A 57,671-nucleotide genomic window follows, 5' to 3' on the forward strand; every position below is an offset into this window, starting at 1 on the left:
GGCGAACGCCAGCACTTTTTATCTTTTGTACGGTGTAGAAGGTTTATTAGGTTGATTCGGTTGATTCGGTTTCTGAGGGACTTCAGCTTTTTTCCAGCTTACCGCTAGATCCGGGCTTGTTTTCTCTTCACTACGCTCTAATAAAACTACTGCGTCTTGAATCGTTTCTGTTCCCTTATGTTCAATACCTTGTAATTTCGTTAAATTACCAGATACTTTAAAGCTAAATTCACCAGAAGGCGTTTCTTTCGGAATTAACACGCGGAATTTTTCTCCTACATTAAATTCTGTTTTTGTTTCGCCTTTTTCATTCACAAACTTAACTCCTTGTGGCGCACCAGTTGCTTGCACTTTGTATGTTCCACTCTTTGCATTTGTTTCCACTGTATATAAACCTGTTTCGAAAAACTCATCTTTTAATACTGCTTCTTGTTTTTCCGACGGCGTAACGCTCATCGTGATTTCTTGTACTTCTTCACTGCTAGCCGCTTTCGCAACAATGTCTTTCGTTAATTTCTCTACATTTTTATTACGAAAATCTAAATCATCGATACTCACTTGTCCAAGCGCATTCCATACAGCAAGTTGCGTCGCATAATGCGCCTCTCTCCAATCAGATACACCTAATTCTTGCGGACTTTTTTGTGGATAACCATTTAACAACACACGGTACACACCAATATCCACCTTACCTATTTCAGGTAAATCTTGACCACTTGGTGATTTCAAAAAAACATCTAAGCAGTACGCTATTTTTCCATCTGCGGTTTTAATGAGTTCCGTTCGGATTGGTTTCTTTAATGATTTACTATAACTCCAATCCATTTGATACTTTGTATGATCCATAACTTCTGCGGATGCTTTTTGGAGCGGAAATAATAAGTTCGCAAATACAAATAAAACACTCAAAAAAGCAACCAATAACTTATACGATTGTTTAATATTCATGTTTACAACCCCTTATAAAATAACAAATTTACTACTGTATATTATTTAGTTAGAAAATTTTTTTATGCATTTTCACTTAGATTCCTGCAAAATAAAAAAAGCACAGGCTATCCTATGCTTTTTTATTTCAAAATTATTTAACTTTCTTGAAGGAGTAATTTCGAACGTACTAATGCTCCTCGCACTTTTATTCCAATCCATGCAGCTAACGCAGCTTTTATTACACCTACAATCAGGAAAGGAACAAAACCGCCCAGGAAAGTTGCTTGCCACCCTAGTGATGCCACATACTTTAAAAATACAGTTCCAATCGTTAATGTCACAAGCATCCCTAAAATATTTGCCATTAATGAATTCCAAAATGTTAGTTTTGTTTTTTCAGTTAACAAACCAATTAAAAAAGCCGTCGGGATAAAGGCTAATAGGAAACCGCCTGTAGGACCGAATAAAACAGATAAACCACCACTAAATCCAGCATAAACAGGAATTCCAGTTGCACCAATTAAAACATATAATAATACAGATAAAGTGCCATAACGTGAACCTAAAATTGTAGCAGTAAGACCAATTGCTAGCGTCTGTCCTGTTATCGGAACGAGCGGCAAAGGAATTGTAACTTGGGCCAAAATACCAATAATAGCAGCAAATAGTGCAGTAACAATTAACATTCGAAAATGATTTGTACGATGATTACTCATAAGCGCCTCCCTAGAAAAGTTTCACATTATAAATTTAAGATATCCTATTCAATATAAGGAGTAAACACTTTTTGTTTGAATATTTAGTTTTCTAAGAACATAAAAGAAGAGCGCAAATCTTTTTTGCACTCTTCTTTTCTATTTTCTATTAAAAATCAAAGTTATCCGGATCTGGACCAACGCGATGATTTTCGTTTAATGCATCAATTTGTTCCATATCTTCTTTTGTTAATTCAAAATTGAAAATGTCCGCATTTTTGGTAATACGGTGCTCTTTTGTTGATTTTGGAATTGTTACAACTTCATTTTGCAGGTCCCAGCGCAAGATAATTTGCGCAGTTGTTTTTCCATATTTATCTGCAATTTCTTGTAATGTAGGGTTATCTAGTAACTGCCCTTGCATAAGAGGTGACCATGCCTCCATTTGAATACCTTGTTCACGACAGAAGCCCTGCAATGCTTTTTGCGTTAAACGAGGATGGTATTCGACTTGGTTAATCATCGGTTTCACTTCTGCCCCTTCCATTACATCTTTCAAATGATGAATTTGGAAGTTACTCACACCAATTGCACGTACGCGCCCTTCTTTATATAGCTTTTCTAATGCTCTCCATGTATCTTTATATTTTCCCTCTACAGGCCAATGAACAAGATATAAATCTAAATAATCAAGTTCTAACTTCTTTAGACTTTCTTCATATGCAGCTAATGTTGTCTCAAACCCTTGATCACTATTCCAAACTTTTGAAGTAATGAATAAATCTTCTCTAGAAATTCCCGCTTCTTTTATCCCCGCACGAATACCTTCTCCTACAGCTTTTTCATTTCCATAAATCGCAGCTGTATCAATGCTGCGGTACCCTTCCTTAATTGCTGTTTTTACAGCCTCTACAAGTTCTGGTCCATCCTCTACTTTAAATACACCTAAACCAAACCAAGGCATCTCTACACCGTTATGCAATGTTGTTGTACTTTGTAAATTGTTCATTATACTCTTCTCTCCTCTACACGTTTCATTTGATCTCTCTTTTCTAAACTCATACTCCATGCCGTTAAAATAACTGCACCGACTACCATAATTGCACCTACCCACGCTGTATGAATTAACCCTAATGAATTTGTTACAATACCGCCTAAGTACGCCCCAAGAGCGATTCCCGCATTAAAGGCCGCAATATTCATAGCAGATGCAATATCTACAGCACTCGGCACAAAGCGCTCAGCTAATATCACGACATATACTTGTAACCCCGGAACATTCATAAATGCAAATAACCCCATTAAAATAATTGTAATTAACCCTGCCACCTTAAATGGCGCTGTAAATGTGAGCACAGATAACACAATTGCCTGAATGAAAAACATAAAAAACAATGCGCGAATTGGGTTGCGATTAGATAGCTTACCGCCAATCATATTCCCAATTGCAATCGCAATCCCATACACTAACAAAATGACTGTAACTGTACTTGCTTTAAAGCCTGTTACTTCTTGCAATAATGGGGACAAATACGTAAACGTCACAAATGTCCCGCCATATCCTAATGCAGTAATAACGAAAACAAGTAACAGTCTTCCATTTGTTACAAGCTTGAATTGATCGCGAAAAGATACCGATGCACCTTTTCGTAAATTCGGTGGAATGAGCATACCGTTAGCTACTAAAGCAACAACTCCAATTGCCACAATAACCATAAACGAAGCTCTCCAGCCAAACTGTTGACCAATAAATGTTCCAATCGGTACACCTGTAATGGTTGCAACGGTTAAACCCGTGAACATAAAAGCAATCGCACTAGCACGTTTATCTTCCGGTACAAGAGCTGCCGCAATCGTTGAACCGATCGACATAAATACACCGTGAGCAAATGCAGATATAACCCTCGCAACAAGAAGTACACCAAAACTTGTTGCCATTCCTGCAATACTATTACCAATAATGAAGATAATCATAATCCACATTAATAACGTTTTCCGTGACATACTAGCTGTTAACGACGTTAAGACAGGAGCGCCGAATGCTACTCCTAGCGCATATAAAGAAACGGTTAAACCAGCCGTTGTAACAGAAACATGCGAATCTTTCGAAATAGATGGTAATAAACCGACGCTAATAAATTCAGTTGTACCAATGCCAAACGAACTAATCGCTAATGCTAATAAAGCAAACATACTTCCTCTAGTCGTTTGAACACCAGAAGAAGGTACTGTATATGAACTCAATTGAACTCCTCCTTAATACGAGAAATCCAATCATAATAGTATGATAAAAAGGCCTTTTTATCTTCTAATAAAAACAGTTTTACTGCTCATAACTGCTATTATGAATGGTTTCATTCTTTTTTGAAAGAACGCACTTGAAAGTACGATAGGTATCTAAAAGTAACATAGGCACCTTTTAGTAACGTACTACTCATTTGCCTCTTACGTATGCTATTATGAAACATGTTCAACATAAAAAACAGTACGTACTTTTAAGTACTATAGGCACTAAAAAGTAACATATAACTATAAAAGACTCGTTAAAGGGGTTGTAATATATGAAGAAATACAATATTCCTGTAGAAGCAACCTTAGAAGTAATCGGCGGAAAATGGAAGGTCGTTATTCTTTGTCACTTAACAAAAGGGACAAAACGAACAAGTGAATTAAAACGTTTAATGCCTGGCATTACACAAAAGATGCTCACGCAACAATTGCGTGAATTAGAAGAAGATGGAGTTATTCAAAGGAAGGTATATAACCAAGTACCACCAAAAGTTGAGTACTCGCTTACCGACTATGGTTGGTCCTTAGAAGCAATTCTCGATTCCCTTTGCACATGGGGAGAGTGCCATCTTGAAAAGAACGGTAACACATCGATGCTAATTACAGAGGATGAACAATAAGAAAAAGGAAAAAATGAACATAAATTTGTCCATTTTTTCCTTTTTCTCTTTATATATATGTACATTTCTTATCTAAACAAAATAATTTATGCGCTTTCATTCCTTGTCAGTACTAGGTTATACGCTCAATATCAAATAATTAGGAATCATTTTTATGTTAACATAGGTGTATATAGTATATAATATAGGATATATATTATATACACTTTCCGATAAGGGAACTTTCCATTATGCGGACAAGCCATGTATCGGACAGTTCATAAATAATAGGTAAGACATTGTGGTTTTAGATTTATGTTTTCAGCTTACTTGCTGTCATAAATTTAAAGGCATTTTATTGTGTTTTGTGAAACTTTGTATAAAGTTTCGCAAACGTTTACTATCTTACTTATCAAAAATAAGAGTATTGCTATCGTAAAGGAGAATTGGAGATGCCAGAAACTATGACCCAAACAAAGCCAGAACAAGAAACTGTACAAATTTCTGCTAGCCAAGGACAACTTGATGTACTTGATCAGTTGTTAAAACCTGAGGTACAAGAATCATTAACAACACTAGTGGAACAGCTTCCAAAATTAACTGAGCTTGTTAACATTTTAACTAAGTCTTATGACTTCGCTCAAACTGTTGCTACTGATGAAGTATTAAAAAGCGACACTGTTGGTGCAATCCAAGAGCTTGTAGAACCTGTAAAAGATACAGTGAAAAGCATGGCTGCAACTGCAATCGAAGCGAAAGATCGTGCTGACGAAAGCAACGAAGTTATCGGCCTATTCGGTCTATTAAAATTACTAAAAGACCCACAAGCACAAAAAATGTTCCGCTTTGTAAATGCTTATCTTCAAATTAGTGCAGAACGTAACAATAAATAATTTAACTTATAACAACAATTAGTAAAGACGGGGGATATCATACTATGTCAAAACAAATTGTCATCTTAGGCGCTGGTTATGGCGGCCTTCTTGCCGCTTTAAACGTACGTAAATATTACAGCAAATCAGAAGCACAAGTTACAGTGATTAACCAATACCCAACACACCAAATCATCACTGAACTACACCGCCTTGCAGCTGGTAACGTGTCTGAGCAAGCAATTGCAATGCCACTTACAAAGCTTTTCAAAGGTAAAGATATCGATCTTAAAATCGCAACAGTTGAGTCATTCTCAGTTGATAGCAAAGAAATCAAACTAGCTGGCGGCACTACTTTATCTTACGATGCACTTGTAGTTGCTTTAGGAAGTAAAACTGCTTACTTCGGTATTCCAGGACTAGAAGAAAACAGCATGGTATTAAAATCTGCTGCTGATGCAAACAAAATCTACAAACACGTTGAAGACCGTATTCGTGAATACGCTAAAACGAAAAACGAAGCTGATGCTACAATCGTAATCGGTGGTGGCGGATTAACTGGCGTTGAGCTAGTTGGTGAGCTTGCTGACATTATGCCTAAACTTGCAAAAAGCCACGGCGTAAATCCAAAAGAAGTTAAACTTCTTCTTGTTGAGGCAGGTCCAAAAATCCTTCCAGTATTGCCAGACCACTTAATCGAACGTGCAACTACTAGCTTAGAAGCACGCGGCGTTACATTCTTAACAGGTCTTCCTGTAACAAACGTTGCTGGCAATGAAATCGACTTAAAAGACGGTCAAAAACTTGTTGCTAACACATTCGTTTGGACAGGCGGCGTACAAGGTAACCCATTAATCGGCGAATCAGGTCTTGAAGTAAACCGTGGTCGTGCAACAGTTGATGCATACCTACAATCTACTTCTCACAAAGACGTATTCGTTGCTGGAGACAGCGCTGTTGTCTTCGCTCCAGACGGACGTCCATACCCACCAACTGCACAAATCGCTTGGCAAATGGGTGAGTTAATTGGATACAACTTATACGCAGCACTAGAAGGCAAAGCATTCGAAGAGTTCGCACCAGTAAACTCTGGAACACTTGCAAGTCTAGGACGCAAAGATGCTGTTGCTACAATCGGAGCAAGCAATACTCCACTTAAAGGCCTACCAGCATCATTAATGAAAGAAGCAAGTAACGTTCGTTACTTATCACACATTAAAGGATTATTCAGCTTAGCTTACTAATCCGATTACTGGCCCGAATCATGATTCGGGCTTTTTTAAATCCAAAACCATTTCTTTTTGGGTGGAAGAGAGTATCCGCCCTTGCGTAGTAGCGGTCAGAGCCTTTTTTTGCCCCATGCCATGTTTCAAACAAAAAGAGATAATGAGTACAAGGCTCTTTTTTTCTTCGTGGCAACGATTTATCTAAAAAAAACAAAGACATTTATATAGATCACTATGAGTATTATTTATAAGCACAAATTGAACATCCGACATACAAACTTTCTTTTTAGATGAAAGAGAGTCCGCCCATGCATAGTAACGGTCAGGGCTTTTTTTGTCCGTAATTATCTATATTATTTTTATTCGGCAAAAAGAATAGATACACCTTTTAAAATAATCTTAATTTACTGATTTTTTATGGCGAAATTGTGTATAAATAAGTAGAAGCGAGGCTCTCTCCTCACTTCTACCCTATCACAAAACTTTATTCTCCTAATTTCACCAAGCTGTAATTCTTTTTACCTTTACGAATAATAATAAATCTTCCATCGAATGAATTTTCCGCTGTAACATCTGTATTCACATTCGTTACTTTATCTCCATTCATCAAGATGGCTCCATTATTAATATCTTCACGCGCTTGACGTCTAGAAGGTTCAATTCCTAAATCAACTAACCACTCGACGATATTTTTTGTTTCTTTCGAAGCGTGGAAAGTTGGCATATCTTTAAAACCTTGTTCAATTTCATCCGCAGTTAACGATTTAATATCCCCACTAAATAACGCTGCTGTAATTTTTACTGCTTGCAGTAACGCTTCTTCACCATGAACAAATTTGGTCATTTCCTCCGCTAACACTTTTTGTGCTTCACGTTTATGTGGCTCTGTTTGAACTTTAACTGCTAATTCATCAATTCTCTCTTTCGTTAAGAACGTAAAGTATTTCAAGTACTTAACCACATCACGATCATCTGTATTCACCCAGAATTGGTAGAATTCAAATGGCGTCGTTTTTTCAGGATCTAACCATACGGCTCCACCTGCTGATTTACCAAACTTCGTACCGTCTGATTTTAATAATAATGGAATTGTTAAGCCAAATACTTTTGCTTCATGCCCCTCTAGTTTACGAATTAAATCTAAACCACTCGTAATATTCCCCCACTGATCACTACCACCAATCTGTAATTGGACACCTTCTTCTTTGTATAAGTGATGAAAATCCATTGCTTGTAAAATTTGGTATGTGAATTCCGTAAATGAAATACCCGTATCTAGACGACTTGCTACGATATCTTTCGCTAACATACTGTTTATACTAAAGTTTTTACCGTAGTCGCGTAAAAACTCAATAATATTGATTTGATGTGTCCATTCGTAGTTATTTACCATTTTCACTTCACTATTGCCACCAAAGTCGAATAGCTTTTTCATTTGCGCTGTTAATGCATCCACATTATGTTGTACTTGTTCCAACGTTTGCAATTGACGCTCTGTTTGTCGCCCGCTTGGATCACCAATTGTTCCTGTTGCCCCTCCAATTAGAATGACTGGATGATGTCCAGCTAACTGAAAACGTTTCATCATCATAAACGGAATTAAATGTCCAATATGCATACTGTCACCAGTTGGATCTACGCCGCAGTACAAGGAGATCTTTTTCTCTTCTACTAACTTGCGTAACCCCTCTTCATCTGTTTGTTGATTCACAGCACCGCGCCATTCTAATTCATCAATAATATTCATTTCTTCCCATCCCCTTAAAAATTTTTAAACAAAAAGTCCCTATGTCTACAATAGACATAGGGACGATTATTCACCGTGTTACCACCCAGATTGCACAAATAGCACAATAGCTATTCATACCACTCTTAGCAATCATATCGTTTGCTACTCCGCTTAGCATTACCTAAGATACTCCAGAGTGTAATTCACAAGTTTGTTTGTGCTAGGTTCCATCAACCCCTAGCTTTCTCGATAACAGTGACAAACTGCTACTGGGCTCTTTCAACGTATTTCATATGTTAAATTATTAGCCATTATATTGAATTTAAAATTCATTGTCAATAATAACCAATCATTATTTTGAAATAATTCACATTTTTATACGCCTTAATTTCAAAGATTATTGTATATCCTCTCCAATAATCCTTACTTCTCTTTCTAACTTCACACCGAATTTTTCTTCAACTGTTTTTTGCACGAAATGAATTAAATCGATATAATCTTGCGCCGTCCCATCATCAACGTTTACCATAAATCCAGCATGTTTTACTGAGACTTCTACGCCGCCAATTCGCTTTCCTTGCAGTCCTGATTCTTGAATAAGCTTACCAGCAAAGTTATTTGGCGGGCGCTTAAATACACTACCACATGAAGGGTACTCTAAAGGCTGTTTTGATTCACGTTTAAATGTTAAATCATCCATCTTTTCTTTAATCTCTTCACGTACACCTTCTGCAAGTTCAAATTTCGCTTCAAGTATAATGTAATGATTTTTAGCAAACGTACTTTTACGATAACCAAACTCAAAGTCATCTTTCGTTAAAGTACGTAACTCTCCATCACCTGTCATTACGGTAGCTTCCGTTAACACATATGCAACCTCACCGCCGTATGCACCGGCATTCATGTATAACGCTCCGCCAACTGAACCAGGTATACCACAAGCAAATTCAAGTCCTGTTAAACAGTGATCTAACGCAATTCGTGATACATCAATAATCGCCGCACCACATTGCGCTACAATCGTTGTTCCTGTCACAGTCACATCTGTAATATGAATTAAACTTACTGTAATCCCGCGAATACCACCGTCTTTTATAATAACATTAGAACCATTTCCTAAAAACGTAATCGGAACATTATATTGGTTTGCATACTTTACAACTTTTTGAATTTCATCATAAGTAGTAGGGGCAACAAATACATCTGCTTTTCCTCCTACTTTTATATGCGTATGATTCTTTAACATCTCATCTTGTTTTACATGTTCTTTTGGTAAAATTGTATTTAAATATTCATATACTTTCTGCATATCCATTCTATGATTCCTCTATTTCTATTAATAATTAATGGCCTACCTTCTCGATAGTTCTGGCATTTTCAAACTACTCTTCTTATTTTCTTCCATTTCGCTTACAATTTTATTTACTTCTCTACATGTAATGCCATGCTGAAAATAAGTAGGTAATCGGCCACCACATAGATTACCTAAATAGTTTAGTAAGATAGCTTCCGTCTCTATCTTATCAAAAAATCGAGAAGAAAACTTTACCTTCAAAAATTTTCCGATATAACCAAGTTTAAGGTAGAAAAATTTTAAATCTAATCTCTTCCTTTACAAAACTCTATTATATCGCATGTCAATGTGAAAAAATATGGTTAAAGAAGGAACTTTTCAAACTGATAAAAATGTCTATATTTTGTCACATCAACAATAGATATTGCAAAAGTGTAAGGCTCTTGTAATATAAAAGGATGCCTCTTTATATGTTAAAGGCATCCTTTTTTTCATATTATTTTAATTGAATTTTGACTAATTTGATTTCATTCATCGTATCCCTCCTTTCACTTATTAGATAGATAAACGGACGATTTGGTTTCAAAAAAATTGATTTTTATTCCATACAAAAGAGCACATCCAATCGAATGTGCCCTTTTTGCGCTTGATTACTTATCATTTTCCTCTTTTTCTCTATCAAACCATAACAACTCATCATCATCAACGTCACCATTATAGTTGATTAGAATCTCTTCCCCTGCTTTTATATCCTTGTAAGCAAAGAATTTAAACGTATGATTCTCAAAAACGATCTCATACGTCGCATTAGGCGTATAAGAATGATTAAATAACATACCGTAACCTAAAAGAATTGCCGTATGATTCACTCCATACTCAAATGCGTAGTCAGCAAGTAACGTTTTCTCTATAAACTCATGCTGTTCATTCGGATAAGAGATCACTGGCGCTTCATGTAAAAGCTCGCCTTTTTTTATATCACGTGTTGCGAATACCCCTCTATTAAATTCTCCATCGCTAAGTGTGGAAGTCTTGATTTCGATCATATTCTTCACCTATACATTTCTTTCTCTGAAGTATTTTATCTTCTTAAGCTTGGCAGATAATGAGGAGAAAATCAATTGGTTTTATTTTTCTTATTTGATAAAACAATATTAGATAAGGAATCTTCGTTCTAAGATCCTTCCGCACCATAGTCTTGGATTGTTATCTTTACGTTATATTTGATTGGAACCTTACTAAATGTTTTATCCCAATCTTTTTCAACCTTTTTCCATACTTTTGGATACTCAATTTCTAATTTGTTACCAAATCCAGCTACATCGGCCTTATATTCTTTTTGAATTTTTTTTAACACCTGTTTCACCAGTCGCTTTACTTCTTGTTCCGTAGCTTTTTCTATACTTTTTAGAAATTTATTTTCAAAAGGGTCTCCCGAAACAGTCCGCTTTTCAGATAGCCGTCCCTCTGATTGGATGTCTACATTAAAAGAGATATTATCCCCTTTAACGTGAGGCTGAATTTTACTTTTCATAGCTTTCACTTCATACATGATAGGCTTTCCTGTCTCTTCATCAAAACTTCTTACCAAACCGCTTTTCCCTTTCCCGGTTATCCACATTAAGCCTTCTAATTCATTTTCATTCAAAAAACCACGTAGCTTTTTTGTCTTTCCTTTGATTACGGCAGCTCCCGCAAATTTCACTTCTCCATTTATCGAAATGACATTTTGCAAAAGAAAACTAGCTCCTGACTCTATCTTTCCTGGCAATTTAGCAAGCGGCATAGGAGGTAAAATCCGCGATGATCTATATTGATTATCTGTAATTCCACTTAAACGGAACGCTGGAATTTCTCCTTCTTCTTTCGATTTCAATGTCTCGCTCGCTCGCCCCTTACTAATTAGCACGAGACAACTTGGTCTCATCTCATTATCACGAATATATATATCCAGTAATTGTTTCAAACTGTACGTACGTGCAAGGTTTGCGCTAACAACAAGCACTTTCGTGTGATTGAATTTTATAGGGCGTTCCCTTCTTAATGCAACTTCACGAATCGATTGATGAAGAGAATCTCCAGTTTCAGAAATATTCGTGTAAGGTTTTTGTTGTGACACTCCACCTTTTCCCCCGCTTGATGATGATTGTGGTTTAACAAATTGATAGGTTGATGTTACAAGGTTCTTTTTCCGATATCCCCCACCTTTTGCTTCTATCTCCTTCTCAACATTCGTCTCCTTCCCTTTATCAAATGCCAAACCTACTGTAAAACCTATCTCTTCAATTTCATGACTGCTCCAACATCCTGTAAGAGCTAGAAGCGAAAGAACAGATGATACAACGAAAAGAAGCCGTATATTATTCGCACTTCGGTTCATTCTTCCTCTTCCTCCATCTCGAAATTACAAGGAGAAGCAGTGGCAAGATACCGAATAATACAAGCGCTGCATTGCCAATCATATCCCCAAATTTAAATAAATCATTAATGTTTTTCGGCATACCAGCAATGATGTAAATAATCGGAAGAAGCCCATACATAAATGAGTGACTATTCTTGTTAAAAAGCTGTGCCAATCCCAAAGAAGCAGCATAGTAGCAGATTGTATAAGTTGCAAAGATTTGCATAATCCATATCACGAGTAATAAAGACTCAAACCGTTCAAATACTAAACCGGGAATTTCAAAACTTCGCATAAGATCAATTGCAGGCCAGGTTCTCATTAACACCCCATCAACTGAAAACGCTCCTATCACCATGACAACTGTAACGACATAAAAGATTAAAGAAATAGTAGTTCCGATGAGAACGACTTTTACAGCTTGGAATGGCTGTTTCATAAATGCCAAAAGAAGCAACATGATTTCGACTCCTGAATATGCGAGAGTTGTTGTTTTTATGCCTTTTAATACGGGGATAACTCCTAACCCTAATACAGGACGGAGATTATCCAACTCAAATATTCCTATACTCATAAAGGAAGTCAGCAAAAAAATGAAGACTGTAATTGGAAATATTATTTCAAATAGGCGAGCTATCGAGTTTATACCGCCTAAGTTCAAATAAATACTTACCCACATAAATGGCATGATAATAGCCCACCCAGGGGTGCCTTCCAATAAAAAAAAACTTGTTACTTCTCCTAGCGCTCTAACTTCAAATGAGGAAAGCATAACAAAGTAGCCTACAATGAGTAGACTAAGTAACGCTCCCACCCATTTCCCTACAATGTCTTGACTATATTGATAAAAAGTTTTTCCAGGAAACTGTTGACTTAATTTAACGATGATTACCCCTACAACCATCGCAATTATCCCCCCGACAATAACAGTTATCCAAACATCTGGTGTCTTGACTTTCTCTGCAGCTGTTCTAGGCAGAGTGAGAATTCCTACTGCAAGTACATAATTAATAAGAATGACAACTGCTTGGGAAGTAGGAATTCGATCTTTCGGGCCAGTAATCATCACTCTTCACTTCCTTTTCTTATTGAATCTTTCGGATTCAACATTTTCGGACGACGTTTCATCATCTGAAGTGGCATGCGAATCACGAAATCTTTCCAATCACTAAATCGATAAAGAACCGCTGGACTGGCATAGGGCACACCAAAACTCTTCAATCTCGCTACATGACTGCATATGAAAAGAAAAAACAAAATGACCCCATATAATCCAAATATGGCAGCACAAAACATAGCTACAAAACGAAGAATACGCAGTGGAATTGCTGCACTATAATGTGAAAGAGCAAACGAGGAAATAGCGGTTGCTGCTACTACGATGACCATAACTGGACTAACAATCCCTGCCTGTACTGAAGCCTCTCCAATGATTAATCCACCGACAATCCCCATCGCTGAACCAATCGGTTTAGGCAGACGCAATCCTGCTTCCCGTAAAATTTCGATGGCTATTTCCATAAACAGCGCTTCTATAATTGCAGGAAACGGAACCCCTACTCGTCCTCCTATGATTGAAATAGCTAACTTAGTTGGAATCAATCCAGGGTGAAATGAGATAAAAGAAATATATAAAGCAGGTACAAAAAGAGAAATTATAGCTGCCCCAAAACGCAATAAACGGATAAATGTGCCTGGAATCCAACGTTCATAATAATCTTCAGGTGATTGCATCAACATGCTAAATGTAACTGGAACAATTAAAGCAAAAGGCGTTCCATCTAATAAAATTGCAACCCGCCCTTCCATTAAGGCAGCGATGACCCGATCTGGGCGCTCCGTACTCTGCACTTGCGGAAAAGGACTGAGATAATTATCTTCGATGAGCTGCTCTACATATCCTGATTCTGGCACATTATCAATATTGATTTTCTGAATTCTTTTCTTAACCTCTTCTACTAATTCTGAGTCAGCAATCCCTTTCATATAGGCAATAACCAATTCTTTTTTCGCTCGCGTTCCTACCTGGAATTTTATTAATGATAAATCCTCATTTTCACCATGTAGCCGCAGAAGAGCGGTATTATCACATAAAACTTCTGTGAATCCTATCCGCGGCCCTCTAACTGACACTTCTGATATAGGCTCTTCAATATTCCGCGTTTTTCCTTTTCTTGTATTAAGAATAAATACATCCGATAATCCATCAATCAAAAGTGCCGTTGAACCTATTAACACTTTTGACATCAATTTTTTTATAGTACGAACTTCTTCTATACCGCTAATGGTAAGAACTCGATTCATAATAAAGTCTTTTGAAATCGTACCTTCCACATAAGACGGCGTACTCTTATACTCTTCATAAAAATTAAACATCAATGACTTCATAATATGCATGTCGATAAGATCTTTATCCGACAGTCCTTCCACAAAAACAAGCGCCGCTCGAACGTCTGTACACCCTATGTTAAACTCTCGAAAGTGTACATCGGAGTTATGACGAATTTCTTCTTTTACACTCGCTAAATCCACGGTGAAGTTGCCAGTTAAATGACCTGTTACACTTTGCTTCTTATGTGCATCAGTTTGTTTTTCTATCTGATTCAGCTTTGATTCCTGTTCTTTCATCCTGATCACTCTTTCTCTACTGTACGAATCCAGCTAAAAACTCGCGAGATCGCATAAGGAATGAAAAATACGATAAAACTTTGTACAAACACTTTCCAGTTTGGAAGATAAGACACAAGCGTTTTCCACATTTCAATCACCCAATATCAGCAGTTGACACTGCGATTTTTATCCTAATTGGAATTTCTTAAGCATTATTATGTCTGATATGCGGAAATTTAATCCATTTAAGGAATTAACCCTCACTTTCTGGTTGATATTAGCGCTCTAATAATTAGATGAATGTTTAGACAAAAAATACAGTTTATCACTAACGGTGAAGCATGCCCTTGCACAATCAAAAAAGAAGCATAACCCTAAGTTATGCTTCCTTATATATACTTAAAAGAGTATATCAATTGAATCAATTAAGTTTTCCTTTTTTAAACATCGAAACAATCGCCACAAACAACACAGAAATAATACCAGTTAAAAATAATACATAACTTACTGGAACTAAGAAGAAATAAGGTTCTACAAGCAAACCATCTGGTGCCACACTACTATTTGAGGCATGGATACCAAGACAGATAATCCCTAATAATATTGGTGTAATAGCTAATAAAAATTTCTTTTTCATCATAAACTCTCCTCGTTTTAAATAATTAAGATTCATTTTTTTCATATTCTAAAATGTCAACTGGTTAACATTCTAGAGCTTCACATATTTTTTCTAAAAATGAAAGAATTCTATAATCCCTTCAAATCCTTTGAGTCCAATAACATTTCCCTTCCAGTTTCAGGAGCAATATAAAGTGAAACTTTAATCAGTGGGGATTTTCTTCATACCCCACTGATTATTCGCCCTCACCAATCGGGCTTTTACGGGCAGTTGATGCGGGATAAACGCAAAACAGCAAACCAAAAATCCCGCAAAAAACAATTATCGATTTTGACCACACTGATAATTGTTTATGTTTCAGCCAACGAATCTTTCTTCAATCGCTAACCATATAATAATCTGAAACGGATTATTAATCAACAAAATTTTATCGCAAAACAATAAATTTTTGTTGATTAATACTATTTCATACGATAAAACGTTTACTGAATACAATATAAAAAGCCGAACTTCCTTACTCTAAAGGAAACTCGACTTCTCTTACGTTCATCGCTTTTAAAATACTCTTATATAAGAATCTTTTATGCGATTGGCGTTCCATTTGCAATAGGATCATCCGGCTTTAACAGCACAACATCTCCTTCTTCTGGTACACCGCCTACTACTAATACCTCAGATTTAAAACCTGCGATACGTCTTGGGGGAAAATTTACAACTGCAATTACTTGCCGACCAATAAGCTGTTCCGGTTCATATCTTCTCGTAATTTGAGCTGAAGATTGTTTCAAACCCATCTCACCGAAATCAATTTTTAACTTTATAGCTGGTTTCCGCGCTTCTGGAAACGGCTCTGCTTCTATTACAGTTCCAACACGAATATCTAATTTCATAAAATCCTCAATGCTTGCCACATGTATTACCTCCCGTTTTTACAATATCCATATTTACATTTTAGACACATATAATGAGATTTTTTTTACCGAAAATCAGTAATTTTTAACCATATGTCATGTATTCGGTACAAATGAAACGTTACCTTTTCGATATTGACTTGGTGTGATCCCCTCATATTTTTGGAATAAACGTGTTAAGGAAGATTGGTGTTCTAATCCTACTTGAATTGCGATGTGCAAAATAGATAAATCGGTACTTCGTAATAAGTATTTCGCCTTATTCAAGCGCACTTCTTGTATATATGCTGATGGGGATTTTCCTGTCTCTTTAAAAAACCAATCTGAATAATAGGAACGATTATAATGCTCAAGTTGCGCAAGTTTTTGTACCGTTATATTCTCATGATAATGTTCATGAATATATTGAATCGACTTAGGTTGTTGCTCTTGGCGTAAACAATGTGAAATATACGGATAGAGCTCTTTAAGCGCAGATCCTCCCTGTTCTATTTCATTCAGGATCAGATAGCGAATCCCTTTCCACTGATTCGTAAATTGATAAGAAATCCCCCTATTTTGTAACTCACCCGCAGGAATCATAAAATGGGGAATATCCAGAACCAAAAATTCATTACGCACAGAAGAATGAAAAGTATGATCACACTCGGAAGGAACAAAAAATAATGTTTTCTGGTCTATGAGAAGGTTTTGTGCCCCAGCCTTTATAACAAGTTCTCCTTGAAGGGGTAAAATGAGCTGGGCATAACTATGGGAATGTGTATCTTTAGCAGCTGTATACATTCGGCGTTCCGCTACAATCTCTTTATATGTTTCCATTGCATTTTCTCCCTTTTCGTATTTGGATTCATAATACCAAAAAAAGTAGTGCGAACCAACAGCCTGGTCTGCACTACTTCTTTATTTAATGTTTCTTCAAATCCCTCATATTAGATATATATAAAGCAATAACTAAAATAAGAATAGCCCCTGCATATAATAATGTTTCAAGTGGTTCCTCATGAGAAACGATAATTAATCGAATAAGCGCTGTAATTCCTATATAAATAAAATACCGTAGCGGAAAGTGATAATTCGATTTGAAGTACTTAATAATTAATGCGATAAATTCAAAGTATAAAAAGTAAACGATAATACTTTCAACTAATTTATACGATGTGTATTTTTTTGTGGAGAATATGTATTGTATAAATGTGATTGTTTCATTAATTAGAAAGATAGATAGAACAATGGATAGAATAATAAGAGCTATATTTAATATCCATTGTAAAACACTTGCAATAAATTCATCGACATTAAATGATCGCATTTTCTAGCACTCCTCTATAGGTGATTACACTTATTTATTATAACAAAGTTATTTTGATATGAGATTTTTCAGAATTAACATATCATTCCATCCTTATACCTTGCATTACAAGTTATTTCCATGTTATCTTGATTATAACACTTGCATTGCAAGGTATTGTTACAATCCTTTACCTTGTATTACAAGTCATTAAAAGAGATATACGAGTAGGAGGCTAAAATGGCTGACTCAACGCAAATGCTTAAAGGAATTCTAGATGGCTGTATTTTAGCTATCATTCAAGAAGGTGAAGTATACGGTTACGAATTAACAGAGAAATTGCATAGATACGGCTTTCACTCTTTTAGTGAAGGTACAATCTATCCATTACTATTACGCATGCAAAAAGAAGGCTTGCTTACAAGCGTATTAAGAGAGTCAACCGCTGGGCCTAAGCGAAAGTACTATCAGTTATCAGAATTAGGAGAGAAAGAATTAACTAGCTTTAAAGAGCGCTGGACCGATTTAAAGCTATCTGTGGAAAAAGTGATGAATAAAAGGAGCGAATAGAGTGTTATCAACAAAGTCTGAACAATTTTTAATCGAACTCAGAATGTATTTACTGCAGCGTGGAAAAAAAGATGAGGATATCAATGCGATAGTAGATGAACTAGAAATTCATTTAACAGAAGCTGAATCAAGAGGGCAAAGTGTCGATCACATCATTGGAAAAAGTCGTAAACAGCATATGAAAAATATCGGGAAAGAACTTCCAACAGACAAAGAAGGGTTACTCATAATAATTCCCGCTGCGATTTTAGTGATTATTGCTTATATGTGCGTAGCTCCAGCCATTAGAGGGGAATTCAAAATTTCACAAAACATATTATTATTTGGATCACTACCCGTCTTCTTAACGCTGACGCTATTTGCAGTTGTATTTTTTAAAGGACTTCCGAGAGTATACCCATCTAAGAAAAGCTCAGTGATTCTTTTAATCCTAACGCAATTCATTACTATCGGAGGATGGGTTGGCTTTTACTTTTGGTTAGATGGCAGACTTGATACAGACTATTTTGTCGCAACTCCTATGCAAAATTATCTCATTGCTGGACTTTGTATCCTTATTTTCATTTCATTTGCATTGTATACAAAATCATGGGCTACAATTTTGGCTGCATTTGTAATCTGTATCGGTCCAATTTTAGAATATGTAATTCCACCTGAAATAAATAAAGATCCAACGTATATTACTCTAGCCGTTATTTTAAGTATCATCATCGGTATTTTATTAATCGTCTATTTCTATAGAAAAGGTAAAACCACTTCTCATACTTAAGGAGTGGTTTTTCTATTCTTCAAACGTTAATTCGTACTTCCTCCCTTTATTCTCACCTGTATAAGGTAACTCCATCATTTGAATTAACCTTTTCACTACTGAACTCGATTCGATATTTAGAAATTCTTTCAGCTCTTTATTTGTAACAGTCGTTTCTAAAAGAAGTGCATAATCTTGCATGGCATATTTGTGTGCTTCTTTCGAAAAGATGTTACATTTGGCACACTTCCATCCAGACTTTATCTTGATCATTGAAATAAACAAGCACTCTGGACATTGCACACCTCTTAGTAATTCATCTTTCGTAATGCTATATTGCTCAAGAATATTTTGCTTTAATGGGGAATGTTCCGTCATAATATACTGTACTAATTTTTGCTGTTTCTTTGCTGATAATCTGCTCTTTACATATACACTTTCTAACTGCTTAATTTTATTTGGAAGATTTGCGCTATGAGTGATTTTTTGAGGCAGCTTTTGATTATGGAATGAGGTTTTAACAATTGTACGCGGTGTACTAATCACAACAAGGGATTCAATTGGGAGATTTGAAAATCCATGTAAGTTTAACCATGTTTGCAGTTGCATTTCTTGCCTCTTAATTTGTAACATCGGATCTGGAAACCCTTCTGAATTTTGTTCTGATATACGGATGAGTTGATTAAATTCAGTATCAAAAAGTAATGTACCCGTTATATTTTTAATTTCTAGAAAGAGAATGAAATGTGAGGATATGATAAGGGTATCAATTTGAAAATAATGTTTCTGATCGAACAGCCTTATATCATGTAAAATGTTGTATTTCTTATCCGCCAGAAAGCTTAATGGATAATCTATAGCTTGCTCACCTTTATACCCCGCCTTATATTTCGCAAATTTTTCAGAGATTATATCCCTTTTCGGATGATTAACAGGCAACCTCCTCAATAATGCTTCTAACTGACGCAAATAAATTGGCTTTTTCCGCTCTTTTATAATCATTCTAAGCACCCCTTTAAAATATATCGGCGATTTTCTAAATATATCAACCGTTTCTCATGATATATCGGCGCAAATTGAAATATATCAGCGATTCGACACAACATATCGACTGTTCGACAAAAAACACTATACTTTTGGGCTATTAGCTAAATTATACATATATACATTACAGCTATAAAACATTAAAAAATCACCTTTGCATCAAATGAAAAGGTGATTTTTTGTGAAACTCTATTAAAATTTTCTAAGTTATACTTAGTGAATATCATGCTTTTTGAAATTACCGCCCTTTACTTCTGCTACGTCATATACCGTAATAAAGGCACTTTCATCAATCTCATGAATGATTTCTTTCATTTTACTTTCTTCTAAACGGTTAATCACACAAGTAATTTCTTTAAATTTCTCTCTTGAATAACCACCGTAAACTTCATTATACGTTGCACTTCGACCTAAACGATCTCGAATTGTTTCTACCATTAATTCAGGTTCTTTTGTGATAATTTTAAATGTTTTAGAACCACTTAAACCGACTTCAACAATGTGAATAACTTTAGACGCAATAAAGTATGCAATTGCTGAAAGAATTGCCCCTTGGAGGCCAAATACTGTTGAAACAACAATAAAGACAAACATGTTTAAAAATAAGATGAGGTCACTTGTCCCAAAAGGTAATTTTCGAGAAAGTAATACAGCTAACATATCGATTCCATCTAATGCGCCACCGTTACGCAATGCTAGTCCCATACCAAAACCGATGATAATACCACCAACAACGGTAACTAACAATGTATCACCGTGAATAATAGTTGGTACGTCATGCATAAGAACAGTACCGATTGCTAGTGAAGCAATACCGATAACTGAATAAATAGCAAAATTTCTACCAATCTGCTTATACCCTAACCATACAAAAGGGATGTTAAAGATTGCAATTAGAAGTCCTAATGGTAATCCAAATAGTTGTGAACTAACGATACTTAAGCCCGTTACACCACCATCTGAAACGTTGTTTGGGATTAATACTGCTTCTAGTCCATATGCTGTTATAAATGCTCCAATAATAATCGCTAATGCTCGTAAAACGATTTTGAGTTTATTGGGCCTGCGCTTTTTGATTGTACTCATATAATTCCTCGTTTCAAACTATTTTCTTTTTCATTCCTAATCACTATTGTAACACATTCCCATTTTAAGTAGAAATCTTCACAATCTCTTCTAAAATGCAAAGCATATCCATTTTCTTTTAAGTTATCATTCAACAAAATGGCACGATTATGGAATTACAGAACAGACATATTTTCAGCTACTTCACTTTTAAATCACTCTTGCTTTTGTTGAGGTTTTTTCACCTCAACACCATCTATAGATGGCATCACATTCATTTCTATTAACTTTGTTCATTCTTCGGTAGTATTTGCAATTGAATTTATGTTATCAAAAAATAAAGTAAAACTTTAATCAGGCTTTTACCGCACTCCTGTCCACAAATAGCGAGATAAAAAACATATTGTTTATTTTTAGAATTGACATGACATTGTATCAAATTTATACTGTTAGTAACATATTACTGTTAACAACAGTAATATGTTACTAACAGTAATGTTTTTACATTTAATTCAGGAGGTTAGATATTTTATGAAACATACAGGAAGACATACAGGTGCATTTCTTTTGCTGTTTTTAACAGAAGGACCTAGCTATGGAGGGAAACTTCTACAAAAATGTGAAGAAGAGCTTCCCATCAATCCAATTGACAGTGCCATCATATACCGTACCCTAAAAAAATTAGAAAAAGAAGGTGCTGTTGAATCTTATTTGGACACATCTGATCAAGATACGCCGAGAAAGATGTACAACATTACTACAATGGGGAAAAAACAATTAGAAGAGTTTCAAATAGATATTGAAGAAAAAATTAAAAACTTATCATTTTTCTTAGACAAATATAAAGACTGGAAAGAGTCTAATCATGATTAATGGCGCTCTCCTTTACTCTTTAGCCATTATTCTTATCAGTATTTCTTTTGTAAAGGATCGGAATAAAACAAAAGATGCTCTATTAAAGTCATGGAAAATGTTTCGTAATCTTATACCTTCCATGCTATCAATTATGCTTTTCGTTGGACTATCACTATCAATGTTAACGCCTTCCTTCATTTCTTCCATAATTGGTGAAAAATCTGGATTCATCGGTATCGTTTATTCAGCAACAATTGGTTCTGTTGCACTCATTCCAAGCTTTGTTGTGTTTCCTCTTGGAAATACATTAGTCCAAAATGGTGCAGGTCTTCCTCAAGTTGCAGCATTAATGTCCACACTCATGTCAGTCGGAATCACAACTTTACCGATGGAACAAAAAATATTTGGGCGAAGTTTTGCTTATGCTCGTAATGCCTCTGCCTTATTCATGTCTCTCCTATTTTCATATATCATTTGGATGGTGATGGTATGAATGAATTAAAAAGATATTGGTTCTTTTTCATTTTACTATCGGGGCTCATTATATTGACTTTTATAAACCAATCATTGGGATGGAACGCATTACAATTAACAGGAAAAAGCATTTTAGATATGCTATTCCTACTTCCACCTATATTAATATTTGTAGGATTACTGGATCAATGGGTAAAGAAAGAAATATTAATTAAATATATGGGAGAAAAATCCGGTATCTATGGAATCTTATTCTCTCTATTATTAGGAGGAATTGCAGCCGGTCCCCTCTACGTCGCATTTCCGATTGCAGCACTTTTATTAAAAAAAGGGGCAAGTATCAGGTACATCGTATTTTTCTTAGGCGTTTGGACAACTGCAAAATTACCGATCATAGTGTATGAATTCTCTTCATTTGGAGCTACATTTACACTCATTCACATTTGCTTTGGTCTATTATTTTTCTATTTAATGGGCATCATTTTTGAGAAATTTTATGACCAACGACAATTGTTACAGTATGATATAACGAAAGAAATTTAGATCAATAAGCCTTTAAGCCCTTACATCCCAGGTTCTTTTATAGCTGTAACCTTTAAAGATAAGACGGTACACCTTTTCGCAACCAGTATAACTTTCTTTAGAACGGCACGACTTTATTTCAAAGCTACAAATACTCTTCCTTATATTTTTTAGAACCATAACTTTGCCACAAACAAAAAGAACCATAAGCTTGCCGTTCCGGCAAACTTATGGTTCATATCACACACAAAATAAAAAAACCACCAAATATGTATTGGTGGAGACGGTGGGAGTCGAACCCACGTCCAAAGATATTGGCACTTAAGCTTCTACGAGTGTAGTCGATATATTAGCATTTCGCGAACTCTTCGGCCTATCGACAGGCTTCCGAGTTGCTAGTCTGATTGTTCTCTTCCTTCGCCCTCAGACGGCGAACTCCGGCGTAGTCCACTTAGTTTGAGTCCCTTACCCTACCACATGGACGATGGAGGGAGGAACCGCTAAGCTGTATTAAGCAGCTAAAGCGAAGTTGTTTTGTTGTTTGCCAGTTATTGGCTTTGACGTTTTAACGAGGCCGATCCCCTCGACTCGCAACTTAAGCTCAAACTACCCCTGTCGAATCCGTAACGTCCCCATATAAGAAATGGAGCATACGAAGTATATTCGTGATAGCTACTTAATGAGCTGTTTTTCAATGTTCACTGGCCTTACATGAATCATTATATCATACGTTCGACATTTTACAAATGTAAATTTCTGTATTACATCTTTTGACGATCACGGAATGCGCGAGCAATTTCACGTTTTGCTTCTTTCTCTTTTAAATCATGGCGCTTATCATATTGTTTCTTACCTCGAGCTAATCCAAGTGCCATTTTCGCAAATCCATTTTTCAAATAGATTTTAACTGGAACAAGCGTATAACCCGTTTCTTTCGAATAACCAATTAACTTCTGAATTTCTTTTTTATGAAGAAGTAATTTTCTTGTGCGAAGCGGATCATGATTGAAACGGTTCCCTTGCTCATACGGACTAATGTGCATATTATGTACCCAAACTTCACCATTATGTACACGAGCAAAAGCATCCTTTAAGTTAACGCATCCAGCGCGAATAGACTTAATTTCCGTTCCTTGAAGGACAAGCCCTGCTTCGTATGTTTCGTCGATGAAATAATCATGAAATGCTTTTTTATTTTGTGCAATAACCTTACCACTACCTTTTGGCATCATCTGTCCCTCCTCTATTTGTACTATTTTAACAAAAGTTATTAAAAAGTGGAAGTGGCTTCACTTATATACTAAGCGAAGCCACCCCCTCTCTTACTTACGCTTTTTCTTTTTCTTCTTAAAACCTGGAACATTTTCAAAGAATGGCTTTTTCTTTTTACCATTACCATCTTTTTGTCCTGAACGACCGGATGCTCCTTTTCCGCGACCGCCACGCTCGTTATTACGTTCGCCACGACCACCTCGTTCTTGCTTACGGCCGTTACCACGTTCCTCACCACGTCCGCTCCGTCTCTTTCTACCACCTTTTGGCTGTTCAATCACAACTGGACGATCTTTAAACTTACGTCTTGGCGTGCCTTTCATACCGACGATTTCAAAATCAATCGCGCGCTCATCTTTGTTTACGTTGATAACGCGAATTGTAATTTCATCACCGATGCGGAAGACGTTACCTGTACGCTCACCAATCATCGCAAAATGCTGTTCATCATAACGATAGTAGTCATCTGTTAAATAACTAACGTGAACAAGACCTTCAATTGTATTCGGAAGCTCTACGAATAAACCGAAGTTGGTTACAGAGCTAATCATACCATCGTACTCTTCACCGATCTTATCAAGCATATACTCAGCTTTTTTCAGTTCATCTGTTTCACGTTCCGCTTCAACAGCGCGTCGTTCCATATTAGAAGAATGCTCTGCAATCTCTGGTAACTTTTCACGCCATTTCGCTTGTGTTTCATTATCGACTTTACCGTTAATAATGTATTCACGAATTAATCGATGAACAATCGTATCTGGATAACGACGAATTGGCGATGTGAAATGCGTATAGAATTCTGTTGATAACCCGAAGTGTCCTAGGCTATCTGCATCGTAACGAGCTTGCTTCATCGAACGAAGCATAACCGTTGAAATCACGACTTCTTCAGGTTGCCCTTGAACCATTTCAAGAATTTGTTGCAGCGCGCGAGGATGAACTTCATTCGCACGTCCTTTTACCGCATAACCGAAGTTTGTGACAAACTCGAAGAAACGCTCTAATTTGTCTTCTTTCGGATCTTCATGGACACGGTACATAAACGGTACGTTCATCCAGTGGAAATGCTCGGCTACTGTTTCGTTCGCTACAAGCATAAACTCTTCAATTAGCTTTTCTGATACAGAACGATCACGCATGACAACATCCGTTGGTTTACCTTCTTCATCTACTAATACTTTTGCTTCTTTGAAGTCAAAGTCAATCGCACCGCGTCTCATGCGTTTTTCACGTAAGATTTGTGCTAACTGCCCCATCTCTTTGAACATTGGTACTAACGTTTCATAACGCTCAATTAACGCTTCGTCTTCATCTTCTAAAATACTTCTTACATCAGCATACGTCATACGTTCTGTTGTTTTAATAACACTTTGGAAAATTTCACGACTAACAACATCACCAAGATTGTTAATTTCCATTTCACAAGAAAGCGTCAGACGGTCTACTTTTGGATTTAATGAACAAATGCCGTTTGATAAACGATGCGGAATCATTGGAATTACACGGTCTACAAGATATACACTCGTCGCTCTCTCCGCTGCTTCCACATCAATTGGAGACCCTTCATGGACATAATGGCTTACATCCGCGATATGAACGCCAAGTTTATAATTACCGTTCTCAAGTTTTGTTACTGTAACCGCATCATCTAAATCTTTTGCATCTGCACCGTCAATTGTAACGATCATTTGATCACGTAAATCACGGCGATCTTTTAAATCTTCTTCTGAAATCGTTTCTGGTACACTGTTAGCATGTTCCATTACATCTTCTGGGAACGCTAACGGTAAATGGTGTTTATGAATAACAGATAAGATATCTACACCTGGGTCATTTTTATGACCTAAAATTTGAATTACCTCACCTTCCGCACTTAAACGATCTTGCGGATAGCTTGTAATTTTCACAACAACTTTATGGCCTTCTACTGCACCCATAGATGCACTTTTCGGAATAAAAATGTCACTCGTCCAGCGCTTATTATCTGGAAGTACAAATCCGAAATTTTTCGACTCTGTATATGTACCAACTAACTCCTTCGTACCACGTTCTACAATACGAATGATTGTCCCTTCTTGACGTGACCCACTAGATTGCGAACTAATACGTGCTAGTACTGTATCACCATGAAGTGCACCATTTAGTTCTGTAGGCGGAATGAAAATGTCGTCGTCCCCTGTCTTCTTCTCTTCTGGGACAACAAAAGCAAACCCACGTGCATGTCCAATTAACTTACCGCGCACTAAATTCATCTTTTCTGGAAGGCCATAGCGATTGCTGCGAGTTCGAACAACAAGCCCTTTCTCTTCCATCATAACTAGTGCCTTTACAAAGTCTTTAAAGCCAACGGAATCTACAATACCAAATGCCTCTTCTAATTCTTGTATCGTTAACGGCTTATACGCTTCTTCTTTCATAAATAACAATAACTTATCAATATGTTCTTGAATAATCTCTTCCAAGCAAAAATACCTCCTTTAAACCCTCATATTATTTAGTGTATCCGAAATACACACTATGTATAAAGTGAAACTTCTATAAACACTCGTTTTTCACCATTTATTCTGCTACTTATGTACAGTAAAATTCTTATCTTAAAAGTATATTTCTATATAAATACATTTTGATTTAACGGCATCTAAGTCACAGCCTCGAAAACTAAAGAAGACCTCCTCTTGTTTCCTCCTTCTGTTCTCACATAGCATGGGGCTTAATAGGCACTGACCACTTCTAGCCACGGCCGGATTCTCTCTTCCACCTAAAAAAATGGTTTTTAAATGCTTTTAATACCCCTATGAAAAAAAAGAGGCAACTAGATCTTACCAATCTAGTTGCTCCAAGAAGTTATATACATCTTCGTGTAGCTCATCACGCTGTTTATCAAGCGTAATGACATGTGTAGAATCTTCATACCACTTTATGTCTTTTAACGTAGATTCTACACCGTTATAGATAATGTTTGCACTGTCTGTATTAATCATTTCATCATGGCGTGCTTGTACAACAAATGTTGGAGCATAAATCATATCAATATTGTTGCGTACATCACGAATTAAGTCTTGTAGTGCTTTCAATGTATTCATAGGCGTCTTTTTAAATTCAAACATCTCTTCTTCAATTTGTTCTGGTGATTTTTGCTCACGTTTTTTATATTCGCGTGCATATGCCAATATACCTTGGTACATAATTTCTTCGCTCTTAATGTACATTGGCGCGCACATTGGAACAACACCTAAAATCGGTAATGTATAAGAGAGTTTTAATGAGAATACACCGCCAAGTGATAGTCCAACAGCGGCGATTTTCTCATACCCTTGATCTTTCAAATGTTGATACGCAGCCATAACATCTTTCCACCAATCTTCAGGACCTGTATGAACAAGCTGCTCTGGTGGTACACCATGGCCTTTATAAATTGGAGCGTGGCAAGTATAGCCTTTTTTCTCTAAGAAACGTCCAAGCATACGTACATCAGCTGAATTCCCCGTGAATCCATGCAGTAATAAAACAGCACGGTCTCCACCTTCAAATGTAAATGGTTTCGGAGATGCTAATTTCATCATCTTCTTCTCCTCTTTCTCTTCTGTAATCTAGTCGTATTGTTTCTACACTTAGTTTACCATAGTTCCATTTCCATAATCTAATTAGAAACTTTTTCTGCATAATAAAAAAGAAGAAACATTCACACGAATGTGTAAACGTTCCTTCTTTTTTCATATCTTGTAAAAGCAAAGCCTTTTCTTATAAATTTAAGTACGTAACCCCAATTGTTAGCGCGAAGAATAATACAGCTAAAACAACTGTAATACGGCTTAATACAGCTTCAATTCCGCGTGCTTTTTGCTTACCAAATAACTGTTCTGCACCACCTGAAATAGCACCTGAAAGGCCTGAGCTATTACTAGACTGCATAAGTACTAAAATAATCATTAAAATCGATACAATAATAAGTAAAACTGATAATAACGTATGCACCTGGCGTACCTCCTACATAGATTCAGTTAGTTTAAATGTTAGCATAAATTCTATAGAAAAGCGAGAGCTGTTCCTATCGCTCTCGCTTTCATCTATTACATAAACATCGTTGCAAATAACGGTCCAAGCAAACAGGTTAAAATCGCTGTTAATGTCATTGTTACCGATCCAATAACACCTTCATGTTCATTGTTCTTCATCGCTCTCATTACACCCATAATATGTGATGCACATCCAAAACCGATTCCTTTACCAACAGAGTTTGTAACGCGGCTCCATTTCAATAAAAGCGGACCTGTAATTGTTCCTGTAATCCCAGCTACAACAACAAATGCTGCTGTTAATGATGGAACTCCTCCAACTTGCTCTGATACACTCATTGCAACTGGCATTGTTACTGATTTTGGTAAAGAAGATAAGATTAAGCTTTTATCTGTTCCCATAAGCGTTGCAATCACTAAATCACTTGCAATCGCAACTGTTGTTCCGACTACTACACCACCTGCAATCGGCACAACGTATTTTTGTAATACATGACGCTGTTTATATAGTGGAATTGCAAATGCTACCACACCTGGCCCAAGCAGTTCGGAAATCCAGCCACCACCACTTTGCATGTACGCTTGATATGGTATATCGAGCACAAGTAATAAAACAATCATGAGTGCTGTTGCTACAAGCATTGGAATGGTAAATGGTGTTGGTAATACTTTATAAATCTTTTTAGATAATTGATATAATAGCAATGTAAGAATAACCCAACCAATTCCGATTAATATTTGGCTCATCGCGTTTCTTTTTCCTTTCTATTCGCAAGATATTGTCCTGTATGTCCTGCGACAATAATAATTAAAAATGTACTCGCTACAATCGTAATGAAAAGAGAAATCCCCTTAGTCATAAAAAAAGCACCGTAATTCATTAAACCAATCGTTGGCGGAATCAATAAAAACGGCATAATAGCAACGAGTGTTTCTGCTCCTAAATCGAACCATTTCATTGGAAGAACCTTAAGGCCTAATAAAACAAGTAATAGAAACATCCCAATCAAACTTCCTGGGATTGGAATATCCAACATTTCTTGCACCCATGTCCCAATCATGTAAAACACGTAAAGAGCTGCAACTTGGACAATAATCTTTGTAAACTTCATGTTCATCATCCCTCATGTTTATACGATCTTCGCTTTATATCTTTATCATAGTATAAATTGTAAAAACCTGCAATTTACCAACTTGACAACAAAAATGACATGTGTTATACGCTTACACCCTTGATATGACTGCATTTCTAAACGGAATTTACGTCAAAAACATTGACCTAAAATAAAAAGTTTATATTTTCAGAATTTTCATGTTATTATTTCAATAAAATAAATATTCTGTCCAGAAGGATACCAAGCTTACTACTTGTGAATAGACTCCATTTAAACGGAGTCTATTCGTTCTGAAATGACATATATTTACTCATACCCTCCAAAATACTTTCAACTGCACAGCATGTATTGTCTATATACCCACTGAACGTTACACAATACTCTACCGTTACACCTAAAATGGCTGAATACATTCATGCAAAAGGAAAAGCACCTCTCATCAAACCTCTATTCGATCACTACTATTATGAGTATTATCAAAAAGCATTGCCACAATTAAAAGGTTGTCCGTTTCATGACACGATGCCCATTATGGCACTCCTTAATGATTCAATGTTTACCTATTATGAATCACCAGTTTACGTTATGAATGAACAGTTCGCTCGTGGACAAAGTGTTGCCGATTTCCGTTCATTGTCCAATTCCAAACCTTTCATCAATAGGCCTAAACAGCGAATTGCAATTGACTTTGATTATAACCAATTCTTTAAACACTTTATAACGATTATGACTGGTGAACAATTTTAATAAAAAAACAGACCGTGATTTCTCACGGTCTGTCGTTATTTTCTACAATTACTTCTTAAGGTTGTAAAAAGATTTTAAACCATCGTAAACAGCGATTTCGCCTAGTTCGTCTTCGATGCGTAATAATTGGTTGTACTTAGCAATACGGTCAGTACGGCTCATAGAACCAGTTTTGATTTGGCCAGCGTTAGTTGCAACTGCGATGTCAGCGATTGTAGCATCTTCAGTTTCACCAGAACGGTGAGATACAACTGCTGTGTAACCAGCACGTTTAGCCATTTCGATTGCTTCGAAAGTCTCAGTTAAAGTACCGATTTGGTTAACTTTAATTAAGATTGAGTTAGAGATACCTTTTTCGATACCTTCAGCAAGTTTTTGAGTGTTAGTTACGAATAAGTCGTCACCAACTAATTGAACTTTGCTGCCGATACGCTCAGTTAATAATTTGTGACCATCCCAGTCGTTTTCGTCTAAACCATCTTCGATAGAGATGATTGGGAAGTCTTTGCAAAGCTCTTCGTAGAAATCAACCATTTCTGCAGAAGTTAAGCCAGTACGGCCTTCGCCTGCAAGGTCATATTTACCAGTTTCTTTGTTGTAGAACTCAGAAGAAGCAACGTCCATTCCTAAGAATACGTTCTCGCCAGCTTTGTAACCAGCTTTTTCGATTGCTTCGATGATTACTTCTAATGCTTCGCGGTTAGAACCAAGGTTTGGAGCGAATCCACCTTCGTCACCTACTGCAGTGTTAAGACCTTTGTCATGTAATACAGCTTTTAATGCATGGAATACTTCAGCACCCATACGGATTGATTCTTTGAATGTTGGAGCACCAACTGGTAAGATCATGAACTCTTGGAAGTCCACGTTGTTATCAGCGTGAGAACCACCATTGATGATGTTCATCATTGGAGTTGGTAATTGTTTTGCATTGAATCCACCAAGGTAACGGTATAATGGAAGACCTACGAAGTCAGCTGCTGCGTGAGCTACTGCCATAGATACACCAAGGATAGCGTTAGCGCCTAGTTTACCTTTGTTTGGAGTACCATCTAATTCGATCATAGCGTTGTCGATACCAGCTTGGTCAGTTACGTCGAAACCAACGATTTCTGGAGCGATAATTTCGTTAACGTTGTTTACTGCGTTAACAACACCTTTACCAAGGTAACGAGATTTGTCACCGTCACGTAATTCTACTGCTTCGTGCTCACCAGTAGATGCACCACTTGGTACGATAGCGCGTCCGAATGCGCCGCTTTCTGTGTAAACTTCTACTTCTACAGTTGGGTTACCACGAGAATCAAGGACTTCGCGAGCATAAACATCAATAATTGTTGACATAATATTTTCTCTCCTTTTATATATACAATTTAATTATTTAATAATTGTTTTACCTGTCATTTCTTTCGGTTGTTCAACACCAAGAAGTGTAAGCATTGTTGGAGCGATATCTCCTAAGATGCCACCTTCACGTAATTCAACATCATTTTTCGTAACGATGAAAGGAACCGGGTTCGTTGTATGAGCTGTCATTGGTTGTCCGTCAGAAGTTAACTCCTGGTCAGCATTACCATGGTCAGCAGTAATAAGTGCTACACCATCTTTTGCAAGAATCGCTTCTACAACTTTTCCTAAACATTCGTCAGTTGCTTCTACTGCTTTAATTGTTGGTTCCATCATCCCAGAATGGCCAACCATATCACAGTTTGCAAAGTTAAGAATGATCACATCATGTTTATCATTTTCGATTTCATTTACTAAAGCGTCGGTTACTTCGTAAATGCTCATTTCAGGTTTCAAGTCATACGTTGCAACCTTAGGTGAGTTAATTAAAATACGCTCTTCTCCTGGGAATTCAGCCTCACGACCACCGCTAAAGAAGAATGTAACGTGCGGATACTTTTCAGTTTCCGCGATGCGAAGTTGCTTTAATCCCGCTTGCGCAACAACTTCACCTAATGTGTTATCAAGGTTCATTGGCTTGAATGCCACGTAACCATCTACAGTTTCACTAAAGTGTGTCATACAAACGAATTCTGGAATGCGAGGTACTTTTTCACCACGATCGAACTCACGGAAGTCTTCATTTGTAAATACACGTGCAATTTGAATTGCGCGGTCTGGACGGAAGTTATAGAAGATAACTGCATCATCATCATTGATTGTTGCAACTGGCGTTTCATCTTCATTCACAATTACAGATGGCAATACGAATTCATCATAGATACCATTTGCATAAGAATCCTCTACACATTCATGTGCTGATTTATAAGTAGGTCCTTCGCCATTCACCATAGCACGGTAACATTTTTCTACGCGATCCCAACGCTTGTCACGGTCCATGGAGTAATAACGACCGGAGATAGTCGCGAATTGTCCTACGCCTGTTTCTTTAATTACTTCATTTGTTGCATCGATATAACCTTTTGCTGTTTGTGGTCCAACATCGCGGCCATCCAAGAATGCATGGATGTATACTTTCTCCACGCCTTCTTTTGCAGCTAAGCGAAGAAGAGCAAACATGTGGTTCATGTGACTGTGCACACCACCATCAGAAAGTAAACCGAATAAATGAAGAGCAGTACCTTTTTCTTTTACGCTTTTAATTGCATTTTGGAAAGTTTCGTTCTTATCGAACTCACCTTCACGAATTGCAACGTTCACACGTGTTAAGCTTTGATATACTACGCGGCCAGCACCGATATTTAAGTGACCAACCTCAGAGTTACCCATTTGACCTTCTGGAAGACCTACTGCCTCACCACATGCTGTAAGCGTTGTATGAGGGAACTTGTTCCAGTAACCGTCGAAATTAGGTTTCTTAGCTTGTGCTACAGCATTCCCGTAAGTTTCTTCACGTAGTCCGAAACCGTCAAGAATGATTAAAGCTGTTGGCTTTCTCATTTTACCGCCCCCAGAAGACCTAAGAAGGAAGCAGGCTCTAAGCTAGCACCGCCAACTAAAGCGCCGTCGATGTCAGATTGTGCCATGTATTCTTTAATGTTTTCTGGTTTTACGCTACCGCCGTATTGAATACGAACAGCTTCTGCAGCTGCTGGAGAAACAGCTTCTGCAACAACTTTACGGATATGCGCACATACTTCGTTTGCATCTGCAGAAGAAGAAGATTTACCTGTACCGATTGCCCAGATTGGCTCATAAGCGATAACAGTTTCTTTAACTTGCTCTTCTGTTAAACCTGCAAGTGCTTTTGTCACTTGACCTGCTACTAGATCAAATGTTTTTCCGCTTTCGCGCTCTTCTAAAGTCTCACCACAGCAAACGATTGGTGTTAAACCATGTTCAAATGCTGCAAGAGTCTTTTTGTTTACTGTTTCGTCTGTTTCAGCAAACATTTCACGACGCTCAGAGTGGCCAAGTACTACGTAGCTCACTTTTAAGTCGCTAAGTGCTACTGGGCTAATTTCGCCAGTGAATGCACCATTTTTTTCGAAGTGCATGTTTTGTGCACCTACTTTTAAGTCAGTTCCTTCAGTTGCCGCTACTAAGCGCTCTAAGAAAAGAGCTGGAGAGCAAACTACTGCATCAACAGCTGAAGCTGCTGGGATTTGACCTTTTACTTCCTCTACGAAGCTAACTGCTTCAGATAGAGTTTTATTCATTTTCCAGTTACCTGCGATAATTGGTTTACGCATGCTTTGCACCGTCCTTTTTCTTTGGCTGCTACTTATTTGTCGTTAAGACAAACTACACCTGGAAGTTCTTTACCTTCCATGAATTCTAATGACGCACCGCCGCCAGTAGAAATGTGGCTCATTTTATCAGCCATACCGAATTTTTCAACAGCTGCTGCAGAGTCACCGCCGCCGATAACAGAGTATGTACCTTCTGCATCTGCTAATGCTTGTCCTACTGCTTTTGTACCTTCTGCAAATGGAGTCATTTCAAACACACCCATTGGTCCGTTCCATACAACAAGCTTAGAATTTTTAATTACATCAGCATAAATTTCACGTGTCTTTGGTCCGATATCTACGCCTTCCCAAGTTTCAGGAATTGCATCAATACCTACAACTTTTGTTGTTGCAGTTTCAGAGAATTCTTCTGTGATTACAACATCAACTGGCATGTAGAAGTTTACGCCTTTTTCTTTCGCAAGTTCCATAAACTCTTTTGCTAAGTCAATTTTGTCATTTTCACATAGAGATTGTCCGATTTCATGTCCTAATGCTTTAACGAATGTGTAAGCAAGGCCACCACCAATGATTAGATTATCAACTTTGTCAAGTAGATGACGAATTACACCGATTTTATCTTTTACTTTCGCGCCACCGATGATTGCTGTAAATGGGCGTTCTGGGTTAGAAAGTGCTTTACCTAATACTTCTAACTCTTTTTCCATTAAGAAACCAGATACTGCTGGTAGGTAGTCTGCGATACCTGCTGTAGAAGCATGAGCACGGTGAGCTGCACCGAATGCATCGTTAACAAAAAGATCAGCAAGAGCTGCAAATTCTTTTGCTAGTTCTGCATCGTTCTTTTCTTCGCCCGCATAGAAACGTACGTTTTCAAGAACTAATACGTCGCCTTCGTTCATTGCTGCAACCATTTCTTGTACAGCTGGTCCGAATGCTTCGTCTGCTTTTTTCACATCTTTACCAAGAAGCTCACCTAAACGTGCAGCTACTGGAGTAAGACGCATTTCTTCTACTACTTGGCCTTTTGGACGACCTAAGTGACTTGCTAAAATAACTTTCGCACCTTGCTCTACTAAATATTGAATTGTAGGAAGAGCTGCACGAATACGAGTCTCGTCTGTTACTTTGCCATCTTTCATAGGTACGTTGAAGTCAACGCGGCAAAATACTCTTTTACCTTTTAAATCTACGTCACGAATTGATTTTTTGTTCATTGGATTTCCCTCCGACTAGTTAGGATTGACAAAACCCATTCAAAAGCTTATCACATTTGCTTCTAAAACGAAAGAAGAGAGAGGGAACAAACCCTCTCCCTCGTTTTGTCATTGATAACTTATAAACTTAAGAATTAAAGACCTTTAGCAGTCATGTATGCAGCTAAGTCTACTACACGGTTAGAGTAACCAGTTTCGTTATCGTACCAAGAAAGTACTTTAACCATGTTACCTTCCATTACCATTGTAGATAATGCATCGATTGTAGAAGAGTTTGTGCATCCGTTATAGTCGATAGATACTAATGGCTCTTCGCTGTATCCAAGGATATCTTTTAATTCGCCTTCAGCAGCTGCTTTGAATGCTGCGTTTACTTCTTCAACTGTTACTTCTTTATCAAGTTCAACAACTAAGTCAACAAGAGAAACGTTAGCAGTTGGAACACGTACTGCGCCACCGTTTAATTTACCTTTAAGTTCTGGTAATACTAATGCTACAGCTTTAGCAGCACCAGTAGATGTTGGGATCATGTTTTCAGCTGCTGCACGAGCACGACGTAAATCTTTGTGTGGTAAGTCTAAGATTTGTTGGTCGTTAGTGTAAGAGTGAATTGTTGTCATCATTCCGCGTTTTACGCCGAATTTTTCGTTTAATACTTTAGCGAATGGAGCTAAGCAGTTTGTAGTACAAGAAGCGTTAGATACTACGTTGTGGTTAGCTGCATCATATTCTTCGTGGTTAACACCCATAACTACAGTGATGTCTTCGTCAGAAGCTGGTGCAGAGATGATAACTTTCTTAACTGATCCACCTAAGTGTTTTTCAGCGTCTGCTTTTTTAGTGAAACGTCCAGTAGATTCTACTACGATTTCTACTCCGTAGTCGCTCCATGGTAATTGAGCTGGGTCACGCTCAGCGATAACTTTAATTTCTTTACCGTTAACAACGATGCTGTTTTCGTTAGCAGATACTTCTGCATTTAAAGTTCCGTGAACTGTGTCATATTTTAAAAGGTGAGCTAATGTTTTAGCATCTGTTAAGTCGTTGATTGCTACTACTTCTACCTCAGAGTTGTTAAGAGCTGCGCGGAATACGTTACGTCCGATACGTCCAAATCCATTAATACCAATTTTAGTCATTTGAATTTCCTCCTTGGGGGATTATATTAAAGGGTAATACCCTTTGTTAATTGTTTTGCTGCACCTTCATCTGTAATTAGAATCGAAGTGTGCCCTTGTTTAATTACAGCCTGTATTGCTTTTGCTTTTGAAGAACCTCCAGCGACTGCAACAACGTTAGATACATTTTGTAAATCTCTTAGTTGCATGCCAACCGTTTGTACTTTATGAACGACATTACCTTGTTCATTGAAGTAATAACCGAAAGCTTCGCCGACTGCTTCACTTGCTTTAATTTTCATCCAATCTGCTTCTGAAGTATTTCTGCGACGTGCCATTGTTAACGCATCGCCTATTCCATGAATGACGATATTGGAAGATCGAATCAACTCAAGAACTTCTTTCACGGAAGGCTCAGTCACAATGGACGCATATGCTTCGCTACTAACATGGTCTGGAACATACAATAAGCGGTAATTGCTCATCGTATTCTTTGCCATTTTCGCACAAATGGTATTGGCTTCTAATTCGACGCCTTCTCCAATTCCACCACGCGCTGGGACAAATAGCATATGTAAATCTTTGCAATCTAGTTGCATCATGTCCGCAACGGCAGCTAGCGTTGTTCCTCCAGCCACAGCAACGATATTATTCGCTGTCAGACGGTCTTTTATACAAGTTACACAAGCACGGCCCATCTCCAATTTGACCCAAGGTGATTCATCACTATCACCAGGGACAACGAAAACTTCATCCAAGTCTAATGTTTCCTTAAGCTGTTTTTCTAAAACCTTTAACCCGGAAATTTCTTTCATAAAGTCTTCCAAAGCAAGAACCACAGTTGTTCCTTCTTCTGTTAAAGTCATTCCAGAAGAGGCGACGTGAACTAAGTTTTGTTCTTTCAAAACTTGCACTTCACTTCGCAATACTCGTTCTGTCATACCAAGACTTGCAGATAAGTTTCTTCTTCCAATCGGCTGCATAAGACGAATGTGCTGAAGAATTTGCATTCTTGTTTGCATAACAGGTAGCAGATCAGGTAATAATTTTTTTGTATTTTGAATCCATGAGCGCATATCTTTTCTCCTCACTGCATCGGTTCATTTTCTCCCCGTGGTCATTTTATGTCCCGTAGTGACATTTTGTGTCCCACTAGGTTTAAAAAAATAATCCCTGCTACGTGTATTATTGTAACAGGAGATAGAAACTTATTCAACTCTTAACTACATTCTTTATATAGTTTATTATGACATCTTTGTGAATGACACCGTATTCTGCCTGTTTTCCGTCAATTTCCACAACAGGAATCATAATTTGATACTTTTCTAAAAGCTCATCATCTTCATATATATCTATTTCCTCAATTTCAAAGGAATATTCATGTTGCACTTCTTTCAAAAGCTGTTTTGCTTTTTCGCAAAGACCACAGTCTGTTTTCGTATATAAAACAACTTTCATCTTCTTCACCTATCCAATTGTTTTTCTTAAAGAAGAAGCAGGAATGTTCATTTGTTCTCGATATTTCGCAACCGTTCTTCGTGAAATAACGATTTCATGCTCTTCTTCTAACAATTTCGAAATTTTTTGATCTGAAAGTGGTTTTTTCTTATTTTCTTGCTCTACAAGCGTTTGAATTAATTGTTTGACACGCTTTGTAGAAACCGCCTCATCTTCTGTTGTAACCACTGCGTTACTAAAGAATGACTTCATTTCAAACAAACCATGTGGCGTCTGCACATATTTATTACGTGTAGCACGACTAATAGTAGATTCATGTACGCCGAGTTCCTCTGCTACCTCTTTTAAAGAAAGTGGCTTTAAATACTCAGGACCTTTCCAAAAGAAATCACGTTGTTTCTTCATTATAATTTCCATTACTTGCAGAAGTGTTTGTTTTCGTTGCTTTAAGCTGCGCATAATCCACTGTACATGCTGATACTTCTCAGATACATAGGTAGCCACTTCACTCTCACTATTATGAAGAAGCGCACTATACTCCGAATGAATTTCAATTCTCGGCATGTTACGTTCATTCATTTGCAACACAAGCCGATCATCGCCTTCTTTTTTCACAGCCATATCAGGAACAATATAATGCGGCTTCTCAGAAGAAAACGCAAGCCCTGGTTTTGGCTGAAGCGATGTAATACAATCAACAGCTGACTGTAATTCCTCATTACTACATTTCATAAGATGGGCAAGCTTTCGCCAATCTTTCTTAACAAAATACGGAAAATATTCATCCACGATCATTTCTGAGAATACATCTCTCTTTTGTAAGCGCTTCAATTGAAGTGAAAGACACTCCTGAATATTACGCGCTCCCACCCCTGCTGGCTCTAACGACTGAACGAGCTCCATAGAGCGTTCTACTACATCAATAGGTGCGGTTAGTAACTCTGCTAATTCTTCATTCGTTTCTTGTAAATAACCATTTCCATCCATGTTCATAATGATGAAAGAAGCTGTTTTTCGCTGTTCTTCATCTATTTTATAATACTGTAATTGATCTAATAAATGTTGCTGAATCGACGTAGAATCTACACTGTAAATCTCCATTTGGTTATCGACTTGTTTGCTTGTACTTTTACTTTTGCTTGAACTCTTTTTCTTTTCCCGCTCAAAGCCATTTAACTCAATAAGGGGATTCTCCATCGATTGCTCATACAAAAACTCCGATAATTCCTGCACATTATATTGGAGCATTGTAATCGCTTGTCTTAATTCTTGTGTCATGGCCAAACGTAAGCTTTGTTCTTGTAAAAGACTTGCCTTCAATCTAATCTCCCCCTTGTTTCTATTGTACAATAAGTTTGGTAAAAGGAGAATCCTGCGCAGATACCCATTCCAAAATATTATTAATTTATATGTATTAATGACGTTTACATCTTACAACTGCAAATTGAATAATATTGAAAGAAAATAATAAAAAGTATGTAAATACGGATAAAAAGACATAAACCCTTTCTTTTTTGAATGGAATAGATGATCCAATCATGCATAGTGGCGGTCAGGGCCCTATTTCGCCCCATGCCTCGTTAAAACAGAAAGATATAACGAGTGAAGATCTTTTTTTGTTTCCACGGCCGTGAGTTAGGTGACGGGAAGTCGAAATAAATTGACGAAATGACCTAAAACCTTTCTTTTTTGGGTGGAAGAGAGGATCCAATCATGCATAGCAGCGGTCAGGATCTTATTTCGCCCCATGCCTCGTTAAAACAAAAAGGCATAACGAGTGAAGATCTTTTTTTGTTTTCATAGAAGTGACGTATACGTTTGAAAATCAAAATAACTAAACAGAAATTTTATTACCTAATACCAATACTAACTCTTATAATTAGATATAACAAGATAGAATCGCTTGTGACGAGATAATCATTGTGTATATTGTCGAACAGTCGATATGGTGTGCCGAATCACCGATATATCTTGATAAGCGCTCAATAAAAAAAGTCCTAACTTACAAATGTAAGTTAGGACTTTTTGACGCGCCCAGAGGGATTCGAACCCCCGACAGACGTGGTACCGGAAACCACCGCTCTATCCAACTGAGCTATGGGCGCATGAATAATATACTGGTAATTATATCTCCTTATGTCAATGTACGCAACTACTATTACGCAAAAAAGCTCCCTCCCATTTCTTCAAAAAAACGTCACCAACCTAAATTTGGAAATCATATTTTCACCCCTATTCACAAATCATAACCTTTGAATTCATATTCCATAAGGAGGCTTCATTCGATGACTGTAATTACAAAATTAAAACAAACTGTCGCTGGGTTAAAAAGTGCACAAGCAAGCTTAGAGGGGTTCGCTCTTGATACGGACAACCAACAAGCGAAGCAACTTTTTCAAACAGCTGCGCAGCAAACACAATCCGTTATTGATACTTTAAATCCACGTGTTGAAGAAGTTCAGCAAGAAGAGCCTCAATACGGACAACAATAAATGAAAGTGCCGTTTTATCTTATGGTACACACTTTTTGAGAAACAGAAAAAGGATGATGCTATATCATCCTTTTTCACTCAAATTACATAAAGCAATAGAAATGGAATGATTGCAATGCGAAAATTTAGCACAATTGCCGTGTTATTTATACTCTTACTAGGCTTAACAACAGGATGTACTCATTCTTTAGATAAAGAAGTAAAACAAGAAACTCATAAGAAAACAAAGAAAAAAGAAGAACCGCAGTTAACGAAGGTAAGTATGGAAGAATCTTTTAATCAATCTATATCACATGACGCGAAAAAAAGAGTACTTGCCATGGAAGAAATACTAGAAGCTAGAGCTGCTAACTCTAACACAGATCTTTATGTAGCTGTTAAACCTGAGCATCATGAACGGTTTCAGTTAAAACCATTAAAGTCAAAAATCAAAAAAAAATTTAAAAAAGAGAACCCTACTTTCAATGTCTATGTCAGTACGGATCAAAAGATTTTCATCCTATTAGATAAGCTGGAAAACAAAATTAAGAAAAAAGAAGCCGATAAAGAATACATTAAAAAGAAATTAAAGACAGTTCACGCAGAAATGAACTCTGATACTTAATTGTATGTTCTTTAAAGGAAAAGGAAGGATTCACATGCCAAGTAAAGATAAAGACTTAACACCAGTACAACAAGAATATAAAAAATTTGAGCAACAACGCGAACCGAAAAGACCCGTTTTAAAAAATTGCATAAAAGCTTTTTTTGTAGGTGGTTTTATTTGTTTAATCGGGCAACTCATCTCAACCTTTTATATTACCTATTTTGATTTTAGTGAAAGGTCGGCCGGAAACCCTACTGTAGCAACACTGATTTTTATTTCTATGCTACTTACGGGATTTGGCGTATATGACCGTCTCGCACAATTTGGAGGTGCTGGTACCGCTGTACCTGTTACCGGATTTGGAAATTCTGTTATATCCGCTTGTATTGAACATAAGACAGAAGGCTTTGTCCTTGGAGTAGGTGGCAACATGTTTAAATTGGCGGGATCCGTGATTTTATTTGGTGTATTCGCCGCTTTTGTTATCGGCCTTATTAAAACCATCCTTATCCAATTGGGAGGGCTGTAAATGCTACAAGGACACCGAACATGGGTATTTGAAAATAAACCGGTCATCATCTCAACAGGGGTTATCGGAGGTCCATTTGAAGCAAAGGGAAAAATCCCCGAAGACTTTGATGCCCTTCATGAAGATTTATGGCTTGGGCAAGATTCTTATGAAAAAGCACATAAAGTGTTATTTGAAGAAGCTTGCAGTCGCGCAACCGAAAAAGCCAAGCTTCGAAAAGAAGATATTCAGTTCATTTTAGCAGGTGACCTTATCAACCAAATTACGCCCTCTAGCTTTGCTTGCCGTACGCTCGGCGCTCCCTATATTGGATTATTTGGTGCTTGTTCTACTTCTATGGAAGGGCTTGCCCTCGGTGCAAGTATTGTAAATGCAAAAGGAGCAAAATATTTATTAACAGGTGCATCCAGTCACAATACCGCTGTTGAAAAACAATTTCGCTATCCTACTGAATATGGCGGACAAAAACCACCTACTGCTCAATGGACCGTCACAGGAGCTGGTGCCGCTCTTTTGAGCGATCAAGGAGAAGGACCACGTGTTACATCAGCGACAATTGGTCGAATTGTCGATATGGGTTTAACCGACCCTTTTAACATGGGAGGTGCGATGGCTCCTGCTGCCGTCGATACAATCGAAGCTCATTTACGCGAAAGACAAATTGATGCATCCTACTATGACTTAATCGTTACAGGCGATCTCGGTCATGTCGGACGGGAAATTGCTTATGATTTACTGCATAAGCACGGGACAAAAGTAACAAGCGAACAGTTTCAAGATTGCGGATTACTCATTTATAGAGAAGGTCAGCCCGTAATAGCAGGAGCGAGTGGTCCAGGTTGTTCAGCGACCGTCGTATACGGACATTTATTGAACAGAATGAAAAAAGGAGAATTCAATCGAATACTTGTCGTAGCTACCGGCGCTTTACTATCTCCTCTTACCTTCCAGCAAGACGAGTCTATTCCGTGTATCGCTCATGCCGTATCGATTGAATTTGGAGGTGCAAGGCAATGATTTTTTTCTGGGCTTTTGTCGTCGGTGGGCTCATCTGCGTAATCGGGCAACTTATGTTTGACGTCGGTAAGCTCACACCCGCTCACACAATGTCAACGCTCGTTGTTGCTGGTGCAATACTAGATGGATTTGGTCTATACGAGCCTTTAATTGATTTTGCAGGTGCTGGAGCAACGGTTCCGATTACAAGTTTCGGAAATGCCCTTGTTCATGGAGCCATGGCTGAAGCAGCAAAACATGGTATTGTCGGGGTTATAACCGGAATGTTTAAAGTAACAAGTGCTGGTATATCTGCAGCTATTATCTTCGGATTTATCGGAGCATTATTATTTAAACCAAAAGGATAAGAGGTGTTTGCATGACGGTTGTTGCTAGTGTAAAAACATGTCTCGCTAGTTTAAAAAGTGCACAAGCAGGTTTAAGCACACTTTCACAAAACGCTGCTGAAGAAGAAGCAAAACGAGTTTTCCATGAATGTATGATGGAAATGGACAGTGTAATCGCTGACCTTAACAGTAGAATTTCCGTATTAGAACGAGAAGAACCACAATATAAAGGATTTTAGCTGAACAGGAGGGAATTAACTATGCCTCATGTACCAGATTGGCTGCTTGTCATTATACGCTCCTTAGCTCTTTTAGTTATTTTATTTTCAATGACAAAATTGCTTGGAAAAAGGCAAATTTCACAGCTTTCATTTTTCGAATACGTTGCAGGTTTGACAATCGGTAACATCGCTGCTGAAATTACAACGGGACTAGAGCGCAACTTTTGGCATGGTGTTTCTAGTATGCTTATTTTTTCGCTCATACCATTTTTCGCAGGTATTGTTGCTTTAAAAAACAAGCGACTCAGAAACTTCATTGAAGGAAAAGCGACTATTTTTATAAAAGACGGGAAAGTCCTTGAAGATAATTTAAAGAAAGAAAATTATACAATTGATGAATTACTAGAACTTCTTAGAAAGAAAAATGCTTTTAATATAGCAGATGTTGAATATGCTGTATTGGAGTCGGGCGGTGAACTAAATGTCTTGTTAAAAAGAGACAAACAACCGCTTACTCCAAAAGATATCGGCTTACAAATAGCACCTGCAAAAGAAACACAAACGGTAATTATGGATGGAAACGTACTAGATGAACCACTTTCAGCCAGTGGTCATAATCGTGCTTGGCTTCACGCCGAGTTAGAGAAACTTGGCGTGGTGATAGAAAATGTCTTTATCGGGCAAGTCGATTCTTACGGACAACTTACTGTCGATATATATGATGATAAACTTCAAATGCCATCCCCTCAGGATAGACCATTATTGTTGGCTTCTCTAAAAAAATGTCAAGCTGATCTTGAATTATTCTCATTAGAAACAAAATCGAAATCGGCAAGTCAAATGTATAGCAAAAACGCAAAACAAGTCCAACATATTTTAAATAGAGTAACTTATCTCCTAAAAGAATAATACACAAAAGAACGCTTCTATAGAAAAGGCGTTCTTTTGTTATTTAGCCTATTACATACGTTTAAATTTATATAATTCGGTTATCATGTTGAAGATACATAAGCAGGGAATTTCAAAAACATAGCGAATAAATCATGGTACAACTACATATTTTTTTGATTTAAAGTGGTTTCGTTTGACCTTTATTGACCATAATTGTATTATAAGACTAAGAAAGCTTTCAAAGGAGGAAATAACAGATGAATTTAATTCCTACAGTAATTGAACAAACAAATCGTGGAGAACGCGCTTACGATATTTACTCTCGACTATTAAAAGACCGCATCATTATGCTTGGTAGCGCAATTGATGACAACGTAGCAAACTCAATCGTTTCCCAGCTTTTATTCTTGGAATCTCAAGATCCAGAAAAAGATATTCACTTATACATTAACAGCCCTGGTGGTTCTATCACAGCAGGTATGGCAATCTACGATACAATGCAGTTTATTAAACCAAACGTATCAACAATTTGTATCGGTATGGCAGCATCTATGGGTGCTTTCCTACTTGCAGCAGGTGAAAAAGGAAAACGTTTCGCACTTCCAAACAGTGAAGTAATGATTCACCAACCACTCGGCGGAGCACAAGGTCAAGCAACTGAAATCGAAATTGCTGCAAAACGTATCCTATTCTTACGTGAAAAACTAAACCAAATTCTTGCTGATCGTACAGGTCAACCGTTAGAAGTACTACAACGCGACACAGACCGCGACAACTTCATGACAGCAGAAAAAGCACTAGAATACGGCTTAATCGATAAAATCTTTACAAATCGTTAATATACTTAAAAGCGGAATCGGCTCGTTTAGAATCGCTACCCCAAAAGGCTATCGCACATGCGATAGCCTTTCTTATTGACCACTTCCCAAAATATATCAGCGATTTTTTCAATATATCAGCTGTTTCTCATAATATATCGGCGCAAATTGAAATATATCAGCGGTTCGACACAACATATCGACTATTCGACAAAATACCCATTCTCCCCCACCCTCTCCATACACATTTATTCCATATCGAAAAGTGACAAACTTGTTAATAAAACAAATGTGTGATTTGGCTCACAATTTTATTCCAATCTTTATGTTACAGTTTAATTGATAATTCATATCAATTGTTTCGAGGTGAGAATGATGATAAAACAAATTAATTTTCATCATACTGTTTATGATTTAACGACTCAATATCCTGAAATTATCCCAATTCTAAAGAACCTTGGATTTGAAAATATAACGAAACCTAATATGCTACAAACAGCCGGCCGTATAATGACTATTCCGAAAGGCTGCCGAATGAAAGGTATTTCATTAGACATAGTAAAAGAGGCTTTTCAAAATAATGGATTTAACATTAACGAGTAGAGGAGAATCCTTATGAGTGAAATGATTAATAACCGTGAACAAGAAAATATAAATAGCTCTGAACGACAAACAATCTTAAAGACTATTATTAAAGATCTTCATAACGGAAAAAGCGTAGAAGATGTAACCGCTCAGTTTCAAGAAGCAATCGGAAATATTACCGTCGCAGAAATTTCAAAACTCGAACAGGCACTTATGGAGGAAGAAGGAATTCCTGTAGAAGAAGTACAACGTTTATGTTCCGTGCATACAGCTGTTTTTAAGGGATCTATTGAAGAAATCCATCAGTCTAATAAACAAGAAGAACAGCCGGGACATCCGATTCATACATTTAAAATAGAAAATAAAGAAATCGACCTACTTGTGAATTTCAAACTTCAACTTCACTATGAACGTTTTGAAAAAGAAGATAACGAAGAAAACATTTATAAATTACTAGAAGACTTAAATTTATTACTAGATGTTGATAAACATTATAGCCGGAAAGAAAATCTGCTTTTCCCTTATTTAGAGAAATACGGTATTTACGGACCAACTCAAGTTATGTGGGGCGTTGATGACAGAATTCGTGACGCTATTAAAGAGGCAAAACAACAATTATTAAATTATAATCAAGATAAAAAATCAGTCTTAGACAGTATTTCTTTCGTCATCCAGGACGTAACCGAAATGATTTTTAAAGAAGAAAACATTTTATTTCCAATGGCCCTTCAAACTCTTACAGAAGATGAATGGCTAAAAATCGCTCATGAAAGTGATGAAATCGGCTACTGCTTAACAAGTCCTATAAATACATGGAAACCAGAAAGAAATATGATCAAAGAAGAAGCTATATCCGAAGGGTTGATTCGTTTCGAAACAGGTATATTATCTTTGAAACAGCTAGAACTGATGTTAAATCACTTACCTGTGGATATTACGTTCATTGACGAAAATGATGTTGTGCGCTACTTCTCCCATGGAAAAGAACGAATCTTTGCCCGTACGAAAGCTGTCATTGGTCGAACAGTCCAAAACTGCCATCCTCCAAAAAGCGTTCATGTCGTTGAAAAACTCTTAGAAGATTTCAAATCTGGAAAAAAAGATTGTGAAGATTTTTGGATTAAATTTCAAGATAAATATGTATATATTCGCTACTTCGCAGTACGAAATACAAATGGAAAATATATGGGTACTCTTGAATTTACGCAAAATATTCAACCGATTCGTGAACTTCAAGGAGAAAAACGGATTCTTTCATAATTCATATGAGAATGATAAAGTGAACCTTTAATTGGCGATTCGCCACAACAAATTGCCCCAATCAAAAAAGCTATCGCTGCATGCGATAGCTTTTACTGTTTATTTTGTACATATGCTGCCAGCGCTTCTAAAGCAGCTTCTGCATCTGAACCTTCTGTTATAATCGTTACATTACTGCCAGATCCAATCGCTAAGCTCATAATCCCCATTATGCTCTTCGCATTGACTGTTTTTCCATCTTTCTCAATAAAAATATCAGCATGAAAACGATTTGCCTCTTGTACAAACAACGCAGCCGGACGTGCTTGTAAGCCGTTTTTTAATGCAACCTCAACTTGTTTCTGGACCATAGCTCCCATTTCCCCTTTACCGTTATTTTTTTGCTACCGGTTCCCCCGCGCGTAATTTCTCTGCAATTTCATCGATCTTACGCAAGCGATGATTGATACCTGATTTACTAATTTTCCCTCCAGATACCATCTCGCCTAATTCTTTCAATGTTACATCTTGATAATTAATACGTAATTGTGCAATCTCTCTTAATTTATCTGGTAAAACATCGAGCCCAACCGTTTCATCAATGTAACGAATATTTTCAATTTGCCTTAAAGCGGCACCAATTGTTTTATTTAAATTGGCTGTTTCGCAGTTCACTAATCGATTAACTGAATTACGCATATCGCGGACAATACGAATATCCTCAAATCTTAACAATGCATTATGTGCACCGATAATGTTTAAAAACTCCGTAATTTTCTCCGCTTCTTTTAAATACGTAATGTACCCTTTACGCCTTTCCAGCGTCTTACTATTTAAATCAAATCCGTTCATCAGTTCACATATAGAATCATTATGTTCCTTGTATAACGAAAAGACCTCTAAATGATAAGATGATGTTTCTGGGTTATTTACTGAACCACCTGCTAAAAACGCACCTCTTAAATACGATCGTTTGCAGCATTTCTTTTCAATCAATTCCTGTGAGATATTGCGAATAAATGAAAAGTCTTCTCTAACAATATGCAAATCCGCCAATATTTCACGGGATTTCTCAACAAGCCGAACGATATATACATTATTTTTCTTCAGTCGCATTTTTTTACGAACAAGCAATTCTACCGTCACGTCATATCCCTTTTTCAGCAATGTGTAAATTCTTCTTGCGATTGCTGCATTTTCTGTTTGAATATCAATCGAAAGACGACGGTTTGAAAAAGAAAGTGATCCGTTCATTCGAAGCAATGCTGATAATTCTGCTTTCTCACAGCACTCCTTCATTTCAAGCTTCGTGAGCTCTTTCTTTGTTTCTGATGCAAATGACACAGCCCCACCTCCTTATACGATATTTTGGAACAAAAATCTTGTCCTATATGAATGAGTAGCGTTATCTCGTACAGAGATAACACATGCTTATAATAACGAATATAAAATAGAAGCTAACTTTAATGTATCATGTCTTACAACTTGATCATCATACTTTGCTAATTCATCTTGAATTAAGCGAATGTCATTTTGAGCAAAACGATGTTCATCAACCACAACCGGTTCAGACATTTCTTCTTCATACAATTTACGTAATTCAGCAGGAATATCATGATTATTTACAATCGCTGTATCAATGAAAGGTTCTCCAAGATGATCATGTAAAGCCTGCACATGATCAAATGCTGTATACTCCATCGTTTCTCCAGCTTGCGTCATGACATTACATACATATACTTTTTTGGCCCTTGCAGCAAGAACAGCTTTACCGATTTTTTCTACAATTAGGTTTGGCAAAATACTTGTGTACAAACTACCTGGACCGAAGACAAGTAAATCTGCTCGTTTAATTTCCATCAATGTCTCATACAATGGTTCTACATCGCCCGGTGTTAAAAATACACGATTGATTTTTTTCCCAAAATACGGAATTTTCGATTCACCTGTTACAATTTGCCCATCTTCCAGTTCGGCATGAAGAACAACACTTTGATTGGCCGCTGGTAAAACACGCCCTCTCACATTTAACACTTTACTCGTTTCTGTAATGGCATGGAAAAAGTCTCCTGTAATCGACGTCATACCAGCTAATAATAAATTACCTAATGCATGACCCGTTAAACCTTCTCCGGATGTAAAACGATGTTGAAATAAAGCTTCCACAAGCGGCTCGACATCTGATAACGCAACAAGCACGTTACGAATGTCGCCTGGCGGTGGAATTTCTAACTCATCACGCAATCTACCTGAACTGCCACCGTCATCAGCTACTGTAACAACCGCTGTAATATCAACAGGATATTTCTTCAATCCTCGTAATAAAACCGATAGTCCAGTTCCTCCTCCCATGATGACAATTTTAGGTTTCCTCTCTTTTTTCATCCCTTAATGGCCCTTTCTCTTCTCCACATCACGATGAGATATATGAACGATATATTCTGGTTTCAAATGTTTTCCAAGGTATTCTGCAAGTGTAACAGAACGATGTTGCCCACCTGTACATCCAATCGCAATTACAAGCTGACTCTTGCCTTCTCTTTTATAATGAGGAAGCATGAAACTAATAAGATCCGTCAACTTTTCTAAAAATTTATGTGTCTCATTAAACTTGAGCACATATGATGAAACTTCTTCATCCAGTCCTGTTAACGGCTTCATCTGTGGAATATAATATGGATTTGGTAAAAAACGAACATCAAATACTAAATCTGCATCAATTGGAATGCCGTACTTAAATCCAAATGACATCACATTTACACGAAATGCTTGCTCGTTTTCTGTTGAAAACAGATGAACAATTTTTTCGCGCAATTCTTTCGGTTTTAACTCAGACGTATCAAGCACAATATTCGCCCTTGCCTTCATGTCTGTTAATAAATTACGCTCGGCCTCAATCCCTTTTAACGGAAGCCCTGTTGGCGCAAGTGGATGCGAACGTCTCGTTTCTTTGTAACGCGTTACAAGCGTGCTATCTTTCGCATCTAAAAATAAAATATGAGGTATAATCCAAGTGCGTTCTGATAAATCATCAAGCGCTCCCCATAAATGCTCAAAAAATTCGCGGCCACGTAAATCAATACCAAGTGCCACCTTGTTCATTTTCCCTTTCGAGTCTGCCATCAGTTCAACAAACTTTGGCAATAACATCGGCGGTAAGTTATCTACACAAAAATATCCTAAATCTTCGAAGCTTTGCAGAGCTACTGTTTTTCCTGCACCGGACATCCCTGTAATAATTACCATTTTAATATCATTATTTACTGTCATTGTATCCCTCCTCGGCGGTTTAGCTTGGATCCAATCGATATGAAAGTAATTCAAAATCTGGTGTATATACAAACGTACCGTAGATGATTCCATTTCCTTTAATTAAATAATCAATAATGTGATAATCTCCCGGCGCCATTGCTAATTCATCAATCTTATCAAATGTATGCCAACCAATGATGCCTTCTTCGCTTTCTAATTTGTTTTCTCCTGCAAAATCTGTCGCTAAAAAGGAGAACATCATCCACTCAGAAACAACTTTATCGCCTTCTTGAATGACAAAAGTGAAGACTCCCTTTAATGCTGGGTTCTTTAAATAAATGCCTGTTTCTTCACGATATTCGCGGACAACGGAATCCCTCACTGTTTCACCGCGTTCCATTTTCCCGCCCGGTGCAACCCACCAGTTCCGACGAGGTTTTTGTAGTAGGAGAACTTCATTATCTTTAATTAACACACAGTTTGTTACTCTTTGCATGCCTCTTCACCTCAGCTACTTATGACGAATTTCTTCATCATATACTCATTTCATTATACTATCAAAAACAGTTTGTCACAATGAAGGAGGCTAGCTCCTTAAACAAGCCAAATACGGGTTAAACAACCAAAATCATTCCTTTTAGGTGGGAGAGAGAATCCGCTCATGGATAGAAGCGGTTAGTTCCTTTTTTCGCCCCATGCCATGTGAAAACAGAAGGAAAAAATGAGCGAAGACCTTCTTTTCTTTTCATAACGGTGACTTATATGTCAAAAAAATAAAATGGATATAGATATATATAAACTTATTCTTCCTAAGAACATAAAAAAATCCCCTTAACGAATTTTATCGTCAAGGAGATTTACCACTTATTTTTTACTGAAATACGATACAATCGCAAATCCTAAAATAAACGTAATAATAGAGCTTACAATCGACATTCCACCGGCCGGAATACCTGGAAACACTACTGCAATCGATCCAATAACAAGTCCGATAATTGCTGCGAATGTTGCACTTTTAAAATGTGTCAATAAGTAACTAATTCCTTTACTACTTACAACGAATCCAACCATAACCCCTGCGCCAATCACTGCAATTAGTGGCAGATTTAATGTTGTTAACGCATTAATCGCTGTTGGATATACACCGATGATTAATAAAATAAATGACCCACTAATCCCTGGAAGTAACATAGCCATACTAGCCATCCATCCTGCCAGGAATAGCCCAATTGCATTTAAAATAGTTAACGTCGTAATTGGATCTGCCGCTTTATCTGGCTTAAAAAGTGCTGTTACAGCTACAAGAGCCGCTGCAACGATTAATATGACAATATGTCCACCTTTAAATGTTTCTTTCGCATTCGCTTCCTTCATCAACATTGGTAAAATACTTATAATTAAACCAAGGAAGAAAAACTGCGTTGACTCATAATGATATTCTAGCAAATACTTAATCACATGACTTAATGTTAAAAACGCAGCCGCTACGCCCATAGCAAGCGGAATTAAAAACCCTAAATGCTTTTTCCATTCACGACTAAAAAACCCGCTAATTGCCGCAAGCAACCTTTCATAAATCCCTAATACAACAGCAATTGTGCCACCACTAACGCCAGGAATTAAATCACTAACGCCCATAAAAAAACCACGATATATATTACGCCATTCCATACTGAATAAACTCCTCATTTCTCATAGTCATTTTTCCCATAAATTCTAGTATAACAATAAGGAATCTTGTAATCCAAAGAAATTTTGACAAACATTTGACATTTTAGGAAGAAAATAAAAGAAGAAAGCCACCATCTATGAAGGTAGCTTTCTTCTCTAAAAAGGATTCATATCCTTATTATTCTGTTACAGTTTTTAATTCCTCTAACAGCTCTTCTACATAGTGCTGTGCACTTTGTGCTGCGATACTGCCATCACCAGTTGCTGTTACAATTTGACGAAGCATTTTTTCGCGAACATCACCAGCTGCGAAAATACCAGGAACTTTCGTTTCCATGCGTTCGTTTGTTTCGATATAACCATTTTCATTTGTAATACCTAGCTCAGTAAATGGTTTTGATAGTGGTAACATACCGATATAAATGAAAGCACCATCTGTTTTGAACTCTTGTTCTTCACCAGTGTTCACATCTACAAGTGTTACACTACCTACTTTACCATTCTCATCATTGATTTCTTTTACAGTATGATTCCAAATGAAGTCTACTTTTTCATTTTGGAAAGCACGATCTTGCAGGATTTTCTGTGCGCGAAGTGTATCACGACGGTGAACGATTGTTACTTTTGATGCGAAACGTGTTAAATACACACCTTCCTCAACAGCAGAATCTCCGCCGCCAACAACAACAAGTTCTTTCCCTTTAAAGAATGCACCGTCACATACTGCGCAATATGATACACCGCGGCCTCCAAGTTCTTTTTCACCTGGCACACCGATTTTTTTGTACTCTGCACCACTTGCAACGATGATTGCGCGTGTTTTATATTCCTTTTTACCAGCCACAACTGTTTTATATTCTTTACCATCGATGACTTCTTTTACATCACCATATGCATATTCAGCACCGAATTTCTTTGCATGCTCGAACATTTTATTTGATAAATCAGGTCCTAAAATGGATTCATAACCTGGATAGTTTTCTACATCTTCTGTATTCGCCATTTGTCCGCCTGGAATACCTCGCTCAAGCATAAGCGTGCTTAAATTTGCACGAGACGTATACACTGCAGCTGTCATCCCAGCTGGTCCAGCACCAATAATAATGACATCATAAATTTTTTCTTCTGACACACTATTCACTCCTCTTCATTCCTACCATAACTTACCCTCATTATACTGTTAGCACCTGTTTTTTCCCAATGATTTGCCTATGCATGAGTACGCTTTACTACTTGCACATATTTTCTCACAGTTGCTACAGATACATTATATATATTTCCAAGTTCGGCCTGTGTCATTTTATTTCTCTGCTGGCCGCGCACAATATATTCGATTGCCGCAGACCACCCAAACACATTCGTAAAGACCGTACCAGATGTATATAAACGGATAAACGTACAAAACCAAAAATGCAAGCATTCTTCAATCAATTCATCTTCTTTATTTGTATAGTTATATAAGGCATCCGAAATTCTGACGCATTGTTCAAACGCTTGTAACTCGCCTGGAATACTCTTATGACTACTCATTAAAAAGAAATATTTTGCCAGTTGTGAAACGATCGGCACACCATTTTTCGCCTGCGCCACCTCAAAGAAAAAGCTAATTTTCTCTGGTGTTGTTAGTTCATTCATTAAATATAGTGCTAGCATTTTCTCTTCTAACGTTTCACTTTGCCCAAAAGATTTCCGCAGCTCTTCAAACAAAACATTCTGCCCTTCATCAGCTAAATGCAGGGCATTCCACGGCTCTTTCCCTTTTTTATCAGGGTGTAATTCTACAACAGATTGCCACATTTTTTCGGCTGTATGTTGATCTTGTATCATATAAGCAGAGTATGCAAACCAATAGTAAAAGCTGACATCACCTTCATAACCTTGACGCTTTAATAACCTTAACCATTTATATGCTGATGCAAAGTAACCAATTGTTGCAAATGTTGTTCCTAGCTTTAATCGATGCTCAAATGACATCGGATATACTGATTCTAGTTGCCCCGCTAACGCTTCTACTTGTTTATGCTCTCCAATTGAATATAGAAAAATAAGCGTATTACAAAGCGCATGCATATTACCAGGATTTTTCTCTAAAATCATTTCTGTTAACTTTAGTGCCTGATCTACATTTCCTGATTGGAAATGCGCAATTGCTAAGTTATTATAACCCGACCAAAATTCTGGATAATCCTTCGTTACAACTTCAAGCGTAGCAATCGCTTCCTCCAATTGTCCGTTACGAATATAGCGATTCGCCTCTTCCTGCATAACAATTAATTCATCTTCATCTTCAATCTCTTCCGTATCCAACGATTCTTCTTCCATAATCTCAAGTAATTCTAACGTATCTTCTACAAATTCTTTTTCCGTTGCTATCTCTAAATATTTCTCCGCATACTTCTTTGCTTGCTGAAACAAACCGAGATATGCGTAATTATTTGCGATAAAATAATAGCACTGCTCAATATCAGAATTCGAACGAATTAATTTCAAGAAAATTTGATTTGATTCTTGATACTCACCGACTTCAGATAATACCGTCGCTAATTGACATAAAATAAACGGCTCTTTCTCACTTTGTGCCGCTCTTCGAAAATATTTAATTGCATCTTGTAATTTATGACTTTGATAAGCTTTCATTCCTTTTTTATAAAAGAAATCAGCTAATTGATTAAAAGAGATAACTTGTCCGTTCTCCTTATACATCCGTTGATTTTTCCCCATATATCCTCCAGTTTTTTGTTTTCTTCGCTCATACATTTTCTATTTATAAGTATAAACGATTCCGTAAAAAACAAAACAGTATATTATAATCAATTATTTCCTTTTTATTCATAAAAAGAGAAGAGAAATGTTACATTTTTAACAACGAACTTCTCTTCTCTACCATTTCTTTCTGCGTATAAATGATACGCATCGGATTTCCACCTACAAAAGCACCACTTGGTACATCACGGTGAACAAGTGTACCTGCTGAAACAATGGCGCCGTCCCCAATCTTTACACCTGGCAATATAGTTGAATTTGCTCCAATCATTACTTCATTCCCTATAATGACTTCACCAAGGCGATATTCATGAATTAAATATTCGTGAGCTAAAATCGTTGTGTTATAGCCAATTATTGAATTCGTTCCAATTGTAATCTTTTCTGGAAACATAATATCCGGCATTGCCATAAGCGCAAATGATGTTTGCTTTCCTACTTTCATTCGTAAAAATGTGCGATACAGCCAAATTTTCATTCGTAAAAATGGTGTATAACGTGCAATTTGAATGACAATAAAATTTTTCATCACCTTAAAGAAAGATACTGTCTTATATACATTCCATAGTGAATTTGCTCCTGAAACAGGGTAGCGCGTTGTCCGTCGCACTTTTCTCTCTCCTCTTACCTACTATTCAGACAAAATAGATAACAAGTCACTCATTTTATCTAATACATAATCCGGCTTATATGACTCTAAATACTCTCTACCTTTAATTGTCCAAGCAACTGCCGCGGTTTTCGTACCTGCGTTTTGTCCGCCCACTATATCATGATGGTTATCACCAACCATTAACGTTTCTTCTGGATTTGCATGTAGTAGCTTTAATGCTTTTTGAATTGGTTCTGGATGTGGTTTCACATGCTGTACATCATCAATTGTAACAATAACATCAAAGAACTCATTTAATTTAGAAAGCCTTAAACCCATTTCTACCGTTTGTCTTGCCTTCGTTGTTACAATTCCAATTTTGTATCCTTGCTTCTTTAGCTCTTGGACTGTCTCATAAACAGTTTCATATTCTTCCACTAGTTCATCGTGATGGTCATGATTAAACTGGCGATAGCACTGAATCATCTCATCTACCTTACTTTCATTCATTGAACTAAACGTCTCATGCAAAGATGGACCGATAAACGGCAATACATCTTCGCGCTTATACTGATTTGGATAGTACTTATTTAACGTGTGTAAAAAAGAAGAAATAATGAGTTCATTTGTATTAATTAATGTTCCATCTAAATCAAATAACACTGTATTTATTTTCATATGCTATGGTCCTTTCGCTATCTGAATATGAAAGAAGCAGCATCTCATATAAGATGCTACTTTTTCTAGTCTTCTAAATATCTTTTATCAGCTTGCCCCATTTTACGTCTCACAATAATGAAAATGATTGAAATAACAACAAGTCCGATAGACACCACTTGTGCAATACGAAGTGGCCCTAACATTAAGCTATCTGTACGTAACCCTTCCACAAAGAAACGGCCAACTGAATACCAAATTAAATACGTAAAGAATAATTCACCACGTCGTAAATTCGCTTTTCGTAATAACAACAATAGGATTACACCTGCAAAACTCCATAATGATTCATATAAGAACGTTGGATGATAATAAACACCATCAATATACATTTGATTCACAATAAACTCTGGTAAATGTAAGCCTTCTAAAAACTGTCTTGTTACTTCACCACCATGAGCCTCTTGGTTCATAAAGTTTCCCCAGCGTCCGATTGCTTGTCCAAGCAAAATACTCGGTGCTGCAATATCAGCTAACTTCCAGAAAGAAAGCCCGCGTCTCTTCGCAAAGAAAATCCCCGTAATAACCGCCCCGATTAAACCACCATGAATCGCTAAGCCACCTTGACGAATATTAATAATTTGCTTTGGATCTTGCATATAATATTCCCATTCAAAAATAACATAGTATGCGCGTGCGCAAAGAATCGCGATTGGCACCGCAATTAAAACAAGATCGACAAACGTATCTTTTGGAATACCTAACCGTTCACCCTCGCGTGTAGCAAGCCAAAGACCAAGCAAAACACCTGTCCCGATAATAAGTCCATACCAATAGACTGGGAATGGTCCAAGTTGAATGGCTATGCGGTCTAACTGTGGTACAGACCCTAACAGCATATGGATGACCTCCCTCTCCTCAATTACTCCTGATTCCCTAGTTCAATCGCACTCATTAGGCGCTCTGAAAATTGTTGGGCTGCATTGACTCCCATTCGTTTTAACCTAAAATTCATCGCTGCTACTTCAATAATAACAGCCAAGTTTCGACCAGGTCGCACTGGAAGTGTAATCTTCGTAAGTTCTGTATCTATAATCTTCATCTTCTCTTCATCAAGACCTAGGCGATCATAGTTTTTCTTTTGATCCCAAATCTCGAGGTTAATCACAAGTGTAATACGCTTATAATTTCGTACAGCACCTGCACCAAATAACGTCATTACGTTAATAATACCTAAACCGCGGATTTCTAATAAATGCTCAATTAAATCTGGTGAACTTCCTACTAATGTATCTTCATCTTCTTGACGAATTTCAACGCTATCATCTGCAACTAGACGATGACCACGTTTTACAAGTTCAAGCGCTGTCTCACTTTTTCCGACACCACTTTGACCTGTAATTAAAACACCAACACCGTAAATATCTACTAATACACCATGAACAGCAGTTGTTGGCGCTAACTTACTCTCTAAATAGTTTGTTAAACGACTTGATAGTCTTGTCGTCGTTTGGGCAGAACGTAAAAGAGGCACGCCAGATTCACGTGATGCTTGCAATAATTCCTCTGGCACATCTTGACTACGCGTTACAATAATACAAGGTGTCTCTTCTGTACAAAGAACTTTCATTCTTTCTTGTTTTTGCTCACTTGTTAACGTCTCACAGAAGGTAAGTTCCGTTTTTCCAAGAAGCTGGACGCGATCAGCTGGATAATATGTAAAGAATCCTGCCATTTCAATTCCAGGTCGCGATAAATCACTTGTATCAATCGGACGGTGAATCCCTTCTTCACCACTCACTAACTCTAATTGAAATTGTTCAATTAAATCTTTCGTCCTTACTTTCGGCATATGTAAACCTCCACTCCGCTGCGGGTTCAGTCTCATTTGATGTAAAATTCCATTCTATCCGATATTGTACCATTTTTTTCTGCAAACAAGAAATGTGGTTTCTATTAAATAAAGAAAAACATTTCATGGCGTTCATGAAATGTTTTTCTTTTTGTCACTTTTCTATTTTTTTTCAGATAATGGCTCTACAATTACTTTATCAATCAGCATATTTAAAATAGAAATACAAATTGCCGCAACTATCGCTACACCAAATCCAGATATATTAAAAGCATCACCTAATAAAGAATCTGTCATTTTTAGCGTAATCGCGTTAATTACGATTAGGAAGAATCCAAATGTTAGTACCGTAATCGGCAACGTAATTAAAATTAATAACGGTTTTACAAACACATTTAAAATCGATAAGATAATGCTCGCAATAATTGCCGTTTGTATATTTTCTATGTAAAATGCGTCTGGTGCAATTCCCTTCAGAAGACCTGATACAACAATTAACACGACGCTATTCACAAGAAGTGATAGAATCCATCTCATTTTCTTACACATCCTTTTGATATATATATTTAATCATACGCTAATGGGTTGCAAACGCCAAGTGACCATTTATAGAACGACTGAAAACCTTTCTTTTTTGGTGGGAAGAGAGCGTCCGTCCATACATAGTAGCGGTCAGATTCCTTTTTCGCCCCATGCCTTGTGAAAACATAGGGAGAATGTGAGTAGGGAATCTGTTTGTATTTTCATAACCACGACGTATATTGCGGAAAAAAAAAATAAAATCATATAAAAGCTTATTCCATTCTTCATACTTGTATACCTATCACACTAAAACTG

At 37.1% G+C, this 57,671-nt stretch carries 62 protein-coding genes, 1 tRNA gene, 1 other RNA gene, 1 pseudogene and 1 other annotated feature; of the genes and pseudogenes, 19 read left to right on the forward strand and 46 right to left on the reverse strand.

All coding sequences use genetic code 11. The annotated features are described in order from the left end of the window. Positions 1-18: 18 nt before the first annotated feature. From LOK41_RS18935 to LOK41_RS18950, 4 genes are all read right to left on the reverse strand, one after another. Entirely contained in the window at positions 19-948 is a 930-nt protein-coding gene (locus tag LOK41_RS18935; RefSeq protein ID WP_241817839.1) for a thioester domain-containing protein, read from the reverse strand. Positions 949-1,085: 137 nt separating this feature from the next. Beyond that, positions 1,086-1,646 (reverse strand): biotin transporter BioY, encoded by a 561-nt coding sequence (locus LOK41_RS18940; RefSeq protein ID WP_241817840.1) that lies wholly within the window; start codon positions 1,644-1,646, stop codon positions 1,086-1,088. A gap of 148 nt (positions 1,647-1,794) precedes the next feature. Further along, a complete protein-coding gene (locus LOK41_RS18945) occupies positions 1,795-2,634 on the reverse strand; it encodes an aldo/keto reductase (RefSeq protein WP_277818695.1) in 840 nt (279 codons plus the stop codon). Next, complete coding sequence (locus LOK41_RS18950; protein WP_241817887.1) at positions 2,634-3,818, reverse strand: MFS transporter; 1,185 nt, start codon at positions 3,816-3,818, stop codon at positions 2,634-2,636. Before LOK41_RS18950 ends, LOK41_RS18945 begins: the two co-directional genes overlap by 1 nt. 368 nt (positions 3,819-4,186) lie before the next feature. Here LOK41_RS18950 and LOK41_RS18955 point away from each other — a divergent pair, with 368 nt between their 5' ends. The 3 genes from LOK41_RS18955 (at position 4,187) to LOK41_RS18965 (ending at position 6,629) form a co-directional block, all read left to right on the forward strand. Next, positions 4,187-4,534: a winged helix-turn-helix transcriptional regulator gene (locus LOK41_RS18955; protein ID WP_000760476.1), complete on the forward strand. Its 348-nt coding sequence runs from the start codon at positions 4,187-4,189 to the stop codon at positions 4,532-4,534. Positions 4,535-4,965: 431 nt separating this feature from the next. Continuing rightward, complete coding sequence (locus LOK41_RS18960) at positions 4,966-5,406, forward strand: DUF1641 domain-containing protein (protein ID WP_017153317.1); 441 nt, start codon at positions 4,966-4,968, stop codon at positions 5,404-5,406. 44 nt (positions 5,407-5,450) lie between these two features. Then, a complete protein-coding gene (locus tag LOK41_RS18965) occupies positions 5,451-6,629 on the forward strand; it encodes an NAD(P)/FAD-dependent oxidoreductase (protein WP_000043198.1) in 1,179 nt (392 codons plus the stop codon). A 466-nt stretch (positions 6,630-7,095) separates the two neighbouring features. Here the strand turns inward: LOK41_RS18965 and tyrS are convergent, their stop codons facing one another. From tyrS to psiE, 11 genes are all read right to left on the reverse strand, one after another. After that, positions 7,096-8,358 (reverse strand): tyrosine--tRNA ligase, encoded by a 1,263-nt coding sequence (tyrS, locus tag LOK41_RS18970; RefSeq protein WP_241817841.1) that lies wholly within the window; start codon positions 8,356-8,358, stop codon positions 7,096-7,098. Positions 8,359-8,413: 55 nt separating this feature from the next. Then, positions 8,414-8,632: a binding site (T-box leader), on the reverse strand. Between the two features lie 105 nt (positions 8,633-8,737). Continuing rightward, a complete protein-coding gene (gene murB / locus LOK41_RS18975) occupies positions 8,738-9,655 on the reverse strand; it encodes a UDP-N-acetylmuramate dehydrogenase (RefSeq protein ID WP_241817842.1) in 918 nt (305 codons plus the stop codon). A 36-nt stretch (positions 9,656-9,691) separates the two neighbouring features. Then, positions 9,692-9,895 carry a hypothetical protein gene (locus LOK41_RS18980; protein ID WP_241817843.1) on the reverse strand — a complete coding sequence of 68 codons (204 nt, stop codon included), beginning with the start codon at positions 9,893-9,895 and terminating at the stop codon, positions 9,692-9,694. Between the two features lie 389 nt (positions 9,896-10,284). Further along, positions 10,285-10,680, reverse strand: coding sequence for an SET domain-containing protein (locus LOK41_RS18985; protein WP_141520523.1), 396 nt, complete (start codon positions 10,678-10,680; stop codon positions 10,285-10,287). A 128-nt stretch (positions 10,681-10,808) separates the two neighbouring features. Then, a complete protein-coding gene (locus LOK41_RS18990; protein WP_241817844.1) occupies positions 10,809-12,014 on the reverse strand; it encodes a Ger(x)C family spore germination protein in 1,206 nt (401 codons plus the stop codon). Next, positions 11,995-13,101 carry a spore germination protein gene (locus LOK41_RS18995; RefSeq protein ID WP_241817845.1) on the reverse strand — a complete coding sequence of 369 codons (1,107 nt, stop codon included), beginning with the start codon at positions 13,099-13,101 and terminating at the stop codon, positions 11,995-11,997. The genes LOK41_RS18990 and LOK41_RS18995 overlap by 20 nt, the downstream gene beginning before the upstream one ends. Further along, a complete protein-coding gene (locus LOK41_RS19000) occupies positions 13,101-14,663 on the reverse strand; it encodes a spore germination protein (protein ID WP_241817846.1) in 1,563 nt (520 codons plus the stop codon). The genes LOK41_RS18995 and LOK41_RS19000 overlap by 1 nt, the downstream gene beginning before the upstream one ends. A 403-nt stretch (positions 14,664-15,066) precedes the next feature. Continuing rightward, complete coding sequence (locus LOK41_RS19005) at positions 15,067-15,285, reverse strand: DUF3955 domain-containing protein (protein ID WP_241817888.1); 219 nt, start codon at positions 15,283-15,285, stop codon at positions 15,067-15,069. Positions 15,286-15,845: 560 nt separating this feature from the next. Beyond that, positions 15,846-16,175, reverse strand: a complete 330-nt coding sequence (gene csaA / locus LOK41_RS19010) for a chaperone CsaA (protein WP_241817847.1) — start codon at positions 16,173-16,175, stop codon at positions 15,846-15,848. A gap of 96 nt (positions 16,176-16,271) precedes the next feature. Continuing rightward, on the reverse strand, positions 16,272-16,994 hold the full coding sequence (locus tag LOK41_RS19015) for an AraC family transcriptional regulator (RefSeq protein WP_241817848.1): 723 nt from the start codon (positions 16,992-16,994) through the stop codon (positions 16,272-16,274). Between the two features lie 85 nt (positions 16,995-17,079). After that, positions 17,080-17,484 (reverse strand): phosphate-starvation-inducible protein PsiE, encoded by a 405-nt coding sequence (psiE, locus tag LOK41_RS19020; RefSeq protein ID WP_026594104.1) that lies wholly within the window; start codon positions 17,482-17,484, stop codon positions 17,080-17,082. 219 nt (positions 17,485-17,703) lie between these two features. On the opposite strand from psiE, the gene LOK41_RS19025 reads away from it, so the two are divergent. Next, positions 17,704-18,033, forward strand: coding sequence for a PadR family transcriptional regulator (locus LOK41_RS19025; protein ID WP_241817849.1), 330 nt, complete (start codon positions 17,704-17,706; stop codon positions 18,031-18,033). A gap of 1 nt (position 18,034) precedes the next feature. Continuing rightward, complete coding sequence (locus LOK41_RS19030) at positions 18,035-18,802, forward strand: NADH dehydrogenase subunit (protein ID WP_241817850.1); 768 nt, start codon at positions 18,035-18,037, stop codon at positions 18,800-18,802. Positions 18,803-18,814: 12 nt separating this feature from the next. Here LOK41_RS19030 and LOK41_RS19035 read toward each other — a convergent pair whose 3' ends face one another. Further along, entirely contained in the window at positions 18,815-19,783 is a 969-nt protein-coding gene (locus LOK41_RS19035) for a nuclease-related domain-containing protein (protein ID WP_241817851.1), read from the reverse strand. Positions 19,784-20,038: 255 nt separating this feature from the next. Continuing rightward, positions 20,039-20,911, reverse strand: a complete 873-nt coding sequence (locus LOK41_RS19040) for a YitT family protein (protein WP_241817852.1) — start codon at positions 20,909-20,911, stop codon at positions 20,039-20,041. 510 nt (positions 20,912-21,421) lie between these two features. On the opposite strand from LOK41_RS19040, the gene LOK41_RS19045 reads away from it, so the two are divergent. The 3 genes from LOK41_RS19045 to LOK41_RS19055 are packed head-to-tail and all read left to right on the forward strand — an operon-like array spanning position 21,422 to position 22,762. Further along, a complete protein-coding gene (locus tag LOK41_RS19045; protein ID WP_241817853.1) occupies positions 21,422-21,763 on the forward strand; it encodes a PadR family transcriptional regulator in 342 nt (113 codons plus the stop codon). Continuing rightward, on the forward strand, positions 21,756-22,238 hold the full coding sequence (locus LOK41_RS19050) for a hypothetical protein (RefSeq protein ID WP_241817854.1): 483 nt from the start codon (positions 21,756-21,758) through the stop codon (positions 22,236-22,238). Before LOK41_RS19045 ends, LOK41_RS19050 begins: the two co-directional genes overlap by 8 nt. After that, positions 22,235-22,762 carry a permease gene (locus LOK41_RS19055; RefSeq protein ID WP_241817855.1) on the forward strand — a complete coding sequence of 176 codons (528 nt, stop codon included), beginning with the start codon at positions 22,235-22,237 and terminating at the stop codon, positions 22,760-22,762. The genes LOK41_RS19050 and LOK41_RS19055 overlap by 4 nt, the downstream gene beginning before the upstream one ends. Before the next feature lie 254 nt (positions 22,763-23,016). Here LOK41_RS19055 and ssrA read toward each other — a convergent pair. From ssrA to LOK41_RS19090, 7 genes are all read right to left on the reverse strand, one after another. Then, positions 23,017-23,375: a transfer-messenger RNA gene (gene ssrA / locus LOK41_RS19060) on the reverse strand. A gap of 127 nt (positions 23,376-23,502) precedes the next feature. Then, positions 23,503-23,970, reverse strand: coding sequence for an SsrA-binding protein (gene smpB, locus LOK41_RS19065; RefSeq protein WP_241817856.1), 468 nt, complete (start codon positions 23,968-23,970; stop codon positions 23,503-23,505). A gap of 93 nt (positions 23,971-24,063) precedes the next feature. Continuing rightward, positions 24,064-26,475, reverse strand: coding sequence for a ribonuclease R (gene rnr / locus LOK41_RS19070; RefSeq protein WP_241817857.1), 2,412 nt, complete (start codon positions 26,473-26,475; stop codon positions 24,064-24,066). Positions 26,476-26,832: 357 nt separating this feature from the next. Further along, the gene (locus LOK41_RS19075) at positions 26,833-27,573 is read right to left on the reverse strand and encodes an alpha/beta hydrolase (protein WP_241817858.1); all 741 of its coding nucleotides are present in this window, start codon (positions 27,571-27,573) and stop codon (positions 26,833-26,835) included. 181 nt (positions 27,574-27,754) lie between these two features. After that, the gene (gene secG, locus LOK41_RS19080; RefSeq protein ID WP_241817859.1) at positions 27,755-27,988 is read right to left on the reverse strand and encodes a preprotein translocase subunit SecG; all 234 of its coding nucleotides are present in this window, start codon (positions 27,986-27,988) and stop codon (positions 27,755-27,757) included. A 95-nt stretch (positions 27,989-28,083) separates the two neighbouring features. Further along, positions 28,084-28,776 carry an LrgB family protein gene (locus LOK41_RS19085; protein ID WP_241817860.1) on the reverse strand — a complete coding sequence of 231 codons (693 nt, stop codon included), beginning with the start codon at positions 28,774-28,776 and terminating at the stop codon, positions 28,084-28,086. Further along, positions 28,773-29,141 (reverse strand): CidA/LrgA family holin-like protein, encoded by a 369-nt coding sequence (locus LOK41_RS19090; protein ID WP_241817861.1) that lies wholly within the window; start codon positions 29,139-29,141, stop codon positions 28,773-28,775. The genes LOK41_RS19085 and LOK41_RS19090 overlap by 4 nt, the downstream gene beginning before the upstream one ends. Before the next feature lie 354 nt (positions 29,142-29,495). Here LOK41_RS19090 and LOK41_RS19095 point away from each other — a divergent pair. After that, positions 29,496-29,891: pseudogene (locus LOK41_RS19095) on the forward strand (nucleoside hydrolase); the annotation flags it as partial. 48 nt (positions 29,892-29,939) lie between these two features. Here the strand turns inward: LOK41_RS19095 and eno are convergent. The 9 genes from eno to LOK41_RS19140 form a co-directional block, all read right to left on the reverse strand. After that, complete coding sequence (gene eno / locus LOK41_RS19100; protein WP_241817862.1) at positions 29,940-31,235, reverse strand: phosphopyruvate hydratase; 1,296 nt, start codon at positions 31,233-31,235, stop codon at positions 29,940-29,942. 33 nt (positions 31,236-31,268) lie between these two features. Then, on the reverse strand, positions 31,269-32,798 hold the full coding sequence (gene gpmI, locus LOK41_RS19105) for a 2,3-bisphosphoglycerate-independent phosphoglycerate mutase (RefSeq protein WP_174101001.1): 1,530 nt from the start codon (positions 32,796-32,798) through the stop codon (positions 31,269-31,271). Beyond that, positions 32,795-33,550: a triose-phosphate isomerase gene (gene tpiA / locus LOK41_RS19110; protein ID WP_174101002.1), complete on the reverse strand. Its 756-nt coding sequence runs from the start codon at positions 33,548-33,550 to the stop codon at positions 32,795-32,797. Before tpiA ends, gpmI begins: the two co-directional genes overlap by 4 nt. Positions 33,551-33,582: 32 nt before the next feature. Beyond that, positions 33,583-34,767 (reverse strand): phosphoglycerate kinase, encoded by a 1,185-nt coding sequence (locus tag LOK41_RS19115; protein WP_098492710.1) that lies wholly within the window; start codon positions 34,765-34,767, stop codon positions 33,583-33,585. A 134-nt stretch (positions 34,768-34,901) separates the two neighbouring features. Continuing rightward, a complete protein-coding gene (gene gap, locus LOK41_RS19120; protein ID WP_241817863.1) occupies positions 34,902-35,906 on the reverse strand; it encodes a type I glyceraldehyde-3-phosphate dehydrogenase in 1,005 nt (334 codons plus the stop codon). A 26-nt stretch (positions 35,907-35,932) separates the two neighbouring features. After that, positions 35,933-36,961 (reverse strand): sugar-binding transcriptional regulator, encoded by a 1,029-nt coding sequence (gene cggR, locus LOK41_RS19125; RefSeq protein WP_241817864.1) that lies wholly within the window; start codon positions 36,959-36,961, stop codon positions 35,933-35,935. Positions 36,962-37,097: 136 nt separating this feature from the next. After that, entirely contained in the window at positions 37,098-37,343 is a 246-nt protein-coding gene (locus tag LOK41_RS19130; RefSeq protein WP_241817865.1) for a glutaredoxin family protein, read from the reverse strand. 9 nt (positions 37,344-37,352) lie between these two features. After that, a complete protein-coding gene (gene rpoN, locus LOK41_RS19135) occupies positions 37,353-38,663 on the reverse strand; it encodes an RNA polymerase factor sigma-54 (RefSeq protein WP_174101007.1) in 1,311 nt (436 codons plus the stop codon). 709 nt (positions 38,664-39,372) lie between these two features. Continuing rightward, positions 39,373-39,448: transfer RNA gene (locus LOK41_RS19140), tRNA-Arg, on the reverse strand. A 180-nt stretch (positions 39,449-39,628) separates the two neighbouring features. Between LOK41_RS19140 and LOK41_RS19145 the strand changes: the two genes are divergently transcribed. The 10 genes from LOK41_RS19145 (at position 39,629) to LOK41_RS19190 (ending at position 46,068) form a co-directional block, all read left to right on the forward strand. Next, positions 39,629-39,835 (forward strand): DUF1657 domain-containing protein, encoded by a 207-nt coding sequence (locus LOK41_RS19145; RefSeq protein WP_174101008.1) that lies wholly within the window; start codon positions 39,629-39,631, stop codon positions 39,833-39,835. 115 nt (positions 39,836-39,950) lie between these two features. Then, positions 39,951-40,439 carry a YhcN/YlaJ family sporulation lipoprotein gene (locus LOK41_RS19150; RefSeq protein ID WP_241817866.1) on the forward strand — a complete coding sequence of 163 codons (489 nt, stop codon included), beginning with the start codon at positions 39,951-39,953 and terminating at the stop codon, positions 40,437-40,439. A 34-nt stretch (positions 40,440-40,473) separates the two neighbouring features. Then, positions 40,474-40,950, forward strand: coding sequence for a stage V sporulation protein AC (gene spoVAC, locus LOK41_RS19155; RefSeq protein ID WP_174101010.1), 477 nt, complete (start codon positions 40,474-40,476; stop codon positions 40,948-40,950). Beyond that, positions 40,951-41,967, forward strand: coding sequence for a stage V sporulation protein AD (spoVAD, locus tag LOK41_RS19160; RefSeq protein ID WP_241817867.1), 1,017 nt, complete (start codon positions 40,951-40,953; stop codon positions 41,965-41,967). Next, positions 41,964-42,314 carry a stage V sporulation protein AE gene (gene spoVAE, locus LOK41_RS19165; RefSeq protein ID WP_098610244.1) on the forward strand — a complete coding sequence of 117 codons (351 nt, stop codon included), beginning with the start codon at positions 41,964-41,966 and terminating at the stop codon, positions 42,312-42,314. The genes spoVAD and spoVAE overlap by 4 nt, the downstream gene beginning before the upstream one ends. A gap of 11 nt (positions 42,315-42,325) precedes the next feature. Beyond that, complete coding sequence (locus tag LOK41_RS19170) at positions 42,326-42,532, forward strand: DUF1657 domain-containing protein (RefSeq protein WP_174101012.1); 207 nt, start codon at positions 42,326-42,328, stop codon at positions 42,530-42,532. Between the two features lie 21 nt (positions 42,533-42,553). Then, the gene (locus LOK41_RS19175; protein WP_241817868.1) at positions 42,554-43,423 is read left to right on the forward strand and encodes a DUF421 domain-containing protein; all 870 of its coding nucleotides are present in this window, start codon (positions 42,554-42,556) and stop codon (positions 43,421-43,423) included. 239 nt (positions 43,424-43,662) lie between these two features. Continuing rightward, positions 43,663-44,244, forward strand: coding sequence for an ATP-dependent Clp endopeptidase proteolytic subunit ClpP (clpP, locus tag LOK41_RS19180; RefSeq protein WP_174101014.1), 582 nt, complete (start codon positions 43,663-43,665; stop codon positions 44,242-44,244). A 354-nt stretch (positions 44,245-44,598) separates the two neighbouring features. Next, a complete protein-coding gene (locus LOK41_RS19185) occupies positions 44,599-44,826 on the forward strand; it encodes a DUF1858 domain-containing protein (protein WP_241817889.1) in 228 nt (75 codons plus the stop codon). A 12-nt stretch (positions 44,827-44,838) separates the two neighbouring features. Then, the gene (locus LOK41_RS19190; protein WP_241817869.1) at positions 44,839-46,068 is read left to right on the forward strand and encodes a DUF438 domain-containing protein; all 1,230 of its coding nucleotides are present in this window, start codon (positions 44,839-44,841) and stop codon (positions 46,066-46,068) included. A 92-nt stretch (positions 46,069-46,160) separates the two neighbouring features. Here LOK41_RS19190 and LOK41_RS19195 read toward each other — a convergent pair whose 3' ends face one another. The 13 genes from LOK41_RS19195 to LOK41_RS19255 form a co-directional block, all read right to left on the reverse strand. After that, positions 46,161-46,418: an HPr family phosphocarrier protein gene (locus LOK41_RS19195; protein ID WP_006096515.1), complete on the reverse strand. Its 258-nt coding sequence runs from the start codon at positions 46,416-46,418 to the stop codon at positions 46,161-46,163. A gap of 22 nt (positions 46,419-46,440) precedes the next feature. Beyond that, positions 46,441-47,391, reverse strand: a complete 951-nt coding sequence (gene whiA / locus LOK41_RS19200; protein ID WP_003201892.1) for a DNA-binding protein WhiA — start codon at positions 47,389-47,391, stop codon at positions 46,441-46,443. A gap of 87 nt (positions 47,392-47,478) precedes the next feature. Continuing rightward, the gene (locus tag LOK41_RS19205) at positions 47,479-48,432 is read right to left on the reverse strand and encodes a gluconeogenesis factor YvcK family protein (protein WP_241817870.1); all 954 of its coding nucleotides are present in this window, start codon (positions 48,430-48,432) and stop codon (positions 47,479-47,481) included. A 3-nt stretch (positions 48,433-48,435) separates the two neighbouring features. Beyond that, positions 48,436-49,317, reverse strand: a complete 882-nt coding sequence (gene rapZ, locus LOK41_RS19210) for an RNase adapter RapZ (protein WP_174101018.1) — start codon at positions 49,315-49,317, stop codon at positions 48,436-48,438. 19 nt (positions 49,318-49,336) lie between these two features. Continuing rightward, positions 49,337-49,795 carry an NUDIX hydrolase gene (locus tag LOK41_RS19215; protein WP_001190078.1) on the reverse strand — a complete coding sequence of 153 codons (459 nt, stop codon included), beginning with the start codon at positions 49,793-49,795 and terminating at the stop codon, positions 49,337-49,339. A gap of 368 nt (positions 49,796-50,163) precedes the next feature. Beyond that, positions 50,164-50,970: a DUF368 domain-containing protein gene (locus LOK41_RS19220; RefSeq protein WP_241817871.1), complete on the reverse strand. Its 807-nt coding sequence runs from the start codon at positions 50,968-50,970 to the stop codon at positions 50,164-50,166. A 178-nt stretch (positions 50,971-51,148) separates the two neighbouring features. After that, positions 51,149-52,102, reverse strand: coding sequence for a thioredoxin-disulfide reductase (gene trxB, locus LOK41_RS19225; RefSeq protein WP_241817872.1), 954 nt, complete (start codon positions 52,100-52,102; stop codon positions 51,149-51,151). A gap of 77 nt (positions 52,103-52,179) precedes the next feature. Further along, entirely contained in the window at positions 52,180-53,691 is a 1,512-nt protein-coding gene (locus tag LOK41_RS19230; RefSeq protein WP_241817873.1) for a tetratricopeptide repeat protein, read from the reverse strand. 130 nt (positions 53,692-53,821) lie between these two features. Beyond that, positions 53,822-54,343, reverse strand: a complete 522-nt coding sequence (locus LOK41_RS19235; RefSeq protein WP_241817874.1) for an acyltransferase — start codon at positions 54,341-54,343, stop codon at positions 53,822-53,824. Positions 54,344-54,364: 21 nt separating this feature from the next. Beyond that, positions 54,365-55,003: a pyrophosphatase PpaX gene (gene ppaX / locus LOK41_RS19240; protein WP_241817875.1), complete on the reverse strand. Its 639-nt coding sequence runs from the start codon at positions 55,001-55,003 to the stop codon at positions 54,365-54,367. Between the two features lie 65 nt (positions 55,004-55,068). After that, positions 55,069-55,881, reverse strand: a complete 813-nt coding sequence (gene lgt, locus LOK41_RS19245; RefSeq protein WP_174101024.1) for a prolipoprotein diacylglyceryl transferase — start codon at positions 55,879-55,881, stop codon at positions 55,069-55,071. A 23-nt stretch (positions 55,882-55,904) separates the two neighbouring features. Continuing rightward, complete coding sequence (gene hprK / locus LOK41_RS19250; RefSeq protein WP_174101025.1) at positions 55,905-56,834, reverse strand: HPr(Ser) kinase/phosphatase; 930 nt, start codon at positions 56,832-56,834, stop codon at positions 55,905-55,907. A gap of 162 nt (positions 56,835-56,996) precedes the next feature. Next, positions 56,997-57,371: a phage holin family protein gene (locus LOK41_RS19255; RefSeq protein WP_174101026.1), complete on the reverse strand. Its 375-nt coding sequence runs from the start codon at positions 57,369-57,371 to the stop codon at positions 56,997-56,999. Positions 57,372-57,671 lie beyond the last annotated feature (300 nt).

Source organism: Bacillus sp. TL12, assembly GCF_022625245.1.
Lineage (GTDB): Bacteria > Bacillota > Bacilli > Bacillales > Bacillaceae_G > Bacillus_A.

Coding starts and splice junctions, on each gene's coding strand:
- LOK41_RS18935 (WP_241817839.1), bottom strand. CDS start 948: ATGAATATTAAACAATCGTATAAGTTATTGGTTGCTTTTTTGAGTGTT.
- LOK41_RS18940 (WP_241817840.1), bottom strand. CDS start 1,646: ATGAGTAATCATCGTACAAATCATTTTCGAATGTTAATTGTTACTGCA.
- LOK41_RS18945 (WP_277818695.1), bottom strand. CDS start 2,634: ATGAACAATTTACAAAGTACAACAACATTGCATAACGGTGTAGAGATG.
- LOK41_RS18950 (WP_241817887.1), bottom strand. CDS start 3,818: ATGTTTGCTTTATTAGCATTAGCGATTAGTTCGTTTGGCATTGGTACA.
- LOK41_RS18955 (WP_000760476.1), top strand. CDS start 4,187: ATGAAGAAATACAATATTCCTGTAGAAGCAACCTTAGAAGTAATCGGC.
- LOK41_RS18960 (WP_017153317.1), top strand. CDS start 4,966: ATGCCAGAAACTATGACCCAAACAAAGCCAGAACAAGAAACTGTACAA.
- LOK41_RS18965 (WP_000043198.1), top strand. CDS start 5,451: ATGTCAAAACAAATTGTCATCTTAGGCGCTGGTTATGGCGGCCTTCTT.
- tyrS (WP_241817841.1), bottom strand. CDS start 8,358: ATGAATATTATTGATGAATTAGAATGGCGCGGTGCTGTGAATCAACAA.
- murB (WP_241817842.1), bottom strand. CDS start 9,655: ATGGATATGCAGAAAGTATATGAATATTTAAATACAATTTTACCAAAA.
- LOK41_RS18985 (WP_141520523.1), bottom strand. CDS start 10,680: ATGATCGAAATCAAGACTTCCACACTTAGCGATGGAGAATTTAATAGA.
- LOK41_RS18990 (WP_241817844.1), bottom strand. CDS start 12,014: ATGAACCGAAGTGCGAATAATATACGGCTTCTTTTCGTTGTATCATCT.
- LOK41_RS18995 (WP_241817845.1), bottom strand. CDS start 13,101: ATGATTACTGGCCCGAAAGATCGAATTCCTACTTCCCAAGCAGTTGTC.
- LOK41_RS19000 (WP_241817846.1), bottom strand. CDS start 14,663: ATGAAAGAACAGGAATCAAAGCTGAATCAGATAGAAAAACAAACTGAT.
- LOK41_RS19005 (WP_241817888.1), bottom strand. CDS start 15,285: ATGATGAAAAAGAAATTTTTATTAGCTATTACACCAATATTATTAGGG.
- LOK41_RS19015 (WP_241817848.1), bottom strand. CDS start 16,994: ATGGAAACATATAAAGAGATTGTAGCGGAACGCCGAATGTATACAGCT.
- psiE (WP_026594104.1), bottom strand. CDS start 17,484: ATGCGATCATTTAATGTCGATGAATTTATTGCAAGTGTTTTACAATGG.
- LOK41_RS19025 (WP_241817849.1), top strand. CDS start 17,704: ATGGCTGACTCAACGCAAATGCTTAAAGGAATTCTAGATGGCTGTATT.
- LOK41_RS19035 (WP_241817851.1), bottom strand. CDS start 19,783: ATGATTATAAAAGAGCGGAAAAAGCCAATTTATTTGCGTCAGTTAGAA.
- LOK41_RS19040 (WP_241817852.1), bottom strand. CDS start 20,911: ATGAGTACAATCAAAAAGCGCAGGCCCAATAAACTCAAAATCGTTTTA.
- LOK41_RS19045 (WP_241817853.1), top strand. CDS start 21,422: ATGAAACATACAGGAAGACATACAGGTGCATTTCTTTTGCTGTTTTTA.
- LOK41_RS19050 (WP_241817854.1), top strand. CDS start 21,756: ATGATTAATGGCGCTCTCCTTTACTCTTTAGCCATTATTCTTATCAGT.
- LOK41_RS19055 (WP_241817855.1), top strand. CDS start 22,235: ATGAATGAATTAAAAAGATATTGGTTCTTTTTCATTTTACTATCGGGG.
- smpB (WP_241817856.1), bottom strand. CDS start 23,970: ATGCCAAAAGGTAGTGGTAAGGTTATTGCACAAAATAAAAAAGCATTT.
- LOK41_RS19075 (WP_241817858.1), bottom strand. CDS start 27,573: ATGAAATTAGCATCTCCGAAACCATTTACATTTGAAGGTGGAGACCGT.
- LOK41_RS19085 (WP_241817860.1), bottom strand. CDS start 28,776: ATGAGCCAAATATTAATCGGAATTGGTTGGGTTATTCTTACATTGCTA.
- LOK41_RS19090 (WP_241817861.1), bottom strand. CDS start 29,141: ATGAAGTTTACAAAGATTATTGTCCAAGTTGCAGCTCTTTACGTGTTT.
- eno (WP_241817862.1), bottom strand. CDS start 31,235: ATGTCAACAATTATTGATGTTTATGCTCGCGAAGTCCTTGATTCTCGT.
- gpmI (WP_174101001.1), bottom strand. CDS start 32,798: ATGAGAAAGCCAACAGCTTTAATCATTCTTGACGGTTTCGGACTACGT.
- tpiA (WP_174101002.1), bottom strand. CDS start 33,550: ATGCGTAAACCAATTATCGCAGGTAACTGGAAAATGAATAAAACTCTA.
- LOK41_RS19115 (WP_098492710.1), bottom strand. CDS start 34,767: ATGAACAAAAAATCAATTCGTGACGTAGATTTAAAAGGTAAAAGAGTA.
- gap (WP_241817863.1), bottom strand. CDS start 35,906: ATGACTAAAATTGGTATTAATGGATTTGGACGTATCGGACGTAACGTA.
- cggR (WP_241817864.1), bottom strand. CDS start 36,961: ATGCGCTCATGGATTCAAAATACAAAAAAATTATTACCTGATCTGCTA.
- LOK41_RS19130 (WP_241817865.1), bottom strand. CDS start 37,343: ATGAAAGTTGTTTTATATACGAAAACAGACTGTGGTCTTTGCGAAAAA.
- LOK41_RS19145 (WP_174101008.1), top strand. CDS start 39,629: ATGACTGTAATTACAAAATTAAAACAAACTGTCGCTGGGTTAAAAAGT.
- LOK41_RS19150 (WP_241817866.1), top strand. CDS start 39,951: ATGCGAAAATTTAGCACAATTGCCGTGTTATTTATACTCTTACTAGGC.
- spoVAC (WP_174101010.1), top strand. CDS start 40,474: ATGCCAAGTAAAGATAAAGACTTAACACCAGTACAACAAGAATATAAA.
- spoVAD (WP_241817867.1), top strand. CDS start 40,951: ATGCTACAAGGACACCGAACATGGGTATTTGAAAATAAACCGGTCATC.
- spoVAE (WP_098610244.1), top strand. CDS start 41,964: ATGATTTTTTTCTGGGCTTTTGTCGTCGGTGGGCTCATCTGCGTAATC.
- LOK41_RS19170 (WP_174101012.1), top strand. CDS start 42,326: ATGACGGTTGTTGCTAGTGTAAAAACATGTCTCGCTAGTTTAAAAAGT.
- LOK41_RS19175 (WP_241817868.1), top strand. CDS start 42,554: ATGCCTCATGTACCAGATTGGCTGCTTGTCATTATACGCTCCTTAGCT.
- clpP (WP_174101014.1), top strand. CDS start 43,663: ATGAATTTAATTCCTACAGTAATTGAACAAACAAATCGTGGAGAACGC.
- LOK41_RS19185 (WP_241817889.1), top strand. CDS start 44,599: ATGATAAAACAAATTAATTTTCATCATACTGTTTATGATTTAACGACT.
- LOK41_RS19190 (WP_241817869.1), top strand. CDS start 44,839: ATGAGTGAAATGATTAATAACCGTGAACAAGAAAATATAAATAGCTCT.
- LOK41_RS19195 (WP_006096515.1), bottom strand. CDS start 46,418: ATGGTCCAGAAACAAGTTGAGGTTGCATTAAAAAACGGCTTACAAGCA.
- LOK41_RS19205 (WP_241817870.1), bottom strand. CDS start 48,432: ATGAAAAAAGAGAGGAAACCTAAAATTGTCATCATGGGAGGAGGAACT.
- rapZ (WP_174101018.1), bottom strand. CDS start 49,317: ATGACAGTAAATAATGATATTAAAATGGTAATTATTACAGGGATGTCC.
- LOK41_RS19215 (WP_001190078.1), bottom strand. CDS start 49,795: ATGCAAAGAGTAACAAACTGTGTGTTAATTAAAGATAATGAAGTTCTC.
- LOK41_RS19220 (WP_241817871.1), bottom strand. CDS start 50,970: ATGGAATGGCGTAATATATATCGTGGTTTTTTTATGGGCGTTAGTGAT.
- LOK41_RS19230 (WP_241817873.1), bottom strand. CDS start 53,691: ATGGGGAAAAATCAACGGATGTATAAGGAGAACGGACAAGTTATCTCT.
- ppaX (WP_241817875.1), bottom strand. CDS start 55,003: ATGAAAATAAATACAGTGTTATTTGATTTAGATGGAACATTAATTAAT.
- lgt (WP_174101024.1), bottom strand. CDS start 55,881: ATGCTGTTAGGGTCTGTACCACAGTTAGACCGCATAGCCATTCAACTT.
- hprK (WP_174101025.1), bottom strand. CDS start 56,834: ATGCCGAAAGTAAGGACGAAAGATTTAATTGAACAATTTCAATTAGAG.
- LOK41_RS19255 (WP_174101026.1), bottom strand. CDS start 57,371: ATGAGATGGATTCTATCACTTCTTGTGAATAGCGTCGTGTTAATTGTT.